Source organism: Porcincola intestinalis, assembly GCF_009696445.1.
Classification (GTDB): domain Bacteria; phylum Bacillota; class Clostridia; order Lachnospirales; family Lachnospiraceae; genus Porcincola; species Porcincola intestinalis.
Genome location: NZ_VULZ01000004.1, coordinates 1 through 57,671 on the forward strand (window position 1 = coordinate 1; position 57,671 = coordinate 57,671).

Sequence of the window (57,671 nt, forward strand, 5' to 3'; positions counted from 1 at the left end):
CTCATGACCCCTGTTGAATACCATGAGAACTATTATGTAGCGGCATAAGAATACCGCCAGTCGATCATTCGACTGGCGGCACAAAACTTTTTAATTATTCACTGTCCTCTTGACGGGTAGCACAGCAAATTTCCTGCAGAACCGGTTTTCTGATTCTTTCCCTTTTCTTTTTGCTTCAACCAACTCAATCCATCAGCTGCGGAACGTGATCTCTCCTGTCACATCGTCCATCCTCTCGATGATGGCGAGAGACTCCACGCGAATTCCCTGCTTTCGAATCAGCTCTCCACCCTTCTGAAAGCCCTTCTCAACCGCGATTCCGACTCCCTCCACCGTTGCGCCGGCACTCCGGATAATGTCAATCAGTCCAAGGCACGCGCAGCCGTTGGCAAGGAAATCGTCGATGATCAGGATGTGGTCATCCGGGCTGATAAACTTCTTTGCGACGATAACATCGTACGTTCTCTTGTGCGTGAAGGACTCAATCTTTGCCGTGTACATCTCACCGTCCAGGTTCACGCTCTGGGACTTCTTGGCGAACACGACCGGCACATGGAAATGCTGCGCCGCGATACAGGCGATTCCGATTCCCGATGCCTCGATTGTCAGGATCTTGGTGATCGGCGCGTCCGCATAAAGACGCTTGAACTCCTCTCCCATCTTGTTGAACAGCTCCACATCCATCTGGTGATTCAGGAAGCTGTCCACTTTCAGGATATTTCCAGGTTTCACGACTCCGTCTTTTCTGATGCGATCTTCCAGTAATTTCATGTCTCGCCCCTCATGTCCATCGTCTGGTTTTGATTTCTCAGTTTTCCGCGGCTTCCACTGCAGCCGTTTCCGTCTGACCATTCTCCGCTTCAGTGCCCTGAACTGCACCGGCTTCCGTTCCGTAGCTTTCTGTTCCGGCTGACTCGGTCCCCGCAGCGGCTGCCTCTGTGTCCGCCGAAGCCGGAGCCGTGTATGCGCGGTCGAAAGTCAGCTTCCCGAACGCGTCGCTGTCTGTTTCAAACTTTACGTCTTTTTCCCATTCTGTATACTGGTCATCCACCGCTGTCTGCTTGCGCTCTTCGATGATCTGCTTCTTCTTCGATTCGGTCGCGTCCTTATCGAGCTTCTCGTTCACATAGAGGATATAGTAGTTGTTATTCGCCTCGACAAGATGATCAACCAGTGTATTGTCCTCCAGATCGTTCGTGGCCTTGATGATCTCGGACGCCGGATAGGAATCATTCTTTCCGAATGTCATCGAGGAGGCGGTGACGCCTGCAACCTTCTCCTTGGAGACTTCATCCATATATTCAGAGAACTCTCTGCCGGAATCTTTGATCTTCTCCAGCTCCTCCTCAGCCATCGCCTTGTACTTCCTGCGGGCTGCCTGCATCTCGGGGCTCTCGGTCTCCGTCTCGCTCTCTGCCAGTGCCTCTGTCGTTGCTGCTTCTGTCGAAGCTTCCGCAGCCTTCGCCTCTGTCTCAGATGCCGCGGACTTCGTCTTCTCGGACTTCTCCGTCTCGACGGCTGTCTCCGCCTCGGATGCTGTCGGCGTGACAGTGGAATCTGCCTCAGTTGTATTCTGAGCATCCGCCTCCGTCCCGGCCTCGGATAATCCCTCCGATTCACTCTCGGTCTCGGTAGTCGGCGTGTAGCTGATGTAGGAAACCTTTCTCTGTGCGGCTTCCTCGTCGCTCACCTCCGTATCGGCTGTCTTTCCGACCTCGTCCTCAACCTTCTTCTGGATCGTCTTCATCTCAAGTGCCTTGATCACGACATCCCTGGTTGCGGACATATCCTCCAGCGTCTTCTCGCTGTTAGCGGCGATGAACTTGTCCGCTGCGTCCGCGATGCTCTTCTCTTCCGCATCGCTCAGCGTGATCTTGTAATCCGCCGCGTGATCCTGCGCCACCAGAAGCTTCTCCATCGTCTTCTTGAACTCATCCTTGAAGGTTTCCCCGTAGGTCGAACCCTGGCCGGTCAGATCCATGTCCCAGACATTCGCGCTTCCGTAATACTGGGCAAACATATTGCCGTATGAGGTGTCAAATGAAGCTTCCTGCAGTCTGAACAGGAAGGTGGCGACGTTGTTGTCGACCGCTTCGCCGTTGTATGTGAACATCGCGGCTGCCTCTGCCTTCTTTCCGCAGCCGGTCAGCATCGATGCGCCCAGACCGGCGCAGAGCAGAAGCGCCAGTCCCTTCTTCCCCAATTTTTCCATGGCTCTGAATCCTCCAGATCTCTATCCCGCCGGCCTGAAACACATCCCATATGTATGAAAGCCACGCTCTCCCGCAGCCTTCCACACTCATCAGCCGGTGGTTTCTATACTTTGATAAGAACCTGTTAATTATACCGAATCCATATTCGGTCTGCAACCGTTTCGAAGGCAGCACGCCCTGCCGTATCGAGGGGCAGCTGTCCCGGTCATAAGGGCATATCTCTGCTGCCTCACCCATGCTCCTCCAGAATGCCGGGCGTGTGTTGGCACGTGTTGGCGCGTGTTGGGGCCTCAACCGTGCTCCTCGAGCATGCCGTCCTTCACCTCTGTCAGCATCCGTCCCGCAGCCTGAAGAACATCCTCCCGCTTCCCGTTCTTCTTTGCCAGCTGGCAGGAGAAATACGGCTTTTTGCCAACCACAAACCGGAACCGTCCCCGGCTGTTTTTCAGAAAATCACTGACCTTGTCCGGACTGATCTTCGCCTTCTCATAGAAGATCAGATGGATCTCATCATCCTTCTGCGTCAGCTCCGTGATGCCTAGCGCATGTGCCTGAGCCTTCAGCAGCGCAATCGACAAAAGACTCTGGACACTCTTCGGGGGCTCTCCGAACCGGTCCATCAGCTCGTCCAGCATGTCTTCATACTCATCTTGTGTACTGATCGAGGCGATCCGCTTGTAGAGATTCAGCTTCTGCACCTCGTTCAGCACATAGGTGGGCGGAATGAAGGCATCGACGTCAAGATCAATTGATGTATCAAATTCAGTCGATTCAATATTTTCTCCCTTCAGTGCCATGACCGACTCATTCAGCAGCTTGCAGTACAGGTCGTACCCGACCTCTGCCATGTGTCCGCTCTGCGCCTTGCCAAGCATGTTGCCGGCGCCCCGGATCTCCAGATCTCTCATCGCGATGCGGAAACCGGATCCCAGCTCGGTGTACTCCCGGATTGCCGAGAGCCTTTTTTCCGCTGTCTCCTTGAGCAGCTTGTTCCTCCGGTACATCAGAAACGCATAGGCCGTCCGGTTCGACCGGCCGACTCTTCCGCGCAGCTGGTAGAGCTGCGAAAGACCCATCCGGTCTGCATCGCAGATGATGATCGTGTTGACATTCGCAATGTCAAGTCCGGTCTCGATGATGGTCGTCGTGACCAAGACATCCACATCGCCGTTCACGAAGTCATACATGATGTCCTCGATCTGCTCCGCGTTCATGCGCCCGTGCGCATAGGAGACACGCGCTGACGGCACCATGTCCTGCACGCGCTTCGCCATGTCGGAGATTGTCGATACATGATTGTAGACCAGGTAAACCTGTCCTCCGCGCGCCATTTCCCTTGCGATCGCTTCGCGGATGGTCTCCTCACTGTACTCCATGACAAATGTCTGAACCGGCAGCCTGTCCTGCGGCGCTTCCTCCAGCACGCTCATGTCGCGAATGCCGACCAGACTCATGTGCAGCGTGCGCGGGATCGGCGTCGCCGTCAGCGTCAGGACATCGACATTCTTTTTCATTTCCTTGATCTTCTCCTTGTGCGTCACGCCGAAGCGCTGTTCCTCGTCGATGACCAGAAGACCAAGGCTGTGAAACTGCACATCCTTCGACAGAAGCCGGTGCGTCCCGATGACAATGTCACACACGCCCTCCTTCAGATCCCGGATTGTCTGCGCCTGCTCGGACTTCGAGCGGAAGCGGCAGAGCAGCCCGACATTGACCGGATAATCCTTCATCCGCTGTGTGAAGGTATTGTAGTGCTGCTGCGCCAGAATGGTTGTCGGCACCAGGTAGGCGACCTGTTTTCCATCCTGCACGGCCTTGAATGCGGCACGGATGGCAATCTCCGTCTTGCCGTAGCCGACATCCCCGCAGACGAGTCGGTCCATGATCTTGTCCGACTCCATGTCCTTCTTGGTGTCCTCAATCGCCTGCAGCTGATCCTGTGTCTCCTCAAATGGAAACAGCTCCTCGAATTCATGCTGCCATTCGTTGTCCGGCGGGAACGAGTGACCCTTCTGATTCTGGCGGACCGCGTACAGATCGACCAGTTCCTGCGCGACCTCCTCGACCGCCGCCTTCACACGCCCCTTTGTCCGGGTCCACTCCGTTCCGCCCAGCTTTGAGATCTTCGGCGCCTTGCTGTCCGCGTCCGCATACTTCTGAATCATGTCGAGCTGCGTCGCCAGGACATAGAGGTTCGACCCGCCGGCGTACTCGATTTTCATGTAATCCTTCTGGACGCCGTCCACCGTGACCTTCTCGACGCCCCTGTACACGCCGATCCCATGGTTCTCATGGACCACATAGTCGCCTGTATGAAGATCCGTGAACGACGCGATGGTCTTCCCCTGATACTTCTTTTTCCGTGCCGGCTTGCGGTTCTGGGTTCCAAAGATATCACTCTCGGACAGAACGGCGAATTTCAGCATCGGGTACTCATATCCCCGGTGGGAGGCGCCTGCAGTGATCATGATCTCGCCGCCCTTCAGCTCCCTGTCTGCGTCCTCCGAGTAGAACGCCGGGATGTCCCGCCCGGTGATATCCTGCGCCAGACGCTTTCCCCTGGTTCTGGATGCCGACAGCAGCACGACCCGCCAGCGGTTTTTGCGGTAATGCTCCAGGTCCTTGATCAGCATCGAAAAATCGCTGTTGTAGCTTCCGGTCCCGGCGGCGGAAATATCATATTTTTCACCTGCCGGAAATCCATTTTTCCCGCCTGTCGTGATGCTGAGTCCGCACAGATGACGCTCAGAGAGGCGGCTGATCATCCGCTTCGGCGTAAACAGAATGTCTGCCTGTCCCGGGACCGCATATCCCTTCTCCATGCGGTGCGTGATGCTGTCCTGAAATTCCGCCTCCGTCTCCTTCGCGCTCTCCTCCGCCTTCGCCGGCTCATCGATGAAGATCGGCGTGTTTGCCGGAAAATAGTCAAGCAGCGACACAGCATCCGGATAAAAGTAATCGCAGAACCCTTCCATGACCGTGGTGTCGCCGAAATCCTCGAGACGTTCCTTCGCCACGTTCAGGATTTCGGACACCCGGAAGGCCTCCTCGCTCATGTGCCGGTCACGGAACTTCTTTGAAACCTTCGCCGTCTCCTTTGAAAGCTTCAGAAGGCCCTCACGGGTAATCTCATCCGTTGTCACAAATTCAGACGCCGGGTACACATAGACAGAGGCAATGTTGTCGATCGTCCGCTGCGACTGCGCATCGAAGTTCCGGATTGAATCGATCTCATCTCCCCACAACTCAATCCGGACAGGATTTTCCTCCGTCAGCGGATAGATATCGAGAATGCCTCCCCTGACCGCATACTGTCCGGGCTGCTGCACTTCCTCGCATTTCTCATAGCCGATTCTTGAAAGCTCCTGCTGCTCCTCCGTCAGGCTGATCTCGTCCCCCTCGCTGAAGGAACGGATTGCATCCACCCAGCGCTCCGCCGGCATGCAGTGGCTCATCAGCGCCGGAAGCGTGACGATCACCGTGAGTCCGTTCTCCCCGGAATCCGCAGACGACGAGGAAGCCAGGGCCTTCATGACCCTGACTCTCTCCGTCGTCTGCTGCATACTCTGAACATCTGCCTGGAAAAACAGGACATCCCTCGCCGGATACAGCAGAACCCGGCTGCTGAACAGCTGATAATTCTCGTAGATCTCCCTCGCCCTCAGATCATTGGATGCGATGATCATCGAGACCGGATAGTCCTGCGACAGACATGCGATCAGATGTGTCTTCTGGGAATCGATGCAGCCGGAAACCAGATGCATGCCGGCTGTTTTTTTCAGATCGTCCCGAAGCCGCCGGAACTGCTCCAGCTCCAGCATCGGGGCGTAAAGTGCCTTCATCATATCGAAACCTTCCGGTTATACGTGCTCATCACCTTCTCCGCAGGTTCCGTCATCAGCGCCGCCGCCGCGCGCGATGCCCGCTCGAAGGCCTCCGTCATCGTCACCTGAACGGAAGAAGGAAAGCGTCCCAGCACATAGTCTGCCAGATCCCAGCCCTCCGGCTTGCCGCCGGTGCCGATCTTGATCCGCAGGAAGTGATCATCCCCCAGCATCTGGATGATGTTTTTGATGCCATTGTGACCGCCGGCCGATCCCTTCTCCCGGATCCGGATGGTGCCCGGCTGAAGACTGATGTCATCATACAGCACGATCAGCTGACTGGCAGGATCCGCCTTGTAAAAAGTCACCGCCTGCTGCACGGCTTCTCCGGAGAGGTTCATGAAGGTCTGCGGCTTCATCAGAAGCACCTTCTGCCCCTCAATGAGCCCATTTCCGCAGAGCGCCTTGAATTTTCTGTCGCTGACCTCAATCCGGTACCGCTCCGCCAGAATGTCAATCACCTCAAACCCGCAGTTGTGACGAGTATGTTCATATTTTCCGCCCGGATTACCGAGCCCTGCCACAATATACAAATATGTCTCCTCTTCTTCCTTTCAAGTTCGCAGGCTATGCCCGCCGGCTGCCCTGAAGGCCCGATGACCATCGCCGGGAGCATACCGTCTTTCAGAGATTCAGCCCCTGGCAGACTTTGTCAGCGCCTCCACAATTCTGGAGAATCCCATAAAGTGGCTGGCCTTCACGAGCACGATATCACCCTTTTTCACTTCCTCGTCCTTCTTTTCAAGGAAGCTGTCCACATCCGGGTACCAGGAAGCCGAAAGTGCCGGTTTATTCTGAAGGGCCTCCTCATAGAGCTGGCGTGAGAGTGTTCCGATCGCGATCAGACGGTCACAGCTGCCGACCGCGTACGCGCCGACCTCTTTGTGGAGAGCGACTTCATTCTCCCCCAGCTCCCCCATATCGCCAAGAATGGCGACACGGCGTCCTTCCTCCGGCTTACCCCCTGAAAGAACGGAAAGGGAGGATTTCATCGATACCGGGTTGGCGTTGTAGCAGTCATCGATCACGGTGCAGTCTTCCGTCTTCAGGATGCGGAACCGGCCGGATATCGTCTCCGCCGACTCAATTCCCTTCCGGATCTCCTCGAGGGACAGGCCATAGACCAGACCGACAGCTGCCGCGGCCGCGGCATTCGAGACATTGTGAAGTCCCGGAACCGGAACCTTCACCTCGAAGCTGCCCTTCGGTGTCCGGATCGTGCAGCGTGTTCCCTCGAAGCCCAGCGGTCTGATATCAGCCGCGCAGACGAGACCGGACGCCGGAAGATTGCCCGGATAGTCCATCTTCTCCCCGACACACAGATCCTCTGTCCCTTCCGTGTCGGACGCGACACCAAACCACAGCGGCCTGTTCCCGTTTACTTCCCCTATCGTGCGCAGCTTGTCATCATTTCCATTCAGGATGACATGTCCTGACGGCTTCATGTACCGGAACACCTCAGTCTTTGCCCGCATGATGCCGTCTCTGTCCTTGAGGAACTCAAGATGGCAGGTTCCGATATTCGTAATCACCATCGTGTCCGGCCGGGCGATCCGCGCCAGCTGATCCATGTCTCCGAAATGACTGACGCCCATCTCCAGCACGGCGATTTCATGCTCCTCCCGAAGCCGGAAGACGGTGAGCGGAAGCCCCAGGCCATTGTTGAAGTTGCCCTCCGTCTTCAGTATCCTGTAATGCGTCTGAAGCACAGAGGCAATCATTTCCTTGGTGCTTGTCTTGCCGACCGACCCGGTGATCCCCACAACCGGCGTGCCCAGGATTTTCAGATACTCCTCCGCGATCTTCCGGAGCGCTTCCTGTGTGTCCGTAACCTCGATCCAGAATCTCGGAATTGTCCCGTCCGGTGCGATGCCAAGGCCTCCGGCGGCACTGCCCGGTCCTGCCGGCAGGACCTCCCCGGCCGCCACAGCAGCATTCCCTGCTCCGGCAGGCGCTGAGGCTTGATTTCCTGATCCTGCTGGTGCTGCGGCTGCGTCCCCCGCTCCCGCTTGCGTGGTCCCTGCTTCGATGTGCAGCAGTCCGGTTTCGTTCTCCGGTTTTCCCTGGAACGATTTCACAAACCGCTCCCGCCTGGCTTCCTTCGGATTCTCCTTCCATTCCGACATCTGCGAAACGCCAGTTTCCACAGTCTGGGCAGCCTGAATCGCCGCGTCCGAAATCAGCTCCTCTTTTGTTAGATCGCGCTCTGAAAGCACACAGATCGCCCCCTGGTCAAAGACCTGCGCGATGAACCTGTGTCCATCCACCCGCTCCCCCTGAATGGCGCCGAAGAGCGAGCCCGGCCCGGCCTTGCGGCTGTCCGTCACGATATCCGACACCTCTCGCTGCAGCATCGCCCCGAACCCCCAGCGGGCACGCGGGCTTCCCTTCCGCAGCGTTTCCCGCTCAAAGCTTGCAAAGATGCCTGCCTTTGTCAGGACAGACATATGGAGAACACCGCCCGTGACCTGTTCAATCCGTTCAATGGTAAGACCCTTCATGGTTCTCATATACAAACACCTCCGCGCTCATCGGTGCAAGAGTCAGGGAAAGCCTTCCCCTGCTGACCTCCAGCTCCTTCTCCTCGAGGCTGTAGCCCTCCTCATTTGTCTGAAATACACGCCTGACGCTGCACTCCATCGCTGTCTCCGCCTGCCAGACAGGAAGCGACACGATCATATTCTCCGGGTGGATCGAGAAGATCACGATCACCGTCTCGCGGCTGTCAAACCGGGCATAGGCGATGCAGTTCCGCTCCCCGTGCAGATAGCACAGCGATCCGGTCCGCAGCACCGGATACGCCTTTCTCAGCGCAATGACATCTCTTGTATAGGCGATCATCTCCTGGTTTTCATGCCCCCAGGGGTATGTTCTCCGGTTGTCCGGGTCCGTAAATCCGCAGACACCTGCCTCGTCCCCGTAGTAGATCGTCGGCGCCCCCGGCCAGGTCATCTGACACAGAACCGCCTGCCGCATCACGCCGCAGCTGACGCCGTCCGACGCGGCATCATAGTTGAAGTTTCCAACCCTGCCGACCTTGTGGTTCGTCCGGGTCAGGAAACGGGAATGATCGTGGTTGGAAAGCTCGTTCATCGCCGTGAGCAGCGAGGGCTCCATCATATTGGACGTATGGTACCGCATCGCGCCAAAAAAGCTGTCAGCATTACCGACCTGGTCGGGCAGAAATTCGTCCGAATGCTTCTCCATTCCGGTGAAGAACCAGCTCACCGGTTCCATGAACGCGTCATAGTTCATGATGCTGTCCCACTGATCCCCGAGCAGCCAGTCCCACGCAGATCCATAGTGCTCCGCCAGAATCAGTGCATCCGGGTTGGCCTTCCGCACAGCCTGCCGGAACATCCTCCAGAACCGGTGGTTGTACTCTATGGAATGTCCGAGATCCGCGGCCACATCAAGGCGCCATCCATCCGCACAGTAAGGCGGAGAGACCCATTTCGCCGCAATCCTTAAAATCGCATCCACCAGCTCCGGCGACTCATCATAGTTCAGTTTCGGAAGCGTGTCATGGTTCCACCAGCCCTCGTATGTAGCATTGTACGGCCAGGCATTCTCATTCTGAAAATGAAAGTACCGCCGGTACGGACTGTCTGCGCTAACGTAAGCCCCCTTCTCCCATTCACCGGAATGCTCATAGATCTGTTCCCGGTCAAGCCAGCGGTTGAAGGATCCGCAGTGATTGAACACACCATCCAGGATGACCTTCATGCCTCTGGCGTGTACCTCGCGCACAAAATCCGCAAAGTACGCATCCGCTGCCTCCAGGTTTTCCTTCCGTGTCGTCCGGCAGATATAGCGCTCCGCATCCCGGTTCTCCGTGCGTCCGTCGGTCAGAAGCACTCCCTCGTCCTTCACAAACCCGGTAAAATGCGGGTCGATGTGCTCGTAATCCTGCGTGTCATACTTGTGGTTGGAGGGTGAGACAAACAGCGGGTTGAAATAGAGAACCTCAACCCCCAGATTCTGCAGATAATCCAACTTCTGGCGCACCCCTTCAAGGTCCCCGCCGTAGAAATTGCGGACATCCATGCTCTCCGGGCGTCTGTCCCAGTCGTCCACATGGCGGATATTCTGCCCGATATACCGGTATTCGTCCGTCAGCGGGTCGTTCGCCGGGCTGCCGTTGCAGAACCTGTCTGTGAAAATCTGGTACATCACCGCACCCTTCGCCCAGGCAGGCGTATGGAAATTCGGACAGACCCTGAAAAAGAAATGTTCGTCCGGCGCATCCGCCACCCCGGAGCGCAGCAGACAGATCATTGTCTTCCCGCTCCAGATCTCAAAATAGTACAGAAGCATCTGGTCCGGCATCACAAAGGAGGTTTTGTAATAATCAAAAACCCCCTGCGTTTTCTCCAGATGCATGCGTAGTTTTCTTTCGCCGCTGACAAGCCAGACCTCGTCGACATTCGCCCTGGCTGTCCGGACCCTGACCGTCACCTCATCGCCGGCATCCGGCTCCATCGGAGTGACATAGTTCTCCGAAAGGTCTGAAAACAATGCGTCTGTGTTCAGCACAGGCAGCATGTTCATAACGTATTTTGCACACTTCAAAGACTCACTGTATGTTTTTCCCGTCACGCTGTTGTCTCTTCCCGGCAGCCTCAGGCAGCCGCCTAATCGTCGATCGCTGTCCGTTCTGGTAACGTTTCCGATCCGTCACGCCCAAGAGAGGGCAGCGCGCCCGGCACCGCCCTCTTCCCAGATCCTGTTATCTCTCAATTCCGCACTCCGCCCGCACATTGCGGCCGTACTTCCGCACAGTGCAGGGCGCAGCTGCCCGTCCCTGCCCGCCGCACTGGTCTGGCCCGGAGCAAACGTCCGCACAAGGAAGGTCAGCATCATCCCGTCCCTGCCCACCGCACTGGTCTGGCCCGGAGCAAACGTCCGCACAAGGCAGGACTGCAGCTTTCCGTCCCTGCCTGCCGCACTGGTCAGTCGAAAAGTGCTTCGAACTCTTCCCTGCTCAGCTTCTCCTTCTCCATCAAAAGCGCCGCCGAACGGTCCAGCACGTCCCTGTGCCCGGAGAGGATTTCCTTCGCCTTTTCATAGGCAGCGTCGATCAGCTTCTGGACCTCCTCATCGATCAGAGAGGCAATCCGCTCACTGTACTCCCTGGTGTGGCCAAGGTCTCTTCCGATAAAGATCTCATTGTCATCCTGCTCGTAATTGATCAGCCCCAGCTTCTCCGAGAAGCCGTACTTCGTGACCATCGCACGAGCAGTCCGTGTTGCCTGACGGATATCCTCCGACGCACCTGTCGTCACATCGCCGATGACCAGCTCTTCCGCCGCGCGGCCTCCCAGGCTGACCACAATCTCCTGGAACATCCGCCCCTTCGTCTCGTACATCTCGTCCTTCTCAGGAAGCGGCATCGTATACCCGGCGGCGCCTCTCCCGGTCGGAATGATCGAAACCGTATGCACAGGTCCGACTCCCGGAAGCACATGGAACAGAATGGCATGTCCAGATTCGTGATAGGCTGTGATCCGCCTGTCCTCCTCGGACATCACTCTGCTGTGCTTCTCCGCTCCGATGCCGATCCGGATGAAGGCCTGGTTGATATCCTTCTGGGAGATGTACATCCGGTCATCCTTCGCCGCCAGGATGGCGGACTCGTTCATCAGATTCTCGAGATCCGCTCCCGTAAACCCGGCAGTCGTGCGGGCGACCGTCTTCAGGTCCACATTGTCCGCCAGCGGCTTGTCCTTGGCATGTACCTGCAGAATTTCCTCCCTGCCGCGCACATCCGGCCTTCCGACCGTCACCTGGCGGTCAAAGCGGCCCGCGCGCAACAGCGCCGGGTCCAGAATATCCATCCGGTTTGTCGCTGCCATGACGATGATCCCCTCATTGGCAGAGAATCCGTCCATCTCCACGAGCAGCTGATTGAGCGTCTGCTCCCGCTCATCATGCCCGCCGCCCATGCCGGTTCCCCTGCGGCGGCCGACCGCATCGATCTCATCGATGAAGACGATGCAGGGCTGGTTTTTCTTTGCTTCCGTAAACAGATCCCGGACGCGGGATGCGCCGACACCGACAAACATTTCCACAAAATCCGACCCGGAAATGGAGAAGAAGGGGACTCCCGCCTCTCCTGCCACGGCTCTTGCCAGAAGCGTTTTTCCGGTACCCGGAGGACCGACAAGCAGAACACCCTTGGGAATTCTCGCGCCAAGCTTCAGGAACTTCTGCGGTTCCCGGAGGAACTCGACAATCTCTCCCAGATCTTCCTTTTCCTCCTCCAGTCCGGCTACATCGGCAAATGTCGCCTTCTTTGCGTCCGGCATGAAGATCCTTGCACGGCTTTTTCCAAAGTTGGTCATCGTCGTGCCGGCGCCTCCGTTCTGGCGGCTGAGCATCATCAGAAAGAACACCAGCATGATGGCCATCATCACAATCGGATAGATATAGGAAAAGACGGTTCCCCGGCGGGACACATCGTCCGTCGTGATGGAGATATCATATTTCTCGAGTTTTGCCTTCGCGGCATTGACGTCCGTCACATTCACAGAGCGGACTTCATTCTCCGTCGTCGTCACGAGAAGCGACCCCGTCGGCACCTCCTCGTTCTGTACGATCTCCACATGGGAGACCTTCCCGTCCTCCAGCATCTGGGAAAGCTGCTGCTCCGTCATATCGCTCCGTCCGTTGAAGCGGTCACGGAAAGCAAAGATCAGAAAGATCAGCATCATTCCGACCAGTATATAGATACCGATCCCGGCGTTTCTCGTATTCCTGTTCAAGTCCTGTGGCTCCTTTTGTCTCCGATATCCGCCCTCTCAGACGGGTGCTCTCCTCAGATGTATCACTGCCTTCTCGTCTGGCGGCACATGCTTCCGGTCCCTCACTCTTCCTCCAGATGCATGACCCCGATATAAGGAAGATTGCGGTATCTCTGGTCATAATCCAGCCCGTATCCGATGACAAACTCGTCCGGAATCTGGAATCCCTGGTAGTCGACATAGACCTCACATTCCCGTCTGTCCGGCTTATCCAGCAGCGTACAAAGCTTTATGGAAGCCGGCTTTCTGCTCTGAAGGTTTTTCAGCAGATAGCTCAGGGTGTGGCCGGAATCGATGATGTCCTCCACAACGAGCACGTCCTTGTCCATGATCGAATCATCCAGATCCTTGATCAGCTTGACGACGCCCGTTGACCTTGTCCCCGATCCGTAGCTGGAAACCGACATGAAATCCATCGTGACCGGGATCGTCAGCCTCTTCGCCAGCTCGCATACGAAGAAGACCGATCCCTTCAGGATTCCGATCAGGTGAACCGTCTTCCCCGCATAGTCGCGGCTGATCTCCTCCGCCAGCTGCGATATGCGCTCCGCTACCTTATCCTCAGGAATCAGTACACTGACATTCTCTTTCATCTTCAACCTCCTGGCCTTCCAAAGTGCTGCACGACACCTTCACATATGCGCTGCCCGGCGTTACCCTTGCCTTTTCGCTGATCCGCATTCCGGCCACCCACAGCACCTCGCTCCCGATCGCAAGGAGCACGACCCGGTCCCGCAGCGACGACGGAATCTTCTCATCGATCAGATAATCAGACAGCTTCTTTCTGCTTCCATCCTGCCGGACAACCAGCACATCTCCCGGCCTTCTCGTGCGGAAACAGAGCTTTTGCGACTCTTTTTGGGCTATTGTAGCATACGCAATCCATTTCGTGAACCGCTTCTTCGGGATACAGATCCCGTTCTCTTCTGCACAGCCGCACACAAGCGAAAAGCAGTACCCGCCGTAGCGGACCACCTGCCTGCCCGGAAATGGAACCTCCACCCATCTCTCTCCCGGCCGGGCATCCTGCGCGTATAGTGCCCCGGATACCGGCAGTGCCGTCCCGGTTGCAGGCAGCACAGTCCCGGCTGCAGGCAGCGCTTCCCCGGAAAGCGCTGCCGCTCCTGACAGAAAGCGGATCTGCCCATACGCCCGGACAGCAGTCAGTCCTCCGGGAAGGCTGACCGATTTCTCTCCTCCGCCGCAGGCAAGTCCCATCAGTGCTTCCACATGGACGGCGCCGATGTCCTTCAGGCTTCCATGCTCTGACGCCCGGCGGATGCACTCTCTCAGCAGCCTGTGCCGGATGAACGGTTCCTCCTTCTGCCAGGGCTCCAGCAGGAGAACCGGCTGCCCGTTCGCCCGGCAGTGAATACACCCTTCTGCCGCCCGTGCCGTCACCCGCTCCAGGTACGCCTCAGCCTCCGCCGCCTCCTCCGCCGCCTGCGCGATATGACGCGGCGCCTGTGCATTCAGCTTTATCAGATCCGGCAGAATGTCATGACGGATTTTATTGCGTGTCACCGTTTTGTCCAGATTTGTCCGGTCTGTCCGATATGACAGCCCGCGTGTCTCCAGGTACTGCTCAATCTCCTCCCTGGATGTTTCCAGGAGCGGCCTCACTACCAGGGGAGACGCTGCCTGCCCGTCCCGGAGCGGGCGAACCGGCAGAATCCCCCGCAGCCCCCTCAGACCGCTTCCCCGGATCAGATTCCAGAGCACCGTCTCCGCCTGGTCTCCCAGATGATGAGCAACCGCCACCCGCTGAGCCCCGCACTGCTCTGCCGTCTCCTCAAAGATCCGGTAGCGCTGAATCCGCGCCTCCTCCTCCTCTGTCCGTCCGCTTTTCCGCGCAAGCTCCGGCACATGGATATGCCGCACCGTGAGCCGGACTCCCAGCTCCCCGCACAGCTTCTCCACATACGCACAGTCCTGCAGGCTCTCCTCCCCGCGGATTCCATGCTCAACATGAACCGCCTCGAGGCTGAAGGAAAGCTCCGGCGCAAGTACATGAAGAACGGCAAGCAGACAGACTGAGTCCGCACCGCCTGAAACCGCCGCAAGCATCCGCTGACCGGGACTGACCATCCTGCAGCGCTTCATCATATTCCGGATTTTCTGCTCAAACCGAAACGCATCCGTCATGCTGTTCTTCCCCCGCACCGGCTGCACGCACAGCCAGATTGTCTTTCATTCAGACCGGTCCCTCTGCCGGAAAACGGTCGCCGTCTTCAAAAAAAGCGCGCTGCCGGCTCCCGCCAGCAGTGCGCCCTTCAGACACAGGTTCCCTTACTTTTCCTCCCGGAAGATCGTCTCATCCGGATAAACCAGGCCGAACTTTTCTCTGGCCGTCTTCTCCACGTACGAATCGGTCTTCGTGTACGCCTTGTAAGACTCGATCTGTTTGCTTCTGCCCTCTTCCTCCGTGTACTGCTCCTCAAGAGATGCAATCTCATCCGCGTAGGCGGCGTTCCGCTGCTTCAGCACAACACAGCGCGACAGCAGCACGACCATCAGAATCGATACCACTACCATAATCAGTACCATGCCGCTTCTGTTCTTTTTTGTCACGGCACGTGTCTTCCCTCTCGACATCTGTCCTCATCCCCTTATCAATCCGCCTCTCCTGCCTCCCCAGACAGGACCTGGCAAACCCGATTCTTCCCCTATGCGCATCAGGCGCATCCGATCAATAGTGGTTCTATCATAGCCTGAAATGGCCGATGTTTCAACACCCAATCTTCCCGGTGTCGGCCCCTGCTGATCCCCTGATGACGCCCCTGATGCCTCCTGATGACGACAATCATGTCCCTCGCTATGCTGCTTTCGAGAATGCTGCTCCAGCCCAAGCAGATCCGACCGCTCACAGATACCGGAACAGCTCCTGTGCATCCTCCTTCCGGACAGCATCCTGAACAGCCAGAACCTCCGCCTTCACGCTGCGGTTTCCAAAGCCGATCTCAATCACATCTCCAACCTTTACCTCGGCAGATGCCTTCGCCGTTTTCCCGTTGATCATCACACGGCCAGCGTCGCAGGCCTCGTTGGCTACCGTCCTGCGCTTCACCAGCCTGCTCACCTTCAAATACTTGTCAAGCCTCATCGTTCCCCCTGACAGACTGGCACTTGCCCAGCCTGATCCCATTCTTTGCACCGCCCGGCTCCTGCCGGCCGAATCCATCCTGTTTTCCTGACGTCCTGTAAAATGTTGCTTCGCCAGGCGCCATGATCTGCAAGCAAGCTAGCATCATGGTCTGGCTCGTCGCCTTCACAAAAAGAGGACTCTGAGCAAGTCAGGGTCCTCTGTCTCGTCTATATTCTGTAAGACATCCCGCCGTCAGTTCAGGCTGTCCTTCAGTGCCTTTCCTGCCTTGAACTTCGGATTTTTGGAAGCCTTGATCTCCATCGCCTCGCCAGTCTGCGGATTGCGGCCCTCTCTTGCAGCTCTCTCGGACACCTCAAAGGTTCCGAACCCGATGATCTGAATCTTCTCGCCCTTCTTCAGCTCATCCCCTACAACCTCGATGAACGCATTCAGAGCCTTCTTTGCATCGTCCCTCTCCAGCTCAGCCTTCTCAGCGATTGCAGCGATCAGTTCCTGCTTATTCATAATGTGGTACTCCTTTTTTCTGAATTGATGATCACATTGCTTCCCCACCCTTATTCCGGCGGGAATCTCTAATACTTATATAACCCAGCCTGATGTTTGTCAAGGCTGCCCGGCTGCCTCCGCCCCATGGCACCAGGACTGAAGAATCCGTGATGACAGTCCGCAGCCCCGTCCCGCAGTCGTCAGGCCCTCGCCGGGATGTCTTCGCGCACGGTTCAAAGCTCCGTGTCTGCGTAAACCTTCGTAACGGTCGTGTAGCCTGCCTTCTCGAGCGTGTCGATCTGGAACTTTGCATTCTTCTTCAGCGGCTCGACCGTAACCGTGAGTCCCTCTCCGCGCTCCGCGGTCGCCTTCGCGAAGACCTCCGGCACCCTCGACGCGGCACTCTTCAGATCTACCAGGTAGGCTTTCTTCTCCGCCTCATCCGTGCTCTTCCAGTTCAGGTCCTTCAGAATCGTATAGATCCGCTCGAAGCCGATCGAGAATCCGCACGCCGGCGCATCCTGACCGGAGAACTTGCCGACCATCTTGTCGTAGCGGCCGCCCCCTGCGATGGAGAAGGAATAGTTGTCGATTGTGATCTCGAAAATGGTTCCTGTGTAGTATCCCATCCCGCGGACCAGTGTCGGGTCAAACTTCAGCGTGATGTCGCTGTCAATCATCCCGCCTGCCGCCTCCATGATGGAGGAGAGACTGCTTCCGACGCCCTCCTCGATCTTATCGCCGCAGGTCTTCGCGATGAAGTCCTGAATCAGCGCCGCCTGTTCCTTGCCGTCGGCCTGTCCAAGCACCTTTTCGAGCTCATCGAAATACCCGATGTAACGGTCCGTCGCCGCCGCGTCGAAGCCCTCCTTCAGCAGCTCCTCCTTCACGCCATCCTTTCCGATCTTGTCCATCTTGTCAAGGATGATGAAGACCTCGTCACAGGAATCCGCCGGGAATCCGGCATTCTCCGCCATTGCCTTCAGAATTCTGCGGTCATTGATGTGGACGGTAAAACCGTGAACATTCACTTCCGAGAAAATGCGCGTCAGGGCCTTGCTTGTCGCGGCGATGAGTTCAATCTCCGCCATGCTGGAGCTGTCCCCGATGATGTCGATATCGCACTGAGTGAACTGGCGGAACCTGCCCTTCTGCGGACGGTCTGCGCGGAACACATTGCCGATCTGAAGCGCCTTGAAGGGAGTCGGCAGATCGTTCTTGTGGCAGGAATAGTAGCGGCTGAGCGGAACGGTCAGGTCATACCGCAGTGCAGAGTCCGCAAGCACCGTCCCATCCTCATTTGCATCCGTGCCGGTCTCTCCGCCTGCCCGGATTTTTCCAAGCGCACGCTGAAGCTCCGCACCGCGCTTCAGAACCTTGAAGATCAGCTTCTCGTTCTCCCCGCCGTTTTTGCCCGTCAGATTCTCGATGTGCTCCATCATAGGCGTCTCGATCTCATTGAATCCGAACTGCGCATAGGTTCTGCGGATCGTAGACAGCACATGCTGGCGAAGCTGCATATCAGAAGGAAGAAAATCCTGCATCCCCTTGACAGGGGTCTGAATAAATTTCATATATAAAATCCTTTCCCTGTAATGAACCCGCTTTCGCCCTTTCCGGCGGAGACAGGTCCCGGCCACTCTCTCAGACACTGGCCTAGTATAGCCAAAATCTACCCGCCCTGCAAGAATCCCGGCCGCTTCCAGTCACCGGGACATCAGCACGCCAATTGTCTCCGGGCGGACGCAGCCCTGCCCTCACGAGCCAGGCCGCCCCGGCACATTTAAAGCGTCAGCAGCTTTGCCCGCTCCATCAGATATTCCTTCGTGTTGAGGGACGGATCCTGAAGCACCTCGTCGAACAGCTTCCCGAGGATGTCTCCGATCTGCGCCCCTCTCTGGAATCCCATCCCGATCAGGTCATTACCAGTCAGCGCAAGCTCCTTCAGGCTCAGGCAGTCGCCTCGGTCCACAACCCTGTGGTAGATTTCCTCCACCTTGTCCATATAGTCCAGCTTGTCCGCCTGCACCTCCGGGTTCTGCCCCCGGATATCGGAACGCTTCACCTGAAGAAAAACCGGAAACAGCCGCGGCGTCAGCTGAACGACAGCCCGCCTCACACCCTCTTCGGAGAGTGCCGGATAGAGAGAGTGATTCCGGACCAGATGGACGATGTCCCGCATGGATGCCTTGTCAAACTTCAGGCGGCGGAGCACCTTCTCCGCGATCTCCGCCCCCGGCGCCGCATGTCCGTGGTAGTGGTAGACTCCCTTCTCATCGAGCCGCTGAACCGACGGCTTCCCGCAGTCGTGCAGGAGCATCGTCCAGCGCAGCGTCCGGTCCGGCGCCGCCGCCATCATCGTCCGGATCGTGTGCTCGCCGACCGTCAGGCGGTGATGATGGTTATTCTGAACCGCCTCCATCTCCGCGTCGAACTCCGGCAGCACAACCGCCGTGATCCCGCACTCATAGGCCAGCCTCATTTCCTCCGGGTGCGGGGAGGTGATCAGCTTCTCCAGCTCTGTCCGGATCCGCTCCGCGGAAATGAACGAGAGCGAGGGTGCCATCTGTGTCGCGGCCTCCTTCGTCGCCGGATCGAGCCTGAACCCAAGCTTTGCGCAGAACCGGACGGCTCTCAGCACCCGGAGCGCATCCTCATCGAATCGCTCCCTGGGGCTTCCGACACAGCGCACGACCTGATCCCTCAGATCCGACAGCCCGCCGAACAGATCCACAAGCCCGTCCCGGTCATTGTAGGCCATCGCATTGACCGTGAAGTCCCTGCGCATGAGGTCTTCGCGCAGGTTCCTGGTATAGGAAACGTTGTCCGGGTGGCGGTGATCCTCATATTTCCCGTCCAGCCTGTAGGTTGTGACCTCGAAGCTCTCCCCCTCAAAGCGCACCGTCACCGTCCCGTGTTCGATCCCGGTATCGATGGTGCGCCGGAAAACCTGCTTCACCTGTCCGGGGAGCGCATTTGTTGTGATATCCCAGTCATCCGGTGTCCTGCCAAGAATGCTGTCCCGCACGCAGCCGCCCACCGCATACGCCTCAAACCCCGCCTGATGAAGGGCTGATAGAACTTTCTCTACCTTGTCCGGAATCCTGATCCTGATCTCTTCTGGCATTCCCGCTCCTGTCATTCTGCCTGATTCTTCCCGCTGCTCCTCTGCCTCACCTTCGCAGTCTCCATGACGATCCGCCCGGTGATGCACCATGCGCCCCATGACTGACGGAACCGCGTCACTGTCTAGTGAAGTGCCACTGGTATGCCAGGTACTCTCCGAAATGGAGCGGTACCGGCAGCCCTGCTTCCATGAGTGCTCCTCCGCCGTAGACGATCCCCCGCTTTCCGGCCGTATTCAGGCCCATCGAGCCGTTCTGCCCGCCGGGTGCACTGCCCGCTGCCTGAGCTGAAGCCTCCGCTGCGTCTTCGCCGTTGTCATCCAGCAGGTAGAGCGCCTCCTCGTCCAGCCCCTGAAGCCTGACATAGTCCTGTGTCATATTCCCATGATTGTTCTGCGTGACAATGCTGACCAGAACCTCCGTTCCATCCTTTGACACAATCTCCCAGGCCGCCGGTCCGCCCTTCAGCGGATCTGTCAGGCGGTAGTAATCCCCGCCGGAAATGAGCGGCGCATACCGTTTCTGCCTTGCCACGTCTCTTCGGACCTCCGCCTTCTCCGCCTCGCTCATTTTCGCCGGATCCAGCTCGTAGCCGAAGGTACCGCTCATGGCGATCACCGTGCGGGTATAGAGCGGCGTGACGCGGCCGTCCTGCTCATTCGGCGACACCGAGACATGGGCACCCATCGAACTGACCGGATACCCGAAGGAGGTTCCGTACTGAATGCGGAGCCTGTCGATCGGATCCGTGTTGTCGGAGCACCAGATCTGCGGCGTGTAATACAGCATGCCGGCGTCAAATCTTCCGCCCCCGCCGCTGCAGCCCTCAATGAGCAGCTTCGGATACCGGGTGCAGAGCCGTTCCAGAAAATCGTACAGGCCGAGGATATAGTCATAGAGAACGGCGCCTGCCTCCCTGCCGGCTTTCGAGTAAACCTCCGCAATCGAACGGTTGTAATCCCACTTCACATAGTCGACCGGGCCCATGTCGATGATCCGGCAGACCTGATCATAGATGGCATCCACTACTTCCCTGCGCGAGAAGTCCAGCACCAGCTGGTTGCGTGCCCGCACCGGCTTTCTTCCGGGAATCGCGAGCGCCCAGTCCGGGTGCGCCCGGAAAAGATTGCTGTCCTCGTTGACCATCTCCGGCTCAAACCAGATGCCGAACAAAAGTCCCATGCCATGAATCTGCTCCACCAGCCGGTGGAGATCCCCGATCTTCTTTTCATTGACAAACCAGTCTCCAAGTCCGCTGTTGTCCGAGTCCCGCTTTCCAAACCAGCCGTCATCCAGGACGAACAGATCCAGATTCAGCTCCTTCGCCTCCCTGGCCAGATTCAGAATCTTCTCCGCGTCGAAGGTCAGATAACAGCCCTCCCAGCTGTTGAGCAGCACCGGACGCACCCGGTCCCGCCAGTATCCGCGCACCACATGGCTGCGGATGCAGTCGTGAAGCTGCCTTGACAGGCCGGACAGGCCTTCCCCGCTGAAGCTGAGGATTGTCTCTGGTGTGGTAAATGACGCCCCGCTTTCAACCGGATAGTGGAACATGTGGTCCGACAGACCGATCTGCATCCGCGTCTGTCCGAACTGGTCGAGCCCGGCCATCCCCATAAATCCACCGCTGTAGACCAGCTCCATCGCGTAGCAGGATCCTGCCGTCTCGGCTGCCTCGCGGTCAGCCAGGATCAGAAGCGGGTTGTACTGATGGGAGGAAGTTCCCCGCCGGCTTATGACAACCTGCTCTCCGTGGGACACCGGTACCCTCTGCGGGGTACGCTCCATGGCATGCCTGCCATAGAAGGTCATGAGGTCATAGTCCCCGCCGACAAAATCCAGATTTGCAGAGAGTGCCCGGTTGAGATAAATCTTCTCATCCGAGTCATTGTATATGACGGCCGCCCTCGTGATGATATTCAGCTCCGGTAAAACCCCATACAGAAGCTCGACCCTCAGCTTTGCCTCCGGGTCCCGGAGCGTCACCACCAGCGTCTGCGCCTTGTCCTTATCTGCGTCTGCATACACGGCCGGAAGCTCCGGAAGGCTGTACTTTCCGTCCCGGATTTCATAGGAGTCGAAACGCAGATCGCATCCCGTCTTCCCGCTCTCCGTCTCAACCACCAGCGCGGGGGATCTGTAATCACCGGTTCCCTGCGACGGATACTCCTGCGGAAGCGCGTCCAGAGAATACGCACGGTCATTTCCGACATCATACGGATTGCCTGAAAATCCCCTGTCCGCATATGTCAGCAGATAGTCCATCCTGCCGGCACTCTTTCTCCCGTAGTACAGGTGCAGAAGCCGGTCATGCCGGTCTGCCATCATCTGATAGGTACCGTCTTTCGTCTGAATCGTAAAGATCCTGTTTAATTCATCGTAGGAAATAGTCATCGTAGTGATTCCTCCCTGTTCTGGATGTCTGATGCCCTCATTATACACGAATATCCCGTCCGCGCGCGGCTCTGTCCCCGGAAGAAGCGGTTTCTTTCTCTGCCCGGCTGCCGGTGCGTCCCTGAAATGTGATCTCTCGATGCCTTCTGTTTTGTTGTGCATTCTGCACAATCATCGCATAACAAATACATCATTTTCATGTCATATCGTATTAAGAAACCTGTCTTTTCAGCTTGACAGTGCCCATAGCCCGGGATATAATCAGGTTTGCAATTACGATTAACGGTATGAAAGATACAGCCCTCGTTGATAGATGAAGTTCATTGATTGTCAACCAAGCTAATGTTTCTTAAATAACCGTTGTCAATCCTGTTCTTATTTTCAATGGAGGTTCATCATGAACGGAACTGTTAAGTGGTTCAACGCAGAAAAAGGCTATGGCTTCATCACTGGCGAGGATGGAAAGGACGTATTCGTTCACTTCTCCGCAATCCAGGGCGAAGGCTTCAAGACCCTCGATGAAGGCCAGAAGGTTACATATGATCTGGTTCAGGGCAACCGCGGCATGCAGGCTGCCAATGTTGTGAAGCAGTAATCAGAAGCTTTACAGGCGGTGAATCAGGGTGGCTCGCTTCGGCGTTCCGCCCTTTTTTCTGCTGTCATGCCATCCGTCTGCAGGGTCCTCTCAGTCCCGCGCCTGACGTCTGCTTTCCGGCGACAGTCAGCTGCGCCTGCCCCATCCTGCAGACATTCTCCGGATCTGAGCCGGACGTCTTTCTTCCGGAGGCAGTCAGCTGCGCCTGCCCCATCCTGCAGATATCCCCGGTTCTGCGCCGGCAGCCATCCACCTGCGCCGGAAGCCATCTCAGATGCTACCGTAAATTTTCTTCGGCACATAGGCCTTCACCCAGATCCCATCCGGCTCATATTTCGACTCCAGAATCTGCCCGTACGTGCGGATCAGCTGAACCTTCCCGCCGTCCTGATAACCATATGTCCGTTCCACCAGGATGAGATCGCGTGTCAGGACATCCTGAAGGACACGCTCGAATGCATCCAGTCCGGCGCCGGTCTTGGCCGATATCCGGACAACTGCGTCCGCACGGCGGTCACCTGTCACCTTTCCGGTCATCCCATCGTCCAGACAGTCTGTCTTGTTCAGCAGCGTAATGACCGGTTTCCCCATCACGCCAAGCTGTCTCAGCGTGTCATAGACGGTCTCCATCTGGCTCCCTGCCTGCGGGTTGGAGGCATCCACAACGTGGATGATCACATCTGCATACTTTGCCTCCTCCAGTGTCGAGCCGAATGCCTCGACCAGATGATGGGGGAGCTTTCGGATAAACCCGACCGTATCGGTCAGCAGGACCTTCTGCCCGCCATCAAGCTCCAGCAGCCTGGTAACCGGATCCAGCGTCGCGAACAGCTTGTTCTCCGCCAGAACCCCCGCGCCTGTCAGGGTATTCAGAAGAGTCGACTTCCCGGCATTCGTGTAGCCGACAATCGCCGCAACCGGTGCGGCTCCCTCGCCTCTGTGCCCGCGGAGCAGCTCCCGGTGCCGTCTGACATCCTCCAGCTCTCTTCTCAGCTGTGTGATCCTCCGCTGAATGAGCCGCCTGTCTGTCTCCAGCTTCTTTTCTCCAGGTCCCCTGGTCCCGATGCCGCCTCCGAGTCTGGACAGCTGCGTCCCAATCCCGGACAGCCTCGTCATACGGTACTTCAGCTGCGCCATTTCCACCTGGACCTTTCCCTCGGAGCTGGTCGCCCGCTGCGCAAAAATATCCAGGATCAGAAGTGTCCGGTCCATCACCTTCAGGTCAAGCGCATCGCTCAGATTGCGCATCTGAGCCGGCGAAAGCTCATCATCCGCGATCACGCCGTTTGCCTCAAGCTCCTGCGCAAGCGCCTTCACTTCCTCTATCTTTCCCCGGCCGATATAAGTGCCCGGCTCCGGATTCTCCAGGTTCTGAATCACCGTGCCCAGCACTTCCGCACCGGCGGTATCCGCAAGAGACGCCAGCTCCTCGAGAGAGTCCTGCTCATCCACCTCGCTCTGCGGCGTGCGGACTCCAATCAGAATTACACGATCCCGCTGCTCACTGCCTTTATCTGTCATCCGATCGTCCAAGCTGCTTCCTTTCCCGGCTGCCTGTATCTGGCTGCCTGTGTCCAGTCCGTCTTCGGCCGTCACCCCGCCAGCCCGGACATAGCCGCTGTCCCTTCTTGATGTTTCGTCCCATGAAGCGCCGCCTCAGTTCCTCGAATTCAGGAAGGTCAGCTCCCGCTGCCCCTTCTCGTCTGTCGGGTAGAGCTCCACATATTTCTGGCACTTATCCTTCGCTGTCAGGAAATCCAGACTCTTCTCGTAGGCTACAACCTCATTGAAATAAAGATCCTGTTTTCCTTCATTTCCGGGAAGAGCAAGGCCCTGCGCAATGTACTGGAGCGCCGTCTGGACATCATCCTGTGCCAGCGCGCAGAGCGCCAGCCCGTTGTAGCTGTCCGTGCTGGACGGATCAATCGACTGTACCTGCGTATAGATCGCCTTCGCGTTGTCATAGTCCTTCCTGGCAAGATAAATCTGCCCCATCAGAGACATCGCCGGGACATTCTTCTCCTTGATCGGCTCGGCCAGAGCCTTGGCCGCCTCATCGTACTGCTCCAGATAATAGTAGATTTGTCCAACCTGATAGTACCCTTCCGCATCCGACGGTTCCGTTCCGAGCGCCGTCTGGAGATATTCGTCCCCGACAGCCGACAGATGATTGTCATTGTAGACTCTGTATATATTCAGGTACAGACTGTAGTTTGACGGATCCAGGGAAACCGCATAGTCAAAGTTCGTCTTCGCCTTATCCTGCTCGCCCTGGTAAAGATATGCCGCGCCTCTGTAGAAATAAGGCTCCTTCATCTTCTCATCCATGCCGATGAGCGATTCCGCCGTCTTGATGACCGCCGCATAATCCGCTCCGCGGTATTCGGCAGACTCCCGGTACAGAAGCAGATCCTTGACTGTGTCCGGCATCTTCTCATCCGTCGCGGCCAGCGCCTTGTTGAAGGCATCCACCGCATCCTTATACTTCGCCTGCCCCATCAACGCAATGCCGAGTCCGCGGTATGCCTGAACCGCATCCTCCCCCTCCGTCACAGCCGTCTCGAAATCCTGCTGCGCCGACTGGAAATCCGCATCCTTCACAGCGCGGTATCCCTTCTCCGTCTTCTGCGTAGAAATCCCGCCCGAACAGCCTGCCAGCAGTCCCCCTGCAAGCAAAAACATGCCTGCCGTCACCGCCACACGCCGTCTCACCGACTGCTTCCATCTGCTCATCTTTCCGTTCTCCATAACCCTCTTTCCCGATATGGTCCGGCACCCGCAACCGCCCGGCGCTTCCTGGGTCCGGATCCGCGCCATCACCTTATCTCCGGTACCCGGCGCCTCCTCTTCCTCACTTCGTGACGTCGATCCACGCCTGGTACCCGGAGTACTGTTCAAGCTGACTGAGTGTGATCCGCACCGCACTGTTGCCGCTCCCGGCAGCCGGATAAACGACCTCATGGCACCTGAGAGACGCATCCAGGTACACCGTGACGTCCTCCTTCACCGCAAACGGGCAGACCCCGCCCGGCGCATGCCCGATGTATGCCTCCACCTGATCGTGCGGAATCATCATCGCTTTTTTATGAAAGTATTCCTTATATTTATGATTGTCAACGCGGGCCATCCCGGCCATCACGATCAGCACCGGTTTTCCGTCCACCAGAAATGATAGTGTCTTCGCGATTTGATCCGGCTCTGTATGGAGCGCCTCCGCCGCCAGCTCAACCGTCGCCGAAGACTCCGGCAGTTCGATCACCTCGATGCCTGTTCCCCTGAAGTATTCCTTTACCTTCTCTACTGCCATAACGCTGTTCTTCTTCTTCCCACGTGACTGCATGCCGGCTGCCCCGCCCGAATCTGTGCAGCCGTGTATAACAGGCGTCATTATCGCACATCTCCGGAAAGTTGGAAAGAGCCCCGGCTGCATACCGGAGCTCTTCCCATGTTCACATGATATTCACGTGATGACTTATTATCCTCTGTTTGTCCCGTGAATCAGCGGGGACAGTGGTTTATAGATCAGGAATGTCACCACAACGGACAATATCGCCTTCAGAAATGTGAACGGCATGTTGAACGTGACAAGGCACTGAAGCAGGTCGCCATCCTGAATCGCCGGATTGATAACCTGATACATCTTGATGATAGCATCCATCGGCATGAAAGCCGTATAGAACGGATAGACGATGAAGTAGTTGATCGGGACGCTCAGCGCCGCCATAACCACCGCCCCTGTCAGTGCCCCCGCAATCGCGCCTTTCTTGGACTTGCGGAAACGATAGATCAGCCCTGCCGGCAGGACGAACGCCGCATTCAGCAGGAAGTTCGAAAGCTCCCCGACACCGCCCGATGAGGTGAAAAACAGATGCAGCAGATTCTTGACCGCAGCAATCACGACCCCGTAAACCGGTCCCATCGCAAACGATCCGATCAGCGACGGAAGGTCCGAGAGATCCAGCTTGATGAAGGATGGCATGAATGGCACGACAATCTCGATGTACATCAGGACAGTCGCGATTGCGGACAGCATCGCCGTGACGGCGATGTACCTGGTACGTTTCTGCGTCTTTGTCATAACACGTGGTTTCATTGTTGAACCTGCAGATGAGTCAGCCATAAAAAAAGCTCCTTTCCGTGTACTCTACACTCTGCAAGAGGTTCAGGTGTGAAAGAGATGGAAAGAAACTTCGATTCAGTTCGATATATCTTCTTCCATCCGGACTATACCGTCGGCCCCGGAATCACACCGGGTCAACCGCTCTCGCGGGTAGCAGGCTTTCACTGCCGGTGGGGAATCGCACCCCGCCCTGAAGATCTCTTTACTTGATTGACAAGCCCAGTATAGGGCACAGGGGCCTGAGATGCAAGCCCCTCTCCATTTCCGATCAAAAACTTTTCATCACTTTTCAGCAGAAATCACTGTACCCATCCATCTCTCCGATCACTTGTGATAGATGCAGATCCTTGCTCCGTCCGTCACCTGGCGCAGGATTTCGATCATATTCTGCCGGCTAACTGCCACGCAGCCTGCCGTGTAACCGGAGTTGCCCTTGCAGTGCAGGAAAATCGCGGAACCTTTTCCCGGCGTATTCGCACTGTTATAGTCAAGGAACATGCCATACGCATAGCACTGTGTATAATCAATCAGATGCTCTCCTGCGCACTTGTGCGGATGTTTGCGGATATCAACCAGCCGATTGTACATATACCGGTCGCCGCACCAGTACAGATACTGGTTCACCCGGACGTAAGGCATGGATGTCCCCGGATTCGCCTGGATTCCAAATCCGGAAGTCAGCCGGAACGTCCCGGTCGGCGTCCGCTTGTCTCCCTCCTTCACCTTATCGATCCCATTTTTTCCGACCTCGCCGTCACAGGTCAGGATGCATTTCCATGTCCCGGACTCCTTCACATACAGCAGGACATCCGCCCTGCTCCCGCCGGTATACTGGACAAAGAGAAGCTGATTCACACCGCTCTCATTCTGATACATCTCCAAAAGACGTGTCCATCGGTCTTGCTGTCCCGATTGTGAAACCTGTGTTGTCTGTGTTGTCTGCGTTGGCTTCCCGCTCTGATATTCCACGCTCTGCGTCCCCTTTTTTCTCCTGACCCGAACCTTGCAGATAGCCTTGAGCTTTCCATAATAAGCCGTGATCTGTGCTGTCCCCGCTTTCTTTGCATGAATCCTGCCCGAAGACGAAACCGCTGCCACCTTCGGATTGCTGCTTTTCCACTTCATCCTGCGGATATTTGTCTCCACTGTCAGACGCTGCCTCTGCCCGGCAGCCATGTCGATCCTGGATTCAGCCAGCTTCAATATCTGTACTTTCACACGGCAGGACAGCACCTTTCCCCCGGGAAGAGCTGCCGTGATCCTTGCCCACCCGCCGGAAATACCCCGGACAACTCCCTTGCGCGAAACCCGGGCAATGTTCCTGTTACTGCTCGCCCAGACAATCCTGCCAGAATGCACATTCCGCACTCGGAGACGCAGCTTCTTTCCCTGTGGCACATAAGCTATCCGCTGACTGATCGAAGGCGTTGCCGCGGCAAAGGCATTGTTTTTCTCGCCCGTCCAGACAGTCAGCAGCAGGCACAGAAAAAACGCCCCCAGCCAGATTCTCTGAAAGCATTTACAACTCCTTTTCATACCCAAATCCTCCATCTCTGTTCCCGTTCAGTCTCTGCACAAAGTTTCCTGCTGTTCAGGTATCCTTCCTCCCTGCCCGTCTCTGCCTGCCCGCTTCATACATCAGAATCGAGGCCGCCACGGCCGCATTCAGCGATTCCACCTTCCCCGCCATGGGAATGCGGACCCGGACGTCGGCCAGCTCTGAGATCCCGTCAGAAAGTCCCCGGCTTTCATTTCCGATCAGGAACGCAGTGCCCTTCGTGTAGTCTTCCCCATCATATGTGTGTCTTCCCTGAAGATGAGCGGCGCAGACTGTAACGCCCGCCTGCTTCACCTTCCCGATCGTTCCTGAGAGGTCATCTGTGTAGAGAAATGGAACCCGGAAGATGCTCCCCATCGTCGATCTGGTGACCTTCGGGTTGTACAGATCCGCCGTCCCCCTGCTCATCAGAATTCCGGTCACACCGGCGCCCTCCGCAGTACGGATGATCGTCCCGAGATTGCCCGGGTCCTGAAGATTCTCTAGAATCAGAAGAAGCGGCTCTGTGTGCTGCCCGAACAGATCCTCGAGGCGGTAATGTTGCTGAGAAACCACGGCCATCACTCCCTGGGGCGACTGCGTATCCGAAAGGTTCCGGAAGATCTCATCCGATACCGTTTCAACAACCGTTTCCTTCAGTCTGTCCTGAGCTGCCAGCACGGCTTCGACTGCCTTTCTTCCTGCTTCGCTTTTCAGAAAAGACTCTGATGTGTACACTTCCCGCAGCTGCGCGGCAGGAATCTCCCGAAACATCTTGATGCCTTCCACCAGAAACACATCCTGAGCATTCCGCTCGGATGCCTTTCTCTTTAATGCGATCAGATTTCTGACCTTCGCATTGCTCTTGCTCGTAATCATTGTTAATCCCCGCCGTTTCCTGTCCTTACATTCCGGCTCTCTCTGCCGTTCCGACGCCTGACGCCTGTACCCCGCACGGCCATCTGTTCACAAAGGCAGCCTGGCTTCCTTTGCTGTTCCAGTGCCTTACACCTGCAGCCCGCACACCCGTCCGTGTTCACAAAAACAGCCCCGCCCCGGTTTTTTCCAGAGCGAGGCCGTCACAAACCTCCTCATACAGAGAGTCATCTGCTATCGTCGCTGCATCCTCAGCTGGCCAGTGCCCTCACGGCTCTTACCATCTACACCAGCTGTCTCTTTCTGCGTCTTCAGATGCTCAGCGCCTTCGCAACTCTGACCATGTATTCCGGCAGGCTCTTCTGCATCTTCAGCGCCTCCGCAATATCAAAGTCAACCCACTCGCCGCCCTTGACACCGACCACGCGGTTCGTCTTTCCTTCCGCAAGCAGATCGACCGCATACGAACCCATCATCGATGCATACACACGGTCGCGGCAGGTCGGGCTCCCGCCTCTCTGCATGTGCCCGAGAATCGTTGCCCTGGTCTCGACACCGGTTGCCGCTTCAATTCGTCTTGCCATTGAGCTCGAATGCCCGATTCCCTCGGCATTGATAATGATGTGGTGCTTCTTTCCACGCTTGCGCATCTCGATGATGTGGTTGATCAGCTTCTGCTCATCATAATCGTAGGACTCCGGCAGAAGAATATCCTCCGCGCCATTCGCAATCCCACACCACAGCGCGATATAACCCGCATTCCGGCCCATGACTTCGATGATCGAGCAGCGCTCATGCGAGGTTGACGTATCGCGAACCTTATCGATGGCCTCCATCGCCGTGTTGACGGCCGTATCAAAGCCAATCGTATAGTCTGTGCAGGCAATATCGAGATCGATCGTTCCCGGAATACCAACTGTGTTGATTCCGAGCTCCGCCAGCTTCCCGGCGCCCGCAAATGAACCGTCTCCTCCGATCACAACAAGGCCTTCAATGCCATGCTGCCTGCACACCTCCGCCGCCTTCTGCTGTCCCTCCGGCGTCCGGAATTCCTGCGAGCGTGCCGTGTACAGAATCGTTCCGCCGCGGGAAATGATATCCGACACATCACGTGCCGAAAGGTCCACGATCTCTGCGTTCAGCAGCCCCTTGTAGCCCTGATAGATGCCCTTTACATCCATCCCCTTGCCGATTGCCTCACGGACAACCGCACGGATCGCCGCATTCATGCCCGGCGCGTCCCCGCCGCTTGTCAGCACACCGATTGTCTTGACCTTTGAAGCCATCTTCGCATCCTCCGTTCTCTCAACTGCCCGCCTTTATCTGCCGCACTCCCTCTGATCTTTTCTTTTCTTCATCTTACCCGCATAAGAGAAGCGTGTAAAGCGTCCGCTCAACAGGAAATGATTCAGAAATGATTCGGTCCGGCTGCTGTTAGCTGCGGTCTTCCAGCTTGTGGTAGGTTCTGTGATGCCCGACATACTTGTACGCCGGCCGGATAATCTTTCCGCCGGATGAAATCTCTTCCATTCTGTGCGCGCACCATCCGGAGATTCTCGCCATCGCGAAGATCGGGGTGAAGAGCTGTCTCGGAATGCCAAGCATCGAATAGACAAAGCCGGAGTAGAAGTCCACATTGCAGCAGACCGGCTTTGACAGATGCCGTTTTTCTGTCAGCAGCTCCGCCGAGACCTTCTCGACCGTCTGATAGAGATTGAACTCCTCCTCCAGTCCCTTTGCCTCAGACAGCTTTTTCGCCTTCTCCTTCAGAATCACTGCTCTCGGGTCAGAAAGCGTATAGATGGCATGTCCCATTCCATACACAAGACCTGTGTGGTCAAATGCCTCTCCGTCGATGATCTGCTCCACGTATGCCCTGATTGCGCCTTCGTCCTCCCAGTTGTTCACATGCTCCTTGATATCCTTGAACATGTTCTCGACCTTCAGGTTTGCGCCGCCGTGCTTGGGTCCCTTCAGGGAAGCCAGTGAGGCTGCCACCGCTGAGTATGTATCGGTTCCGGTCGATGAGACAACATGTGTTGTGAAGGTTGAGTTGTTTCCGCCGCCGTGCTCCGCGTGGATGACGAGGCACGCATCGAGAACTCTCGCTTCGAGTTCTGTATACTGACCGTCATCGCGCAGCATTCTCAGGATGTTCTCCGCTGCGGAAAGCTCTTCATCCGGATACCGGATGATCAGGGACCGGTCGTTGTGGTAATGCTGGTACGCATGATAATTATAGACTGCAATCATCGGCATCACACCGATCAGCAGCATAGACTGCCTCAGGACGTTCGGGATGGTGATATCGTCCGGATCCGAATCGTAGGAGTACAGCGTCAGAACGGAGCGCTGCATCCCGTTCATGATGTTCGCACTCGGTGCTTTCATGATGACATCCCGGACAAACTTGCTCGGAAGCTCGCGGTACTGCCCCAGAAGATCGATGAAATCACGCAGCTGTTTCCGGTTCGGCAGCTCGCCGAACAGCAGCAGATAGGTGACCTCCTCAAAATTGAACCGGTGGTTCCGGAACCCCTCTACCAGATCCGTGATCTTGTAGCCCTGGTAGTACAGCTCACCCTCGATCGGAACCGACTTCCCGTCAACATCCCGGTGTCCGTTCACGTCTGAGATCTCGGTCAGGCCGGTCAGCACGCCCCGGCCATTCGCCTCACGGAGTCCTCGCTTCACCCCGTACGTTGAATAAAGCGACGGATCAATCTGCCTGGACAGCCCGCCGCTCTGCCCTGCGAGCACCATCATCCGGTCGTCCCGGATTCTTCTCTCATCATCATTCAGCATGTCATACCGCCCTTCATTTTTAAGCTTTTCTAATACGGTACAGCATATTATTTTGAAGGTCAAGCCTCACGGCCCGAATATGTGCGGCAAATCACTTCTTTCCGCCCTTCTTTGACTTCTTCCCCTTCTTGCCCTTTTTCTTTCCCGACGGCTCATGTGCGCCAGCCGTCTGTTCCCTCATCCCGGCGACAGGCTCCACAGCTGACGCTGGCTGCACCCTCATTCCGGCGACAGGCTCCACAGCTTGTGCCGGCTGCTCATGCACTCCGTCCGTCTGTTCCCGCATCCCGGCGACGGGACCAACAGCCGACTCTGCTCCCCGGACCTCCTCTGAGATCAGGCTTTTCTTTTTCTCTTCCTGCACCCTCTCCTCTGCCACAGTGGCCCTTGCCCTTATGGCGATATCAGACTTCTCCGCGTGCTCGGCCTCACTCAGAAACGCCTCCAGCCTCTCTGCAGCCTCCTGAAGCACCGGCCTGTTGACAGAGTAGATTGTCCACTTTCCGCTGCGCGTTGCCGTCACGACCCCATTGTCTGTCAGCACCTTCATATGATGAGACAGGGTCGACTGAACGATATCCATCGATTCAAGAATCTCTCCCGCGCTCAGCTCCTTCTTCGCCAGCAGCCTGAGAATCCGCAGTCTGTGTTCATCCCCAAGCGCCTTGAAAACCCCGTCATAGTCTTCTCTCTTCATGCTCCCACCGAAATCTCTCATCATCTGCTCCCCCGATTGATCAGATACTGATATATATGTCAACTCCTTCCGCCACTCCCATGGCGGAGAAGAATCCTGTCCCGCTGTTTTTCATGTTCTGTCAAAAATCAGACAGACGAAACCCGATATTTTTAAAAATTTCTCTTGACTTTTTCTTTCATATCTACTATTTTCGATGTATAGATAATTCAGATTCTTCTGAACAGATCAGCAAGATCCTGAACCGTCTCCGCAATATATGTCGCGCCTGCCTTCTCGAGCTCCCCCGGTTCGGCAAAGCCATAATAGACGCCGATGGAATCAAGGCCTGTTTCATTTGCCCCCTCAATATCAAATCGCCGGTCACCGATCATGACCACGGAGGCCTTGTCGGCCTGCGTCAGCTTTCCCCTTCTGAAAACCTCCCTGATGATGTCCGGCTTCGAGCTGAGTTTCTCATCCATCGTCGCCCCGACGATCTCAGAAAAATACTGTCCGATCCCGAAGTGTTCGAGAATCTCCCGCACAAAACGTTCAGGCTTCGAGGAGGCGACGGCAAGCTTTCGTCCTTCCTGCTGAAGTGCTTCCAGCAGTTCTCCGATGCCTTCATAGGGATGGCATTCATACAGCCCCTTGCTGCTGTAACGCTCCCTGTACCAGTCAACCGCCTCCATGGCCTTCTCCTCGCTCATTCCATAAAGATCCCGGAAAGAATCGAGCAAGGGCGGACCCACGAAGGCCCTCAGCCTGTTCAGATCCGGCTCCTCAATCCCCATCTTTGAGAGCGCGTACTGTGTACTCTTCGTAATCCCCTCTCCTGAATCGATGACTGTTCCATCCAAATCAAAAAGCGCATACCTGTATTTCATCTCTGCACCTCCGCTGACTGAGTGGATCCGCTCATCCCGCGCTCACTCGCTCCATCATCAGACACCGTCCCATACTGTGCCTCAATATAGGATGTGATCGTTCGGATATCCTGCATCCCGGTATTCTGGGAGACTGCCTCCTGTGAGTCGTCCTTGTAAACAACAACGGGCGTCCCGTCTCCGATTCCGTTGTAGATCAGTTTTACAGCGGCAAGCGGCGTATTGATGCAGCCATGTGAGCCTGCTCCATTGTAAACACTTCCGCCGAAATAATAGCGCTTCTGCAGATCGTGAATCCCGACTCCGCCATTGAAAGGCAGCCAGTAATCAACCGGTGTCGCGTACCCTTCCCCCTTCAGCGTCGCATTCCGGTACTTTCCCTTGAGCGACCAGACACCTCCGGAAGGCGTCTCGTTGTTCTTCTGAGGATTCCCCGTCACGACCGGTGTATCGACAATAAGCGATCCGTTCTTGTAGAACCACATATGCTGGTTTGTGAGATCAATCTCCACATAGGTATTGCCGATATCATTCTTGTCCCGGCACAGCCCCGTTGTGAAATAGACAGGTTCCAGCGTTCCCTTCTTCTTTTCCTTCAGCGCCTCCTCCAGCTCCTGCGCGGTGGAATCCGCGTCCAGCGTCCATCCGTAATCCCCGCCCTCGAGCTCAACTGTCGTGCCAAGGCTTGTGTGAAAGGTCCGCTTTCTTCCAACCGTGTCCGTCTTGTCCGCCAGCTTCACGATATAGGAGGAAACCTTGCTGTCATCGACGTAGTAATTGCCATCCATATCCAGAGAGAGGAAGGTTTCCGCCGTCATCTCCGGATTGATCTGAACACTCTGATCTCCCATCTCAAGTGTGACATTCGCACCCAGAACCTGATTCAGAGCGTTCGCCTTCTCATTGAGGGCATCATCATCGGCGTACACCTCCGGATTCTGATACAGTCCCTCTTTTTCCAGATTGATGGATGTAGAACCATCATTCAATGCGTGAATGATGGCTGTTTTCGTCTTGTCATAGTCCAGCCTGGTTCCCATGACCTCCTTCGTGATGACAGCCCCATCCGCCGTATACTTCAGCTCTGCGTTCCTGGGCTTAATCACACGGCTGCTGTCAAAGACCGTCAGGTTCCTGATCACTGAATCGGCCAATGACGAATCGTATTCCGTTCCAAGTGTTTCTTCATTCGGAGCCAGGATTGTCTTCAGCAGCGCGGCCGGCCAGACCGCCGGGTACTGCTGCCTCATGGCACGGTCAATCATCCCATTGTCCCGGTACTTCATCCCGACCTCGTCAGCGGTGATCCGGTCGCCCGCCCCGCTGTTCGAACCGCCGGAAGAGCGTCCTTTGATCTGAAGCTGGTATCCCTCCACCTTCTTCTCGACCTGCCGCTTCACTTCCTCCACCGTAAGCCCCGAAGCCTTGATCCCAAAAAACTCCGTTGATGGATAAAAGTGATCACTGAAATGAACGCCTGCCGCAATGTATCCGGCTGTCAGAAGGCCGACTCCGGACGCCACAAGAACCTTCCGGAGCGAAACCGTCGAAGCCGTCCTCTGGCTTCTCTCCGCCCTCACCTGCTGCTTTCCGTCCGCTTCAGGCCCCGCCGGTCCGGGATTCCGGCTCTCCGCCAGTCCGATATTCCGGCTCTCAACCCCTCTGGGATTCCGGTTTTCAGCCGGTCTGAGCATCCGGCTCTCAGTCTGCCTGGTTTTCCGACTCTCAGCTGGTCTGGGATTCCGGCTTTCAGCCCCTCTGGGATTCCGGCTCTCCGCCAGCCTGATATTCCGGCTCTCAAGCAGGGGATTTGGCGCATTCAGATAAGGACGGGCCATCTTCACCGTCCCGAATACAGAAGACGCCTCCTCCATGCGTTTCTCCAGATCACTGGCTGTTTTTTCACCGGATGCTTTTCCGCCGGCAGCCGGTTCCGAACGCCTGGCTGGCTCGTTTGCTTTTCTTCTTTTTTCTGACTCTAAGGCTGATGCAGCAGGGTTTTCCTTAACGCCAAATAAGCGTCCGTGCATTCCGACTTCCAGCTTTGAAAAAGCTGCTGCCGGCGCACTGACGCCCTTGTCTCTTCTCTGTGTCTGTTCCGCTGCGTATACGTTTCTCTTTGCTGAGTGGACATTCTTCACACCAGCGGAAGACTTCTTCCGCGACTTACTCGCTGAAGCTGTCTTCTCCTCTGCCAGAACCTTCTTCCACTCGCGATCGCTGACATACAGGAGAGCGTTGCCCTCTCTGCCGTAGCGGGTATAACGGCTTGATGACGGCCGATCTACCCTCGGATCTTCCGCCAGATTTCCCCTGTTCATCTGCTGCCCCTTATGACTGTTTCCACACGAAAACCGCCCTTACAGTCCTCGTGCGCTCCCCACATGCGCCTCTGCACAGGCCCTTCTGATCAGGCAGACGAAAATATTCCCCCTCGGCCGCCTGCCGCACCGTTCCTGATGGCTGCCTCAGACACCACCGTTCAGAGGTCCTGTGCGAACTACTTGTTATTATATCGAATTCACCCTTAAATTCAACGCCGTTTCCAAATTTTTATAAAACGCCTGCCGCCCAGCCCCTGCCGCTCCATCTGCCATGATTACTTATACAGAATGACCGGCGTTCCGGTATCGATATTCTCATAGATCGTCGCTGCAACAGCCGGCGGCAGATTGACACAGCCGTGCGATCCGTTCGTCTGGTAGATATTCCCTCCGAAGGCCGTTCTCCAGCTTGCATCGTGAAGTCCCTGCCCATCGTAGAATGGCATCCAGTACTGGACCGGTGTTCCATTTGTCTCATTGGACGGAATCAGCGTCGCCGGGCTCTGCTTATAGGCAATCGGGAAGACCCCTGTCTGTGTCTCCTGCTTTTTCGACACATTGCCCGTCACGACATTGCTCTCCACAACCAGCTGGCCGTTCTTGTAGAACCACAGATGCTGCTGCGTGATATTGATCTCCACATATTCCAGCAGGTCGTTCGTCCCATCTCTGCCGACTCCTTTGTACGAATAGACCGGCTCCCGCTCCACAGACGTATTGCTCTGGATATCTGAGAGAAGCTGCTGGTATTCCCCATCCTCGTCGACCAGATAGCCGTAGTTATTCTCGCTGTCTGTGAAGGTAATCTGCTGTCCGCCTGTTGTTGTAAAGGTCCGTGTGTAATAGATCGTGTTGTACTTCGCGGCAAGGCTGGTTACATAAGCGCGGATCTTTTCCTCGCTCAGCATCCCCTGTCCATCCTGGAAGAATACCCAGTCCTTGATGGTGTTCCAGTCCAGCACTTCCTTCTGTGTTCCGAAATCATAGGTGATGACAGCCTGATCATAGGCATTGTATGTGTTCATCTGAAGATTAAGTGTCTCATCGGTTGAAAGAACATCCGGCTTCTTGTATAGATCTGACGGAATCTCCACGTTCACATCGCCCGCAGGCTTGGCGGAAGTCACCAGCTTTTCGGCCTCTGTCTTCACCAGCTTCTGAATGTCACCGTCATCCAGCTGCGTTCCCTGAACCTCCGGCTTGATCGAGTACGTCTTTGTTCCCTCATCATAGACGAGCTCGGCATTCGCATTTTCAACTCTGGGATCCTTCAGACTGGCTGCCGTAACCACAGAGCTGATCTTTCCCTCATCCGACGAAAATGGAATATCCAGTGTGAACTCGTTGCCGTTCATGATGCCGTCCAGCAGGATTGGAATACTCGCCCGCTGCTTCTTCAGCGCATCCTGAAGGCCTGCGAGAAGCTTTGACTGATCAACCGTATACCCGAGCTGGCTGAGCGTCCAGGCTCCCTCCTCTTTTCCGCCTTCCGTCAGCGTGATCTTCGGTGCCGAGTATGCATCCGTCAGTATGTGCAGGACATCCTCCGGTTTTCGCTCGGATACATCGAACCCGTTGATGGTTGTCTTGTCAAAATAGGTTGTCCGGTTCCACTCGCGGCTCAGATATGAGACCAGCACAGCGACGGCAACACCAAGCGCCCCAAGCAGCGCAAGCAATACGATCTTAACTGCCTTATTCCCCTTCAAAGTCCTTACCTCTTTATCTTGTACTTGTCTGATGAAACGATCATAGCATTATTGCAGGATGCCGTCACTTGATTTTCCTGTAAAATATTATTTAAAAGTTTCTTAAGACAGAAAAAGAGAACCTGCAGGGCGCATCCCCGGCAGGTTCTCTTTCCATTCATATCATTCGATTCTTTCCACAGCACTTTTATGATTCACCGTCACCCGTTCACGATGCTCTGAATGCTGCCGCTCTCCGTACAACTCTGTGGTACCTGAGCAGCCAGATACCCGATACAAGGAAGTAGAGCGCCTTTGTTCCGCCTGCTGCAAGCCCCAGATAATCATTGGGAGCAAGCGGAAGAAGCATCAGTGCGAAGAAAACAGCCAGGATAATCGAGAGGATCCCGACATAGGTCGGCACCCGTCCGATGTCGCTGCCGCTCCGGACGTTGACCTTCACGCACTTGAGCGTATACATCCACTGGATGTAGTACATGATCGTAAAGATCGCGATGAAGATCATGATAATCAGCATGATCAGTCCCTGAATAAAGCTGCTTGTAAACCGTGCGCTGGAAGCCCCGACCACCACGAAATACACCGATATGATCAGACCGACTGCCAGTACCAGGCAGGCAACGACAAACTTCAGCACCATCATGACTCTGGCAAGCGTATACCCGCCAAGTCCGAACTTTGAGCGATCCCGCTTCGTCTGAATCAACATGATCCACAGAGCAAGGGCAAACAGTGCATTCGGAACTGCAAAGATCAGCAGAATCGACAGCTGGACACTCGTCCCAAGCTGCTGGATGATGCCGTTCACATTGACAGCCATCGACACAATCTGCTTTGCAAGCTCCGTGATCAACTGCGTCGCGAAGCCATTGCTGCTTCCGAGCACTCCCTCCAGACTCGAATCCAGATTGGAAAGATTATAATATGCGTTCGAAACCTTCGGGTCCATCGCACCCGGGAGTGCGAGGTTGCAGAAATTCACAGCCACCATCGCCGTGAAAAACAGCGTCATCAGGAAAAACAGAAAGCCCCTGACCATCTTTCTGGAGCGGAACAGGATGGTTTTGCTCCCGACCGCCGTACTCATCCTTGCCAGATCCGGACGGTCCTGCGCCGCCTCCGGCGCCTGCCGGTATCCGTATCCCGCGCTGCCGTACTGTTCTCTCGCGGGTGCCGCATACCGTCCCCCGCGCGCCTCGTACTGCTGGCGTGCGCCGTATGTCTGTCCTCTTCCGACACCAAAGCTGTCTGTACCGCCCTCCGGCGCTCTCGGCGGAATTCTGCCCGCAGTTGTTCCCTCCGGCTGCTGCGCAAATGACGCTGCCGCTGCACCTGCCGCACCCTGGCGGTAATTAACAGCTGCATTCTGGACAGGCTCTCCGGCCGGCCTCTCCGGGCCGCTCTGTTCGGTTGTCTCCGAGCGGGCAGCTTCCTGATTCAGACTGCCTTCAGGCTGAGCCCCACTCGATGACTCCTGTGTCTCATCGGATGCCTCTGAAGTCCCATCCGTCGTATTCTGCACGTTTTGACCGGACTGCGCCGCAAAATGCTGGAGCGCTTCCTCGTCCGACTGGTCTGCGCGGGACTCCTGCTTCTCTCCGATCGCTTCTTCCTGCGCAGGAATTACCGAGCCTTGCCCCTGCGGGACGGCCATATCTTCCGGTGTCCTCGCTGCAGGTTCAAACCCGCTGGCATCTCTCCTGTCCCCGTCCACAGCCGGATCGCCGGAAAAGCCGGTCAGCCTCTGCTCCTCACCGTCCGGACGGTCAGGAAGCTGATTGTGGCATCTGACGCACACTGTCGCGCTGTCGTCATTCTCCGTTCCGCAAAATACACATCTTTTCATGATGACTGATCTCCCCAAACCAACAAAGTTCGATTTATTATAAGCCGCACGGGCTGAAAGAGCAAGGTTATGATTGCCTGTCCACCTGTGTCCGGGAGACCTGGAGCAGCCTGTTTTTAAGCTCTGCCTCCATCTTCTGCATCTCCGCCTCGGCTGCCACACGCTTCTGGTGCCCTTCCTCCTGGATCTTCACCACATCATCCAGTGTCGCAATCAGCTGCGCATTGGTCTGTCTGAGCGTCTCCATATCCACAACGCCCCGCTCGGAGGCCTTTGCCGTCTCGACGGACGCCGTATGGAGCTGCTGGGCATTCTTCTGCAGGAGCTGGTTCGTCATATCCGTCACTTCCCGCTCAGCCTTCGCCGCCTGGTTCGAATGCTCTACCCCCAGGGCGATAACCATCTGATTTTTCCAGAGCGGAATCGTGTTCACGATGGTCGACTGGATTTTTTCCGCCATCATCGTATCCGAATCCTGCACAAGCCGGATCTGAGGTCCTGTCTGAAGCGCGATCTGCCTGGTCAGTTCAAGATCGTACAGCTTCTTCTCAAAGCGGTTGCAGTAAGCTGCCAAGTCCTTCGCCGCCTGCGCGTCCTGCGCATCCTGGCTCATTTTTGCCTTCTCCTCCAGCTTCAGGAGCTCTCCGCCCCTCACCTCGGCGAGCTTCTTCTTTCCGGCCGCGATATACATCGTCAGCTCCTTGAAGTAGGAGAGGTTCAGCGCATACATCCGGTCGAGCGTCGCGACATCCTTCATCAGCTGAATCTGATGCTTCTCCAGCGCATCCGAGATGGCCTTTACCGAGTCCTCCGTCTTATCGAACTTTGCCTGCAGCGCCGTCACCTTGTTCGCATTCTTCTTGAAGAAACGCAGAAAACCGTTCTCCTCCTTCGTCACATCGAAGCTCTGAAGCTCCGACACCAGTCCGGAGATCTGCTTTCCAACCTCACCCATATCCTTGTTTCGGACATTCGCCAGCGCGGTATCCGAGAATTCGGACATCTTTTTCTGGGTGCCAGCGCCGTACTGCATGATGGCAGCGCCATTTGTGATGTCGATTTTTTTCGCAAATGCATCAACCATCTTCTGTTCCTGAGGGCTGAGGATCACCTCCGTGTCCCGGATGGCATCCGTCACATGCTCCCGGATGGCCGACCCTGCCGGCGCCCCCTCCGGCGTCTTTGACGCAGCCTCTGGTGCTGTCTCTGGTACAGTCTGCGGCACCTCCCGGGCAGCTTCCGGCGTCTTTGACGCAGCCGCCATCAGCTCCTCTGCGGTCATCGCCGCGGGCGCGGCTGCCGCAAAGCTTCCTTTCTGCTCGTCCGCCGCACTCTGCCCCACGCCTGCCGAAAGGCTCCCCTCCGCATCACCGAACGTCAGCTCGATCTGCCGAGGCTCCTGCCCTTCCAGGCCGGCTGCCCCGCCGCTTCTGTTTTCGTCCGTCATCCCTTGCTCCTCCCGATCTCGATCCTTGTGGTCCTGCTCTCTGATCCTGTCAGGTTCCCCTTGCCTTGCCTCGCCTCAGCCGCTGTCTCCTGCACTTTGTCTCAGGCCTCTTCCTTCTTCCCGGATTCCACCTGTCCCTGTGCCATTTTTGCCATTCCTCCGGCTTCCGCAGCCTGAAGCCCGGCTCCGGTCCCCTGGCCGCTGCTCTGAACTGAAACCTGTGTCTGTTTCAGCTGCTTCGCTTCGCTCTCAGCCTGCGCCTGTCTCATCTGCTGGAATTCATCCTCGGTCAGGCCGTCCTGCCGGAGCATGGACTTCATGACCGACACATCTGTCCCGACATCCCACGCCGTATGCTGGAAGAATGAATCAAACAGCTTTTCGTACGCATCATTGATGGTGTCCAGCGAGGTTTCAATCTCACGCTTGGCGCTCTCGATATTCTCCCCCTCCACATGCTGGGCATCCAGCGCCGCATAGGTATCAATCAACTTCTGCGTCGTCGGAAGATAGTAGCTCATCAGCCGGTGGAGATCCGGAGCGCTCTCCGGACTTTTCTCCACCTGGTCAAAGATCCCTGTCACGATCCGCTCAAGCCTGTCAAGCTTCGCCGAAATCTCCTCTCCCGGAATCTCCTCATTCTTCTGATGGATATGGACAATGAAGGCCTGCCCTTCATCCAGAATCTTCTGCGTCTCTGCATCAAGCTTTCTTCTGTATTCCTGCTGCGCCTTCTTCTGCGCCTGCAGCTTCCCATATTCCGGCAGCGGCTCTCCGCCCAGCTCCGGGGCATCCGCCCGGTCCTTCGACGTTTCTTCAGCCCTTTTTCCCGGTTCTTTCCTGCGGCTCTCCTTCGTCCTCTGCTTTTCTTCCTCGCGTTTCCTGTTCCTGTACGATTCCATGGTCTGACTGTACAGCCCATAGGCCTCGCGGCTGAGAATCAGCGTTGTCTCGCCCGAATCCATATAGACCGGTCCGTTCAAAATCCCCTTCCGAAGGATTTCCTTCAGCGACTTCCGGGTATCCTTTTTGCTCTTTCCAAGCGCCGATGCAATCTCCTCCACGGAAATCACGTCCCGGCCCTTCCGGATCCGCAGGATTGTCTCGGCGTCATCGATGACCTCCAGCTGTTTCACTGAAAGGTCCCTCAGCCAGTAGAACATGCCGGTGATTGCAAGGAAAAAGAGCCCGACACCGGCCGAGTGCGCTACAGTAAAGCACCCGATCGCAAGCAGCAGGTTGGGAATCATCCCGACCGTCCCGATGACTTTTCCTGCCGTCGCCGCAAAATTGTTCCGGATCCGGAGGCGGCTACGGCCTTCATCCGCCGCTCTTCGGGAAGACTTTCCGGCCTCTTCTACCGCCTGCTCATAGGCCGTCTTTTCAGATGTTCTCTTCCCCTGAGGCCTTGTTCCGGACTGCATGCCTCGCTCCAGAAGAGAGTCGTGCACAGCATCCACTGCCCGGTTCATCGCCCAGTTGATCTGCTCACTCAGCGCCGAATAGTCCCCGCTTTTGATGGCACTGTCGACCAGCCCGCTGACATCTCTCCCTGCGCGGTAGGTCATATCCTTCCAGCCGGCCCCATTCTGTCCGCTCCCGGCTTTCATCTGATCCTGCCCTGCCTGCTTTCCTTCCGTTCCCATTCAAGACGTTCCTCTATCTATGACTGATGTTGTAATCTGGCTTACAGATGAAATTTATTATCGGTGATTTACAGGATAAAATCAACCATCCGTCTTTATCCGACCGCGCTCCGCACTCGATCACGTGCCGTCCACCTGGTCATCCGAACCTGCGCAGATGCCTTCATCCCGCGCGCCGCATTCGATGATGAACGGCCGCCTGCACAGAAAACGGCCGGCACAAAGTGCCAGCCGTCTTCTACTCTTATGGCCATTCCGGCGCGGCCCCGGGTATTCCCCCGGCATCCTGCTCCGCTGTTATTCCTTCGCTCTCCCGAGGTAAGCCTCGCGGACCTGCTCATTTTCCGCCAGCTCTCTGCCTGTACCGGACAGGGTGATCCGCCCGGTCTCCATGACATACCCGTAGTCTGCCGTCTGAAGCGCCATATTCGCATTCTGCTCGATCAGAAGGATGGTCGTCCCTTCCTTGTTGATCTCACGGATAATCTCAAACACCTCCTGGACGATGATCGGCGCGAGCCCCAGTGACGGCTCGTCCATCATGACCAGCTCCGGTTTGCTCATCAGGGCTCTCGCGATTGCAAGCATCTGCTGTTCGCCTCCCGAAAGCGTTCCGGCAGGCTGCCAGGAACGCTCCTTCAGCCTCGGGAACAGTGTATAGACGCGCTCCAGGTCCTTGTCGATGCTGTCCTTGCGCATGTAGGCACCCATCCGAAGATTCTCGGCGACCGTCAGATTCACAAAGACGCGGCGTCCCTCCGGCACCATCGTGATCCCGCGCGTGACGATCGTCTCTGTCGGCAGCTTCAGAAGATCCTCGCCCTTGAAGGAAATGCTTCCCGCCGCCGGCTTCACAAGCCCGACAACGGAACGCAGTGTCGAGGACTTTCCTGCGCCGTTGGAACCAATCAGTGTGACAATCTTTCCCTTCGGAACACCAAAGCTGATTCCGCGCACAGCCTCGATTCCGCCATACCGGACGACCAGGTTGTTGATTTCCAGAAGATTCTCTGTCTTTTCCATGAAACCCCTGCTTTCCTTAATTCTCAGGACTCTGCTGTCAGACCCTTCCCCGGCTTAGTTGGTCTTCCCTGTCCCGAGGTACGCGTCGATGACAATCTGGTTGTTCTGAATCTCCTCCGGCGTGCCCTGGGCAATCAGTTTCCCGAAATTCAGCACATAGATTCGGTCCGATATGCTCATGATCAGATCCATGTGATGCTCAATGACAAAAACACTCAGGTGAAATGCTGCCTTGATCCGGCAGATAAAGTCCGCCAGATCGTCCGTTTCCTGCGGATTCATGCCGGCCGCCGGCTCATCCAGAAGAAGCAGGCTGGGCTTTGTCGCCAACGCACGTGCAATTTCCAGGCGGCGCTGCTTGCCATACGGAAGCGACGTCGCCAGCACATCCGCCTCATCCTTCAGACCGACCATCTCGATCAGCTCCATGGCGAGCTCCCGGTTTGTCATTTCCTCCCTGCGGTTCAGTCCGAAGGTCGCCGAGAAAACATTCGCCTCTGACCGCATATGGGTCGCAATCAGAACATTCTCAAAGACCGTCATGGCCTTGAACAGACGAATGTTCTGGAAGGTTCTCGCAATCCCGAGCTTCGTGATGCAGTCAGGCGTCCTGACGATTGAGTTCGAATAAAGCTCCGCATTCTCGCCGAGGTAATTCTTCCGCATCTTCCCTCTCGGATGGTTTTCGATAATCGTGTCTCCCTGAAACTGCACCCGCCCATTTGTCGGCTGATACACCCCGGTGATGACATTGAATGCAGTCGTCTTGCCCGCCCCGTTCGGACCGATCAGCGCGACAATTTCTCCCTTGTCCACATCGAGCGACAGGTTGTTCACTGCCACGACACCACCGAACTGCATCGTCACATTCTCCACATGGAGGACATTCTCTCTTGGCTCTGCCATCACTGTGCACCTCCTTGTGAAGTCTTCTTTTTTCGCCTGAAGACGGAGAACAGGTGATTCCATGAAAACTCCCGGTCTCCCATGATGCCGCGGCGCCAGAACAGCACAACCACCATCAGTACGATGCTGTAGATGACCATCCGGAAGCCCGGCCGAAACAGCGGGATCGAAACACCGCCGACCGTCAGCGGCTCATCCAGGAAACGCAGCCACTCCTGGCCGCCGTTGATCAGAAACGCGCCGATGATCGAGCCTGTGATGGAGCCAATGCCGCCCAGAACGACGATCAGAAGAATGTTGTAGGTCATCGTGATCTGGAAGGTCTTGGTATCGATGGAACGCATGAACAGCGCCAGCATGCCGCCGGAGATTCCCATGAAGAACGAGGAAATCACAAAGGACAATTCCTTTGTTCGGAACAGATTGATGCCCATCGCCTCCGCCGCCACCTCGTCATCCCGGACTGCCTTGAACGCGCGCCCGTAGGAGGAATGGAGCAGCAGCATCATAATCGCAATACAGACGGCTGCCAGAATCAGCGGCTGGAAGATGTTGGTAAATCCCGGGATGTTGTTCAGCCCGTAGGAACCATTTGTAATCTGATCCATCATCGGCGCCGCAAGAACCGTGCGGATGATCTCCGCAAATCCCAGCGTGGCAATCGCCAGGTAATCAGACTTCAGGCGCAGAACAGGGATGCCGATCAGCGCCGCAAACCCAGCAGAAATCAGCCCGCCGAGAATCATCGCGACCAGAACCGGTGCCTGCAGCTTTTCAAGCCACGGCGCGATGCCATTCATGTAATAGACGCTCGCCCTGGCCGAAAGCGGAATCGTCAGGACAGCCGTTGTGTAAGCCCCGATTGCCATGAAGCCTGCTGCCCCGAGCGAAAACAGACCGGTAAATCCCGTCACCAGGTTCATCGCGGCCGCCGCGACCGCATAGACAGCTGAGCGTTCGATGATGGAAATCGCATAGGAATGGTCAGAAGCGTTCCTCTGATAGAAGGCCATCAGCGTTGCCAGAAGAATACAGACAGCCATCGTGAGCACAGCGTTGCGCACATGATGCGGATCTCTCCGCTTCTGGTACACATGGCCGCTGGATCCGGGGACATACCCACCGTTCATATTCGAGGAAACAGCCTTTTCTTTCATCTTACTCATCCCAGCCACCTCCTCAGACCTTGTCGCTTGCTGCCTCACCGAACAGGCCGGTCGGGCGCACAAGCAGGATGATGATCAGAAGCACGAAGGTAAATGCATCTGAGAACGTCGAGTATCCGAATGCGACGATGAAGGTCTCGCTGATTCCGATGATGAAGCCGCCGATGACAGCGCCCGGAATCGAGCCGATTCCTCCGAGAACCGCCGCAACGAAGCACTTCAGCCCCGGCAGCGCGCCGGAGTATGGATAGACCGTCATGCGGTCTGTGAAATACAGAAGCGCGCCGACTGCCGCAAGCAAAGAGCCGATGAAGAAGGTAAAGGAGATCGTGGAATCCACCTTGATTCCCATCAGTCTGGATGCCTCCGTATCCTTCGAGACCGCCCGCATCGCCATGCCGATCTTCGTATGGTTGATCAGCTGCAGAAGCATGATCGTCAGCACCACCGTCAGAATCGGCGTCAGGATCGTGACCAGAGAGGTTGTGACCGGTCCGAACGTCAGGATCTTCTTCAGCCCCGGAATCTCCGGATAGGCCATTGGAATCGCCGTAAAGAGATAGGTCGCCAGGTTCTCAAGCAGATAGGATACGCCGATAGCGGAGATCATGACTGACATGCGCGGCGCCTTTCTCAACGGACGATACGCCGCCTTCTCGATTCCCATACCGAGCAGGATTGTGCCCGCGAATGCAACCGGGATCGCGATGAACCACGGCATCGAGGCAATCGCAAAGATCATGAAATAGCCCGACATCATGAACAGATCGCCATGCGCGAAGTTGATGAGCCGGAGGATTCCGTAAACCATCGTGTATCCGATCGCGATAAGTGCATACGCGCCGCCCAGCGAGACACCGGTCAGCAGCTGCTGCACGAATGTAGCAAGACTCATGGAAGTTGCCCCTTCCTGTGTGTATGTTCTGACGCACAGCGCCGGTCCTGACAAGGTGGCCGGCGCTGTACTCTGAAACATTCGCTTCTTTCTATTAATTAATTAATGGATGACACTGGCTCAGCTTACTCTGCTTCGGTTGCCGCTTCTGTGGAGGACTCGCCGCCGCCAACTGTGACAATCTTCAGGAACTGAAACTTTCCGTCCTTCGCAATATCGATGTAAGCGGAATCCTTGTTCGCATCACCGGTCTCGTTGAAGGTGATGTGTCCGGTGACATAGTCGCCGTCGATCTTGGAGATCGCATCCTTCAACGCTTCTCCGTCAATCGTATTCCCTGCTTCAATTGCGTCGCAGATGACGTTGTAGGTGTCAAAGCACAGTGCGGAGTTTCCAACGATGGCATCGTTGCCGCCGTTGTTCTCAATCCGCTTCTTGTCGGCGTTGAGCCATTCCTTGTAACCCTTGACAAAGTCGGTTGCAACCGGGTTGGAATCGTCGTTCTCATCGAAGAATGTCGATACAACAGTTCCCTCTGTATTCTCAGCGCCTGCGTTGTCGATAATTGTCTGATTGTACCAGGTGTCGCCTGCCATGATCGGTGCGTCGATGCCCATCTCCCGAGCCTGCTTGATGATCAGTGGCGCCGTTGCAATGGAGGACGGTGCGAAGATGGCGTCTGCATTCGCTGCCTTGACCTGCGCCAGGATGGCCTTGAAATCGGACTGATTGGTCTGGAACTGCTGCTCGGTTGCGATGGCTCCGCCGAGCGTCTGGAACTGCTTTACAAAGAAGTTTGCAAGACCGGTCGAATAGTCATCACCGATCTGGTCGATCACCGCAACATTCTTGTACCCGCTGTCAAACGCGTACTGCGCCATGACCGACCCCTGGAACGGATCCAGGAAGCATACACGGAAGTAATAATCGCAGCCCGAGGTAACCTGCGGATTCGTGCAGGAAGCACCGATTGCCGGAATCTTAGCGTCTGCAAATGTCGGTCCCGCGGCGATCGAGACGCCGGAGCCGTAGCTGCCGATCACGGCCACAACCTTGTCCGCCACCAGCTTCTGGGCAGCGGTCACGGCCTCTGTCTTATCGGACTTGTTGTCGACCTCGTCCAGCTCGACCTTGTACTCCTTTCCGTCGACCTTGACAGTCGGGCGGATCTCATTCGCGTAACGCGCACCCTGAAGCTCCTGGAGGCCGCCGCCGCCATTCTCACCTGTCTGCGGCTCAAAGACACCGATCTTGATGGTGTCGTCTGCTGCGAGCGCCGTCATGGACATGACCGGCATCGTCGCGGCTGCCATCGCCGCTGCACAGATTACGGAAATCATCTTCTTGTTCATAACCATCCCTCCTCTTTCCGAAGCCCTTGGTTTGTGCGTGTAGCGCGGACAATTGTCTTTTCATCGGCTACATGCCACGAATTATATCACTCACATCCCTTCAATGCAAGAAAGAAGGAAAACTTTTTCGGTCTTTCTCTGAAGTTCTGCAAATGTTTGTGCATCGAAAAAGGGGATGCAGACTTGCTTGAAGTCTGCATCCCCTTTGATGTTGAGATAAGAATACGCCATTCAGACAGGCTTGTCTATCCCTTTTTTTGTTCCTGGTGTGAATTTTGCGATATTTTCCGGTTTTCCTTGTATTTTTACTGCCAGTGTCCGCCATTTTCCGCTTCTCAATTTTTTCAGAATCATGCAGCGGACCTCACACTGCCAGGCCGGCAGACAAGAAACCGCCGACACCTCACCGCACGGTTACCGTCACCTGCCTGATGATGGAAGCGCTTTCCAGGTTGACAGCGCGGACCGTAATCGTTGCGGTTCCCTTCCGTTTCGCCGTCAGTTTTCCGGTCGAGGATACGGTCACGACCTTCTTGTTAGAGCTCTTGTAGCGAATCCGGCTTGTCGCATTCGCCGGTGTCAGCTTCGGATACAGCTGCCGTTTTCTGCCCTTCTTCAGCGTATATGCCGTGCGGACATTCCGGATCGCCACTGCATCAACACCGGTGACCGTTACCGTCACCTTCACCGAAGCCTTCCCGGATGTGACCGTGACCTTGCAGCGGCCCGGCGCCACGCCGCGAATCCTGCCGGTTCTGGAGACCGTTGCAATCTTTGTGCTGGAGCTCTTGTACGTCACCGGATTCTGGCTTGTCAGCGGAGAAAGCACCGGATTCAGCCTGACGCGCTGTCCCTTCTTCAGCGAGACCGTCGATGGAAGGCCTGCGATCGCTCTCGTCTTCACGATCCCCTTCTGCACCTTCACAAGTGCGGTGATCTGCAGCCCGCTGGCAGCCGTCGCCGTGATCGTGGCTCTGCCCTTTTTGCGTGCGCGGATCGTGCAGGTTCCGTTGAACTTGCCGGAGACCGTCAAAATTTTCCGGTCAGAGGACTCCCATTTCTGGATATAATCACCGTTCGCAAGCGTCACGCAGAACTTGTCCGTGGTCTTTCCCGCCTGAACCGGCACGGACGTCATGTTCGCAGAGATCGTCGGCGTCAGCTTCGGGACGGACTCCGTCTCCTTGTACCCGCAGACCGTGCAGACATGCTCCCGCTCACCGGCAGCCCAGACCGTGGCATCCTTCGTCACCTTCCAGTCGCCGTAGGTGTGGTTGACCGTGTCGATCGTAAAGGTCACAGTCCTCGCGCCATAGACCGCATCCGGCGAATACTTCGACCAAAGCCTGCAGGTCACTGTGCAGGACGGATCGTCTATACCCTTCAAGGTCGCCGTGGTCAGGACAGAATTCGCATTTGATGAAACCTTTTTCGTGTCCCAGGAATCGTACTCATCAGTAGGATTCCAATCCGTCCCAAGCTCGTCTTCAAACAGCTTCAGACTCCCCTTGATCTCCATCTGCGCCGTGCCGGAGCCTGCGACAGTGGCAATCTTCGGAGAGACATGAAGTGATGTATCCTTCGTATCGATCTGAAGTGGGTCACGAACAATATAGGCAAACGTGTAATCCTGATTCCGTTTTTCATCCGCCTCGCCGGCTACCGTAACCGTGCAAAAGTAGGCATAGACTCCTTCCTTCAGCGTTGTTTCTGCCGTGTCGGATACGCTTCCGCCATCTTCCTTCGGCTGCGCTCCCGACAGCCGATCAATGATCTCCGTACTGGTGTTACTTGTCCAGGAGAAGGTTACCGAAGCGTTCTTACTCAGATTCGCTGCTTCCGCTCTCAGCGTCAGCTTCGTCCCGTCTGCTGCTCCCCGATCAGCCCAGACAATCATTGCGTCCGACCGTCCGCCGTAGTTCGGGGTCTGTCCGTCAATCGACGCCGTCAATTTGACTTCTCCCTGAACCTTTGCCGGCTCCTCTGCCAGCTTCCTCTCGTCCAGCTGTGCTGTCTCTGTCTGGCCTGTTGCTGCCGGCTCAGCCTCCATCTGATCCGAAGCTGTCTGCCCGGACTCTGTCTGACTGACGGCCGCCTGTCCGGATTCCGTCTGACCTGAAGCTGCCTGCCCGGACTCCGTCTGACTGACAGCTGCCTGCCCAGCCTCGATCTGGCTTGGATCTGTCTGGCTGGCCTCCGCCTGACTTGAAGCTGTCTGGCTGGTCTCCGCCTGCCCGTTTTCTGATGCGGAAGAGGCATCTGCATCAGACTGTCCGTTTCCCGTGTCCGCACAGCCCTTCTCAGAATCTGAAGCTTTCCCTGTGGCCAGCGCCGGATTACCAGTTTCTGCCTTCGCAGCAGTCTCACCGCTTCCGTCAGCGGCTGTGCCATTCCCGGAAGCTGCCTGAGCCGCAATGCTTTCCTGTGCCGGCACAGTTACCTCGGCAGCTGTCGCCAGAGTGCCCTGGCTGGCCGCCATCACAAGCGCCAGAACAACCGCGGCGAACCTGTTTCTATTCCTCATACCCATTCCATCTCCTCTGAAAACCACCTGCACGGTCCGGCTCATGGCCGCTGAAGTCCGTCTCACAGCAACATATGCAATCCTGTCTCCAATCCTGCCTCGGCTCCTCTGCCTGACCGTTTTTAACGCCCATACAGCTTACCATTGCAGGAAAGCAGATTCAAGGCCGGTTGTCTGCAATCTGGCTCCTTCTTTCGTACAAACCGGCTGCTCTGGCTCTCATGTGCCTGTCCACTCGCCCAGCCCTTATGCTCGTTTTTTCTTCTCTCTGACCGCATCCATCAGCCTGAGAATCCGCTCGGTTGCATGTCCGTCGCAGCCGCCCATGAACCGGTACTTGAATTCTCTGACGCGCAGCCAGTCAAAGCCCGTCTCCATCCGGCGGATCTCCCGCGCCACATCATGTGTCGAATGGCAGATGGGTCCGGGCATCATCTCCCGGACGGGGTAGTAGAATCCCCTCTGCTTCTCGTAGTCCTCGAGATCGAACGCAAAGAAAACCATCGGCTTCTCGAAAAGTGAATACTCAAACACAATCGACGAATAGTCTGTGACCAGCATGTCAGAGGCTATGATCAGGTCCTCAATCCTCAGATCCGAGACATCCATCGCAAACCCTTCCGCTCCTTTTGGAATCACGGCCTTCTTCCTGACAAATGGATGCTGCCGGATCAGTAGCAGATAGCCATCCCCAAGCTCTTCCTTCAGGCGAAGAATGTCCAGCTGATCCGGCGAGGCCGCCTCTCTGACAGATCCCCTGTAGGTTGGCGCGTACAGAAGCAGCTTCTTTTTCTCGAAGACACGCTCGCAGTCCCTCGGCATCGCGCCGCCCTTTTTTCCAAAGGACCCATTCGCACCGATCAGGCACGCCGGCGCCGGCTCATCCCGCAGTGACGGATTTCTGTCCTCCAGCACATGACGGACACGCAGCGCTGCGTTTCTCCGGACCTTGCTGTGAAAGTAAAGGTCCGTCCGGCTTACCCCGATCGGCAGAATATCCTGCACGCGGTCTTCCATATGGAAGGCCTCCGCATACGCCCAGACCACTTCCTCTGACGAAACGGTCACATAGGAAAAATTCTTATGCACCGGGTACTTTTCAAGATCCGATTCCGTCGTCCCGAAGCCCTTCCCCACCGCACTGTAGCCGAACTTCTTGAACGCCCCGCAGGCATGCCAGGTCTGGATAACCGTCGTCTCCGGGCGAATCGGAAGGCTGCTCAAAAAATAAGATGACTCATTGACAAAAACATACTCTGCCCGTGCGATTTTCGGAATCGCGGCAAGGCAGCGGAGCGTCACCGACGCCGGGTTCTCCATCCCCTCGCGGATACAAACCGTATCAAAGCTGTAGAGCCCCTGCATGCCTTCAGTCTTCTCTCCGTTTTCTCTGTTTTCACCGCTCTCACGGCTGCGCCGCTCCAACGCTGCCCGTATCAGTCGGAAATTGTCGGTCAGCTCCTTCTCCCGCACCTCCAGGAACACCACATAGCCGGCCTTGACCGGCCGTTTCGCTGCCGCCAGATAGCGGGATGGATAGAGCTTCTTCAGGCTTGTGTCCTTGTACGCCGACCGCACCGCATTGTACGCTGATTGAATGGTGTTCTTTGTCCCCATACCTGTAACTCCCTTCCCGCTGGCATCATTTCACCCAATACGTCCGTGTATCACGACTATTGAAATGATAGCACACATCCTGGCGGAATCGCAGCGACATATCGCAATTTGGCAAATTGTGTTATGATTGTTTCAATTTCATGAAGTCTGTGTAAAAACATGAAATCTCATATTAGAAAGGAACTCCTTCTATGATCAACCAGTACACCCGGGGAAACAACCGTCTTTCACGCCTTTTCTTCCGCATCTGCCATGGCATCTACTGGCGCATGACACGGATCCCGCCCCTGAAACAGATCAAAAGATACTTCGGGCTGAAGAGAAGCGACCGGTTGTACGGAGAGACCATTCCTGCCTGGTACCGTTCAGAAGCAGGAAAACCGGTCGATGATCAAAAGGTTCTTTTTATCGAAAACCGCTCTGTCTCGCTGTCTGATAATTTTCGGCTGATCTATGAAGACGTAAAGCAGGCAGGATACACCGTCCATGTCCATTATCTGCATGAATTCGATCCGGGGACAGACTCGATGAAGCCACTGGAGGCGTACGCAAAGGACGCTGCCACGGCGAAATACATCTTTCTGAACGATGCAGCCCTCGCCACCAGCAGCTTTCCGCTGCGGAAGGAGACGAAGGTCATCCAGCTCTGGCACGGCTGCGGTGCCTTTAAGAAATGGGGCGCCAGTACGGCGAATAAAAAATTCGGAGCAAGTCAGAAGGAACGCGAAAAGCACTTTCTGAATTACTATAAGAATCTCAGCCTTGTCACCGTCAGCAGCCCGGACGTCGCGTGGGCATACATTGAGGCGATGGGGCTTGAGGATCAAAAGGAGATCGTCAGGCCAACTGGTGTCAGCCGGACAGATGTCTACTTTGACCCTGAATTCATCCAGAAAAATACAGAAAAGGTCCACACCGTCTTTCCGGCATCCATCGGAAAGAAGATTCTCCTTTTCGCTCCGACCTTTCGCGGAAGGGTTGCAGGGGCCTCCACCCCTGATTTTCAGACTTTTGACCTGCGCAGGCTGAAAAAGGAATTCGGGGATGAGTACGTCGTCGTCATCAAGAACCATCCCTATGTCGGCCCGGTAGCCACCCCGAAGATTCCGGCAGATCTGGATGGAACCTTCGCGATGGATCTGACACATACCTGCACAATTGAGACGCTGCTGTGCGCGGCTGACCTTTGCATCACGGATTACTCTTCGCTGGTCTTCGAGTACTCCCTGCTTGACCGCCCTGTTCTGTTCTACGCCTATGATCTCGACGACTACAACGACTGGCGCGGCTTCTACTACAACTACAGCGAACTGGCTCCGGGCCCGGTCTGCAAAACGATGGACGAACTGACCGACGCGATCCGTCAGTCAGAAACTGCCTTTGACAGAGAGAAGCTGGCGGCTTTCCGGAAGAAGTTCATGAGCGCCTGCGACGGTCACTCGACAGAACGGATCGAGCAGCTTGTTTTCGGAAGGTCCCTGCGCTGCAAGCCAGAGGAGTCCTGACAACGGTTTCCTTTTTACTTCTTCCCGACGCTTCCGACCAGAATTCTGGTCTTCAGCTCCTTCTCAGCCATCTCCCAGGCCTGAAGGATGACCTGGTCCATGTTGTAATATCTGTACGTCCCGAGCCGGCCGCCGAAGAGGACGCCCGGCTCCTTCTCGGCCAGCTTTTTATACTGCTCATACAGCTTCATGTTGGCTTCGTCGTTGACCGGGTAGTAGGGTTCCATGCCCGGCTGCCACTCTGTTGAGTACTCGCGGGAAATAATCGTCTTTGGAAGATCATTTCCCTCCAGATCCTTTCCGAACTCGAACCACTTGTGCTCGATGATTCTCGTCCACGGAGCCTCGCTGCCTGTATAATTCACCACGGCATTTCCCTGGAAATTCGGCATGTCCAGCTCCTCCGTCTCAAACCGGACGGTCCGGTACTGCAGATGCCCGAGCCTGTAGTCAAAGTATTCGTCGATCGGCCCCGTGTAAATCACCTTCCGATACTTCCCGGCATACTTTTTCGCGAATGTCCGGTAGTCAATCCCCGTCATCACCGGAACGCCCGACAGAAGCTTCTCAACCATCTGCGTGTACCCGCCGATCGGAATCCCCTGATAACGGTCATTAAAATAGTTGTTGTCATAGGTAAACCGAAGCGGCAATCTCCGGATGATGAAGGCCGGCAGCTCCGTGCACGGACGTCCCCACTGCTTCTGCGTGTATTCTCTGATCAGTTTTTCGTAAATATCCGTCCCGGCGAGAGAGATCGCCTGCTCTTCCAGATTCTGCGGGACAAATGCTTCTTCCGGCGCAAGTCCCCGCTCTTTCTTTTTCTGCGCGATATATTCCGCTCTCTGCTCCTCGATCTTTGCCTGTACCTGCTCCGGTGTATAAAGCCCCCACATCTTCGAGAAGGTGTTCATATTGAACGGCAGGTTGTAGAGCTCATCCTTGTACCGGGCTACCGGCGAATTGATGTAGTGGTTGAACTCTGCATACTGGTTCACATACTCCCAGACCTTCTTGTCAGACGTATGGAAGATGTGAGCCCCGTATTCGTGAACATCGATATTATCCCGTCGGGACGTATAGACATTGCCGCCGATATGATCGCGCTTGTCGATCACAACCGCCGTCTTGCCAGCCTTGCAGGCTTCATTTGCAAAGACAGCACCGTACAGGCCAGCGCCGACCACCAGGTAGTCGAAAACCTTCCCGGACTCGATCTCCTGCCGGTCCTCCCGCTCCTTCTGCGCATAGGAATATACCTTCTCCTGATGCTCCAGATACGCGTTGCAGACCGTCTCCGGGTCTCCCTGCATCACGACATCGCCCTTGTCAAGCCACAGGACATGGTCGCAGAGCCGGATGACCGACGGAATATCATGGGACACATACAGAAGCGTCGTGCCGCCGGAAAGCATCTCCTGCATGCGCGCATTGCAGCGTCTCCTAAAGTTCGCATCTCCGACCGACAACACCTCATCACAGATCAGGATCTCCGGATTGACCATCGTGGCAACCGCGAAGCCCAGCCGCGCCTTCATGCCGGAGGAATAATTCTTGATCGGCGAGTCGAGGAAGCGCTGAAGCTCCGCGAACTCGACAATCTCATCGAAATGCTCCTCCATGAACCTTCTCGAATGTCCGAGCACCGCCCCGTTCAGAAAGATATTCTCACGCGCCGTCAGCTCCTGATCAAAGCCCGCACCGAGCTCGATCATCGGCGCAATCTTCCCCCGGACCTGAACCGTTCCCTTGTAAGGCTTCAGGATTCCGGTAATCATCTTCAGAAGCGTACTCTTGCCGGAACCATTTGTCCCGATCAGCCCCCAGGACTCACCCCTCTTCACATGAAGATCCACATCCTTCAGCGCCAGGAACTCCTGGAAGGTCAGCTCATGCCGGATCTTCCGGATCGTAAATTCCTTCAGATTGTCGACCTTGATGTTTCCAAGGTTAAAGCGGATCGATGCATGATTCACATCGATGATATTTTCAGCCATAGAATCTCTCCATTTCTGCCAGTATCCCCCGTCTCCGGTGGTTGACGACCGGCTCTGGCGGTCCTGCGCCTGGTCTTCCGATTCGGTACGGTTCAGATGTGAAGGATAAACTCATCCTTCTTTTTCTGAAAGACATACAATCCCAGCACCAGAGCCGCGAACGCCCACAGCCAGCCCCCGACGACCAGCCTCGGTCCCGGCATCCTGCCGGCAAGCGTAATGTCCCGGAATGCAGCGATGTAATAGTACATCGGGTTGAAGCCCTTGATGATGACCTGAAGCAGGTGCGGCAGATTTTCGATCGGATAGAACAGTGGCGTCAGGTACATCCATGCTGTGATAAACGCATGGTAGATATACTCCATGTCACGGAAAAACACCTCGAGCGCCGCAAGCAGGAAGGTCAGCCCCAGACTGAAGATGTACACCTGCATGATGATGATGACCAGATACAGCATGGTCCAGTGGAATGCAGAGCGGGTGGCAATCATCACGATGAAAAAGGCGCCCAGCGAAAAGACCGAATCAATCATTGTACTCGTCACCTTCGACAAGGTGAAAATATACTTCGGAATATAAGTCTTCTTCAGCAGCGATGCGTTGTTAGTCACAGACTTGAGTCCGTTCTGGGTTGCCATCCGCATGAATTCAAACAGAACACGCCCTGTCAGCAGATAGATCGGATAATTCTCGATATTCTTCTTGAACATCGCCGAGAACACAACCGTCATGACAACCATAATCAGGAGCGGATTCAGTACGCTCCAGATATACCCAAGGACGCTGCGGCGGTACTTCAGCTTGATGTCACGCTTGACCAGCTCCACCAGCAGATCCCAGTACTTCCGGAACGTCCGGATCCGATTCTTCCACTTGCTGCCCATCTGCAGTTCTCCTTCGCTTCTCTCTTCCAGGCGCCCCGGCATTCCTGCAGCACACCGCCCGGGCACCCTCTCATTCTTGACCGCTCTGTGCGGTCATTGCTGCTTGTCCTGGCTTTCCAGCGCCTTGAGATCCACTGTGATCACCGGGCAGACAGACAGATTCATATCCGTCACATCATCCCCGTACATCATCACCGTCCCTGATTTGGACTGATAGACAGCCGAAGACAGATCATGTCCGGGTGCTGCCAGCCACATGTCCACCGCCGGCTTTTCAAACACATCGGAATAGGTCTTCAAATCTTCCAGATCAAAAATCCGCACCTTATCGGTGAGTGGTTCAGAAGGCGCAGAGACCCCATAAAAATCATTGCCGGACGGCGTATAAGCCATGTCCACAAGCGCTGCCTGCTCCAACTCTGTAAACTCCCCCTGCAGCGCCCCGCCATTCAAAAACGCTCTGAGCGAGCTGTCCGCCCAAGAGACATCCTTCCGGACGTTATGAAACTGGACGCTCCGGAAGACACTGTCTGCCGATGGCGCTCTGCAGATCATCAGGAGCTTCTTATGGCTTCTCCGAAGGACCAGCCAGTCCTGCCCCGCATAGGACACAGTATCACCCTTCTTTGCTTCCGGGAGTGCCTTGCGTTCCGCTGCCTCTCTCTTCCGCAGATACAGCTGCCTGTACTTCTCCGCCTGCTCTCTGCTGTCCAGCAGATTCCCCAGCTGTGAAAAACGACTGTACGCCGACTGGTACTGTCCGCCGATGCCTTCAAGCCTAGCAGCCATATAGTTCATATAGCCACCCTTGTAGCTTCTGGCCATCAGTACCACCAGCGCCACAATCACCAGAAGAACCACAGCACGCGTAATCTGGAACCTCCGGTTCAGCGCCTTCGCCCGCTTCCGGGCATAATCCTGCTTCTCATCGGCATCCCGGTATCCCTGAAGGTTTGCAAACTCTCCGGCAGCCTTGCCGAATTCATGCTCCTCCTTCGCCTCCGCCAGATGACGGCAGGCTCTCTGATAGTCCGCCTCTTTCTTCTGTACCTTTGCCTCCGACAGCTGCTTTTTGCAGGAATCATAGAGCGTTTCCGCTCCCGGATAGCCCTTCACATCCGACAGAAGCGCCTCCGCCGCCTCCAGGTTCTTCACCCTGTAAGCCGGGGACACGACCATCGGATCAACACTCAGCTTCAGCTTCGCCCGCTGAACCAGCGCTTCATCCGACTCATAGTTCCTGACCTTGCGCTGTTTTGATTTCAGATAGTCCCCGAAATTGATCTTTGCCATATACGTCCTGTTTCCCCGTATGATTTA

Annotated in this window: 46 protein-coding genes, 1 pseudogene and 1 riboswitch; of the genes and pseudogenes, 2 read left to right on the plus strand and 45 right to left on the minus strand. The window is 56.1% G+C overall.

Translation table 11 applies throughout. The annotated features are described in order from the left end of the window. Positions 1-192: 192 nt before the first annotated feature. From FYJ35_RS04930 to FYJ35_RS05005, 16 genes are all read right to left on the minus strand, one after another. A complete protein-coding gene (locus tag FYJ35_RS04930; RefSeq protein WP_154524050.1) occupies positions 193-771 on the minus strand; it encodes a xanthine phosphoribosyltransferase in 579 nt (192 codons plus the stop codon). 37 nt (positions 772-808) lie between these two features. Beyond that, on the minus strand, positions 809-2,212 hold the full coding sequence (locus FYJ35_RS04935) for a hypothetical protein (protein ID WP_154524053.1): 1,404 nt from the start codon (positions 2,210-2,212) through the stop codon (positions 809-811). Between the two features lie 291 nt (positions 2,213-2,503). Next, positions 2,504-6,055, minus strand: a complete 3,552-nt coding sequence (mfd, locus tag FYJ35_RS04940) for a transcription-repair coupling factor (protein ID WP_154524422.1) — start codon at positions 6,053-6,055, stop codon at positions 2,504-2,506. Then, positions 6,055-6,630, minus strand: coding sequence for an aminoacyl-tRNA hydrolase (pth, locus tag FYJ35_RS04945; protein WP_154524056.1), 576 nt, complete (start codon positions 6,628-6,630; stop codon positions 6,055-6,057). The genes mfd and pth overlap by 1 nt, the downstream gene beginning before the upstream one ends. 99 nt (positions 6,631-6,729) lie before the next feature. Further along, a complete protein-coding gene (locus FYJ35_RS04950; RefSeq protein WP_154524059.1) occupies positions 6,730-8,607 on the minus strand; it encodes a UDP-N-acetylmuramoyl-tripeptide--D-alanyl-D-alanine ligase in 1,878 nt (625 codons plus the stop codon). Beyond that, positions 8,579-10,648 carry a glycoside hydrolase family 13 protein gene (locus FYJ35_RS04955; RefSeq protein WP_408634760.1) on the minus strand — a complete coding sequence of 690 codons (2,070 nt, stop codon included), beginning with the start codon at positions 10,646-10,648 and terminating at the stop codon, positions 8,579-8,581. The genes FYJ35_RS04950 and FYJ35_RS04955 overlap by 29 nt, the downstream gene beginning before the upstream one ends. A 126-nt stretch (positions 10,649-10,774) precedes the next feature. Further along, positions 10,775-11,008 (minus strand): hypothetical protein, encoded by a 234-nt coding sequence (locus tag FYJ35_RS04960; protein ID WP_205839718.1) that lies wholly within the window; start codon positions 11,006-11,008, stop codon positions 10,775-10,777. Between the two features lie 41 nt (positions 11,009-11,049). Further along, positions 11,050-12,861, minus strand: coding sequence for an ATP-dependent zinc metalloprotease FtsH (ftsH, locus tag FYJ35_RS04965; protein ID WP_328597043.1), 1,812 nt, complete (start codon positions 12,859-12,861; stop codon positions 11,050-11,052). A 101-nt stretch (positions 12,862-12,962) separates the two neighbouring features. Then, positions 12,963-13,493: a hypoxanthine phosphoribosyltransferase gene (gene hpt / locus FYJ35_RS04970; protein ID WP_154524065.1), complete on the minus strand. Its 531-nt coding sequence runs from the start codon at positions 13,491-13,493 to the stop codon at positions 12,963-12,965. Next, positions 13,462-15,045 (minus strand): tRNA lysidine(34) synthetase TilS, encoded by a 1,584-nt coding sequence (gene tilS, locus FYJ35_RS04975; protein ID WP_154524068.1) that lies wholly within the window; start codon positions 15,043-15,045, stop codon positions 13,462-13,464. The genes hpt and tilS overlap by 32 nt, the downstream gene beginning before the upstream one ends. A gap of 144 nt (positions 15,046-15,189) precedes the next feature. Next, entirely contained in the window at positions 15,190-15,495 is a 306-nt protein-coding gene (locus tag FYJ35_RS04980) for an FtsB family cell division protein (protein WP_154524071.1), read from the minus strand. Between the two features lie 268 nt (positions 15,496-15,763). Beyond that, on the minus strand, positions 15,764-16,003 hold the full coding sequence (locus tag FYJ35_RS04985) for an RNA-binding S4 domain-containing protein (protein WP_154524428.1): 240 nt from the start codon (positions 16,001-16,003) through the stop codon (positions 15,764-15,766). A 234-nt stretch (positions 16,004-16,237) separates the two neighbouring features. Next, positions 16,238-16,510: an HU family DNA-binding protein gene (locus FYJ35_RS04990; RefSeq protein WP_154524074.1), complete on the minus strand. Its 273-nt coding sequence runs from the start codon at positions 16,508-16,510 to the stop codon at positions 16,238-16,240. Positions 16,511-16,725: 215 nt separating this feature from the next. After that, the gene (hisS, locus tag FYJ35_RS04995) at positions 16,726-18,066 is read right to left on the minus strand and encodes a histidine--tRNA ligase (protein ID WP_154524077.1); all 1,341 of its coding nucleotides are present in this window, start codon (positions 18,064-18,066) and stop codon (positions 16,726-16,728) included. A gap of 209 nt (positions 18,067-18,275) precedes the next feature. Beyond that, complete coding sequence (locus FYJ35_RS05000; protein WP_154524080.1) at positions 18,276-19,619, minus strand: CCA tRNA nucleotidyltransferase; 1,344 nt, start codon at positions 19,617-19,619, stop codon at positions 18,276-18,278. 115 nt (positions 19,620-19,734) lie between these two features. Then, complete coding sequence (locus tag FYJ35_RS05005; protein ID WP_154524083.1) at positions 19,735-22,011, minus strand: alpha-galactosidase; 2,277 nt, start codon at positions 22,009-22,011, stop codon at positions 19,735-19,737. Between the two features lie 397 nt (positions 22,012-22,408). Here FYJ35_RS05005 and FYJ35_RS05010 point away from each other — a divergent pair, with 397 nt between their 5' ends. Beyond that, positions 22,409-22,606, plus strand: coding sequence for a cold-shock protein (locus FYJ35_RS05010; protein ID WP_154524086.1), 198 nt, complete (start codon positions 22,409-22,411; stop codon positions 22,604-22,606). A 64-nt stretch (positions 22,607-22,670) separates the two neighbouring features. On the opposite strand, the gene FYJ35_RS05015 is transcribed toward FYJ35_RS05010, so the two are convergent. The 25 genes from FYJ35_RS05015 to FYJ35_RS05130 all read right to left on the minus strand — a co-directional run bounded on the left by FYJ35_RS05015 (position 22,671) and on the right by FYJ35_RS05130 (position 51,965). Further along, entirely contained in the window at positions 22,671-22,820 is a 150-nt protein-coding gene (locus FYJ35_RS05015; protein WP_154524089.1) for a hypothetical protein, read from the minus strand. A 56-nt stretch (positions 22,821-22,876) separates the two neighbouring features. Next, complete coding sequence (hflX, locus tag FYJ35_RS05020) at positions 22,877-24,127, minus strand: GTPase HflX (protein WP_154524430.1); 1,251 nt, start codon at positions 24,125-24,127, stop codon at positions 22,877-22,879. 135 nt (positions 24,128-24,262) lie between these two features. Continuing rightward, a complete protein-coding gene (locus FYJ35_RS05025) occupies positions 24,263-25,339 on the minus strand; it encodes a tetratricopeptide repeat protein (RefSeq protein WP_205839719.1) in 1,077 nt (358 codons plus the stop codon). Between the two features lie 118 nt (positions 25,340-25,457). Next, complete coding sequence (locus FYJ35_RS05030; protein WP_154524432.1) at positions 25,458-25,913, minus strand: YbaK/EbsC family protein; 456 nt, start codon at positions 25,911-25,913, stop codon at positions 25,458-25,460. Positions 25,914-26,081: 168 nt separating this feature from the next. Continuing rightward, positions 26,082-26,699, minus strand: coding sequence for an ECF transporter S component (locus FYJ35_RS05035; protein ID WP_154524095.1), 618 nt, complete (start codon positions 26,697-26,699; stop codon positions 26,082-26,084). A 110-nt stretch (positions 26,700-26,809) separates the two neighbouring features. Then, positions 26,810-26,928: riboswitch (FMN riboswitch) on the minus strand. Positions 26,929-27,050: 122 nt separating this feature from the next. Next, positions 27,051-28,262 (minus strand): Ig-like domain-containing protein, encoded by a 1,212-nt coding sequence (locus tag FYJ35_RS05040; protein WP_205839720.1) that lies wholly within the window; start codon positions 28,260-28,262, stop codon positions 27,051-27,053. 55 nt (positions 28,263-28,317) lie between these two features. Beyond that, positions 28,318-29,142 carry a TrmH family RNA methyltransferase gene (locus tag FYJ35_RS05045; RefSeq protein WP_154524101.1) on the minus strand — a complete coding sequence of 275 codons (825 nt, stop codon included), beginning with the start codon at positions 29,140-29,142 and terminating at the stop codon, positions 28,318-28,320. A gap of 308 nt (positions 29,143-29,450) precedes the next feature. Beyond that, positions 29,451-30,425, minus strand: coding sequence for a 6-phosphofructokinase (pfkA, locus tag FYJ35_RS05050; RefSeq protein WP_154524104.1), 975 nt, complete (start codon positions 30,423-30,425; stop codon positions 29,451-29,453). Between the two features lie 148 nt (positions 30,426-30,573). Continuing rightward, positions 30,574-31,944, minus strand: a complete 1,371-nt coding sequence (locus FYJ35_RS05055) for a citrate/2-methylcitrate synthase (protein ID WP_154524107.1) — start codon at positions 31,942-31,944, stop codon at positions 30,574-30,576. A 91-nt stretch (positions 31,945-32,035) separates the two neighbouring features. Further along, the gene (locus FYJ35_RS05060; protein WP_235906378.1) at positions 32,036-32,665 is read right to left on the minus strand and encodes an ArsR/SmtB family transcription factor; all 630 of its coding nucleotides are present in this window, start codon (positions 32,663-32,665) and stop codon (positions 32,036-32,038) included. Positions 32,666-32,850: 185 nt separating this feature from the next. Then, a complete protein-coding gene (locus FYJ35_RS05065; RefSeq protein WP_154524110.1) occupies positions 32,851-33,510 on the minus strand; it encodes an HAD family hydrolase in 660 nt (219 codons plus the stop codon). Next, positions 33,507-35,831 carry a L,D-transpeptidase family protein gene (locus FYJ35_RS05070; RefSeq protein ID WP_154524113.1) on the minus strand — a complete coding sequence of 775 codons (2,325 nt, stop codon included), beginning with the start codon at positions 35,829-35,831 and terminating at the stop codon, positions 33,507-33,509. The genes FYJ35_RS05065 and FYJ35_RS05070 overlap by 4 nt, the downstream gene beginning before the upstream one ends. Positions 35,832-36,109: 278 nt before the next feature. Next, positions 36,110-37,543 carry a L,D-transpeptidase family protein gene (locus FYJ35_RS05075; RefSeq protein ID WP_154524116.1) on the minus strand — a complete coding sequence of 478 codons (1,434 nt, stop codon included), beginning with the start codon at positions 37,541-37,543 and terminating at the stop codon, positions 36,110-36,112. Positions 37,544-37,751: 208 nt separating this feature from the next. Beyond that, positions 37,752-39,389 carry a hypothetical protein gene (locus FYJ35_RS05080; RefSeq protein ID WP_154524119.1) on the minus strand — a complete coding sequence of 546 codons (1,638 nt, stop codon included), beginning with the start codon at positions 39,387-39,389 and terminating at the stop codon, positions 37,752-37,754. 67 nt (positions 39,390-39,456) lie between these two features. Next, positions 39,457-40,653, minus strand: a complete 1,197-nt coding sequence (locus tag FYJ35_RS05085) for a toxic anion resistance protein (protein ID WP_154524436.1) — start codon at positions 40,651-40,653, stop codon at positions 39,457-39,459. 284 nt (positions 40,654-40,937) lie between these two features. Further along, a complete protein-coding gene (locus tag FYJ35_RS05090) occupies positions 40,938-42,482 on the minus strand; it encodes a 5-bromo-4-chloroindolyl phosphate hydrolysis family protein (protein WP_154524122.1) in 1,545 nt (514 codons plus the stop codon). Positions 42,483-42,602: 120 nt separating this feature from the next. Next, positions 42,603-42,767, minus strand: a complete 165-nt coding sequence (locus FYJ35_RS05095; RefSeq protein WP_154524125.1) for a hypothetical protein — start codon at positions 42,765-42,767, stop codon at positions 42,603-42,605. 12 nt (positions 42,768-42,779) lie between these two features. Further along, a complete protein-coding gene (locus FYJ35_RS05100) occupies positions 42,780-43,505 on the minus strand; it encodes an ABC transporter ATP-binding protein (RefSeq protein ID WP_154524128.1) in 726 nt (241 codons plus the stop codon). 54 nt (positions 43,506-43,559) lie between these two features. Next, positions 43,560-44,411 (minus strand): ABC transporter ATP-binding protein, encoded by an 852-nt coding sequence (locus FYJ35_RS05105; protein WP_154524131.1) that lies wholly within the window; start codon positions 44,409-44,411, stop codon positions 43,560-43,562. Beyond that, positions 44,411-45,454: a branched-chain amino acid ABC transporter permease gene (locus FYJ35_RS05110; RefSeq protein ID WP_235906396.1), complete on the minus strand. Its 1,044-nt coding sequence runs from the start codon at positions 45,452-45,454 to the stop codon at positions 44,411-44,413. The genes FYJ35_RS05105 and FYJ35_RS05110 overlap by 1 nt, the downstream gene beginning before the upstream one ends. Before the next feature lie 136 nt (positions 45,455-45,590). Next, on the minus strand, positions 45,591-46,472 hold the full coding sequence (locus tag FYJ35_RS05115; protein ID WP_154524440.1) for a branched-chain amino acid ABC transporter permease: 882 nt from the start codon (positions 46,470-46,472) through the stop codon (positions 45,591-45,593). 125 nt (positions 46,473-46,597) lie between these two features. Beyond that, on the minus strand, positions 46,598-47,824 hold the full coding sequence (locus FYJ35_RS05120) for an ABC transporter substrate-binding protein (protein ID WP_331469141.1): 1,227 nt from the start codon (positions 47,822-47,824) through the stop codon (positions 46,598-46,600). 231 nt (positions 47,825-48,055) lie between these two features. Then, positions 48,056-48,178 carry a hypothetical protein gene (locus tag FYJ35_RS14820; RefSeq protein ID WP_268892527.1) on the minus strand — a complete coding sequence of 41 codons (123 nt, stop codon included), beginning with the start codon at positions 48,176-48,178 and terminating at the stop codon, positions 48,056-48,058. 49 nt (positions 48,179-48,227) lie between these two features. After that, positions 48,228-50,348 (minus strand): Ig-like domain-containing protein, encoded by a 2,121-nt coding sequence (locus FYJ35_RS05125; protein ID WP_205839722.1) that lies wholly within the window; start codon positions 50,346-50,348, stop codon positions 48,228-48,230. Between the two features lie 246 nt (positions 50,349-50,594). Continuing rightward, positions 50,595-51,965, minus strand: coding sequence for a CDP-glycerol glycerophosphotransferase family protein (locus FYJ35_RS05130; RefSeq protein ID WP_154524137.1), 1,371 nt, complete (start codon positions 51,963-51,965; stop codon positions 50,595-50,597). Positions 51,966-52,156: 191 nt separating this feature from the next. Between FYJ35_RS05130 and FYJ35_RS05135 the strand changes: the two genes are divergently transcribed. Next, the gene (locus FYJ35_RS05135; protein WP_154524141.1) at positions 52,157-53,470 is read left to right on the plus strand and encodes a CDP-glycerol glycerophosphotransferase family protein; all 1,314 of its coding nucleotides are present in this window, start codon (positions 52,157-52,159) and stop codon (positions 53,468-53,470) included. 14 nt (positions 53,471-53,484) lie between these two features. On the opposite strand, the gene glf is transcribed toward FYJ35_RS05135, so the two are convergent. The 4 genes and pseudogenes from glf to FYJ35_RS05150 form a co-directional block, all read right to left on the minus strand. After that, positions 53,485-54,687, minus strand: a complete 1,203-nt coding sequence (gene glf, locus FYJ35_RS15175) for a UDP-galactopyranose mutase (protein WP_328597047.1) — start codon at positions 54,685-54,687, stop codon at positions 53,485-53,487. Positions 54,688-54,951: 264 nt separating this feature from the next. Beyond that, positions 54,952-55,467 (minus strand): annotated as a pseudogene (locus FYJ35_RS15180) (ABC transporter ATP-binding protein); the annotation flags it as partial. Positions 55,468-55,559: 92 nt separating this feature from the next. Then, a complete protein-coding gene (locus tag FYJ35_RS05145; RefSeq protein ID WP_154524147.1) occupies positions 55,560-56,351 on the minus strand; it encodes an ABC transporter permease in 792 nt (263 codons plus the stop codon). Positions 56,352-56,444: 93 nt separating this feature from the next. After that, a complete protein-coding gene (locus FYJ35_RS05150) occupies positions 56,445-57,644 on the minus strand; it encodes a hypothetical protein (RefSeq protein ID WP_154524150.1) in 1,200 nt (399 codons plus the stop codon). Between the last annotated feature and the right edge of the window lie 27 nt (positions 57,645-57,671).

Bases quoted from the DNA above. Each gene is read 5' to 3' on its own strand.
- FYJ35_RS05130 (WP_154524137.1), bottom strand. From the start codon at position 51,965: ATGGGGACAAAGAACACCATTCAATCAGCGTACAATGCGGTGCGGTCG.
- hpt (WP_154524065.1), bottom strand. From the start codon at position 13,493: ATGAAAGAGAATGTCAGTGTACTGATTCCTGAGGATAAGGTAGCGGAG.
- FYJ35_RS05055 (WP_154524107.1), bottom strand. From the start codon at position 31,944: ATGCTGAATGATGATGAGAGAAGAATCCGGGACGACCGGATGATGGTG.
- hisS (WP_154524077.1), bottom strand. From the start codon at position 18,066: ATGAAATTTATTCAGACCCCTGTCAAGGGGATGCAGGATTTTCTTCCT.
- FYJ35_RS04950 (WP_154524059.1), bottom strand. From the start codon at position 8,607: ATGAGAACCATGAAGGGTCTTACCATTGAACGGATTGAACAGGTCACG.
- FYJ35_RS05095 (WP_154524125.1), bottom strand. From the start codon at position 42,767: ATGCCGGGGGAATACCCGGGGCCGCGCCGGAATGGCCATAAGAGTAGA.
- FYJ35_RS04985 (WP_154524428.1), bottom strand. From the start codon at position 16,003: ATGAGGCTTGACAAGTATTTGAAGGTGAGCAGGCTGGTGAAGCGCAGG.
- FYJ35_RS04980 (WP_154524071.1), bottom strand. From the start codon at position 15,495: ATGTCGAGAGGGAAGACACGTGCCGTGACAAAAAAGAACAGAAGCGGC.
- FYJ35_RS05065 (WP_154524110.1), bottom strand. From the start codon at position 33,510: ATGAAATACAGGTATGCGCTTTTTGATTTGGATGGAACAGTCATCGAT.
- FYJ35_RS05110 (WP_235906396.1), bottom strand. From the start codon at position 45,454: ATGGCTGTCTGTATTCTTCTGGCAACGCTGATGGCCTTCTATCAGAGG.
- FYJ35_RS05060 (WP_235906378.1), bottom strand. From the start codon at position 32,665: ATGATGAGAGATTTCGGTGGGAGCATGAAGAGAGAAGACTATGACGGG.
- FYJ35_RS05080 (WP_154524119.1), bottom strand. From the start codon at position 39,389: ATGAAAAGATGTGTATTTTGCGGAACGGAGAATGACGACAGCGCGACA.
- FYJ35_RS05105 (WP_154524131.1), bottom strand. From the start codon at position 44,411: ATGGCAGAGCCAAGAGAGAATGTCCTCCATGTGGAGAATGTGACGATG.
- FYJ35_RS05135 (WP_154524141.1), top strand. From the start codon at position 52,157: ATGATCAACCAGTACACCCGGGGAAACAACCGTCTTTCACGCCTTTTC.
- FYJ35_RS05115 (WP_154524440.1), bottom strand. From the start codon at position 46,472: ATGAGTCTTGCTACATTCGTGCAGCAGCTGCTGACCGGTGTCTCGCTG.
- hflX (WP_154524430.1), bottom strand. From the start codon at position 24,127: ATGACAGATAAAGGCAGTGAGCAGCGGGATCGTGTAATTCTGATTGGA.
- FYJ35_RS04930 (WP_154524050.1), bottom strand. From the start codon at position 771: ATGAAATTACTGGAAGATCGCATCAGAAAAGACGGAGTCGTGAAACCT.
- pfkA (WP_154524104.1), bottom strand. From the start codon at position 30,425: ATGGCTTCAAAGGTCAAGACAATCGGTGTGCTGACAAGCGGCGGGGAC.
- FYJ35_RS05150 (WP_154524150.1), bottom strand. From the start codon at position 57,644: ATGGCAAAGATCAATTTCGGGGACTATCTGAAATCAAAACAGCGCAAG.
- FYJ35_RS05045 (WP_154524101.1), bottom strand. From the start codon at position 29,142: ATGATTACGAGCAAGAGCAATGCGAAGGTCAGAAATCTGATCGCATTA.
- FYJ35_RS05120 (WP_331469141.1), bottom strand. From the start codon at position 47,824: ATGAACAAGAAGATGATTTCCGTAATCTGTGCAGCGGCGATGGCAGCC.
- FYJ35_RS05100 (WP_154524128.1), bottom strand. From the start codon at position 43,505: ATGGAAAAGACAGAGAATCTTCTGGAAATCAACAACCTGGTCGTCCGG.
- FYJ35_RS04955 (WP_408634760.1), bottom strand. From the start codon at position 10,648: ATGAACATGCTGCCTGTGCTGAACACAGACGCATTGTTTTCAGACCTT.
- FYJ35_RS04935 (WP_154524053.1), bottom strand. From the start codon at position 2,212: ATGGAAAAATTGGGGAAGAAGGGACTGGCGCTTCTGCTCTGCGCCGGT.
- FYJ35_RS05090 (WP_154524122.1), bottom strand. From the start codon at position 42,482: ATGGGAACGGAAGGAAAGCAGGCAGGGCAGGATCAGATGAAAGCCGGG.
- FYJ35_RS05070 (WP_154524113.1), bottom strand. From the start codon at position 35,831: ATGAACAGGGGAAATCTGGCGGAAGATCCGAGGGTAGATCGGCCGTCA.
- FYJ35_RS05085 (WP_154524436.1), bottom strand. From the start codon at position 40,653: ATGGCGGCTGCGTCAAAGACGCCGGAAGCTGCCCGGGAGGTGCCGCAG.
- FYJ35_RS04990 (WP_154524074.1), bottom strand. From the start codon at position 16,510: ATGAATAAGCAGGAACTGATCGCTGCAATCGCTGAGAAGGCTGAGCTG.
- FYJ35_RS05010 (WP_154524086.1), top strand. From the start codon at position 22,409: ATGAACGGAACTGTTAAGTGGTTCAACGCAGAAAAAGGCTATGGCTTC.
- FYJ35_RS05005 (WP_154524083.1), bottom strand. From the start codon at position 22,011: ATGACTATTTCCTACGATGAATTAAACAGGATCTTTACGATTCAGACG.
- FYJ35_RS05145 (WP_154524147.1), bottom strand. From the start codon at position 56,351: ATGGGCAGCAAGTGGAAGAATCGGATCCGGACGTTCCGGAAGTACTGG.
- FYJ35_RS05125 (WP_205839722.1), bottom strand. From the start codon at position 50,348: ATGAGGAATAGAAACAGGTTCGCCGCGGTTGTTCTGGCGCTTGTGATG.
- FYJ35_RS05000 (WP_154524080.1), bottom strand. From the start codon at position 19,619: ATGCCAGAAGAGATCAGGATCAGGATTCCGGACAAGGTAGAGAAAGTT.
- mfd (WP_154524422.1), bottom strand. From the start codon at position 6,055: ATGAAGGCACTTTACGCCCCGATGCTGGAGCTGGAGCAGTTCCGGCGG.
- FYJ35_RS05015 (WP_154524089.1), bottom strand. From the start codon at position 22,820: ATGGGGCAGGCGCAGCTGACTGCCTCCGGAAGAAAGACGTCCGGCTCA.
- tilS (WP_154524068.1), bottom strand. From the start codon at position 15,045: ATGACGGATGCGTTTCGGTTTGAGCAGAAAATCCGGAATATGATGAAG.
- FYJ35_RS05035 (WP_154524095.1), bottom strand. From the start codon at position 26,699: ATGAAACCACGTGTTATGACAAAGACGCAGAAACGTACCAGGTACATC.
- FYJ35_RS05040 (WP_205839720.1), bottom strand. From the start codon at position 28,262: ATGAAAAGGAGTTGTAAATGCTTTCAGAGAATCTGGCTGGGGGCGTTT.
- FYJ35_RS14820 (WP_268892527.1), bottom strand. From the start codon at position 48,178: ATGATTCTGAAAAAATTGAGAAGCGGAAAATGGCGGACACTGGCAGTA.
- FYJ35_RS05030 (WP_154524432.1), bottom strand. From the start codon at position 25,913: ATGGCAGTAGAGAAGGTAAAGGAATACTTCAGGGGAACAGGCATCGAG.
- FYJ35_RS05025 (WP_205839719.1), bottom strand. From the start codon at position 25,339: ATGAGCAGATGGAAGCAGTCGGTGAGACGGCGTGTGGCGGTGACGGCA.